This window comes from Streptomyces sp. P9(2023) (assembly GCF_032436795.1).
Classification (GTDB): domain Bacteria; phylum Actinomycetota; class Actinomycetes; order Streptomycetales; family Streptomycetaceae; genus Streptomyces.
The window spans coordinates 1-57,671 of the sequence record NZ_JAUPWM010000039.1; the positions used below are offsets into that span (position 1 = coordinate 1).

The following is a 57,671-nucleotide window of genomic DNA, read 5'->3' on the forward strand; positions in this document are numbered from 1 at the left end:
GATGTCGCAATCCACACCGAACCCGGAAGGCCCTCACCCGTTCAAGACGCCTCAGCCGAGACCTCCCTCACCCGTCCACAACCTCCCGGGGCAATACACCTAGGCCGAGCGCCGCACCTCGAAGTGGTCGACGCGCTCGCCGCTCTCGGCGAGCGCGGAGACCTTCAGGACCGGGGACCCGCCCGCGACGGCCTCGACCGCCAGGAACGAGAAGCCGGTGTGGCGGACCCGCGACCACTCCACCGTGTCCGGGTCCGGCAGCCGCAGCTTCGTCCAGTGGAACGTGACGATCGTCCCCTCGTCGTGGACGTGCCCCTCGTAGCTGTCCTGGACGCCGAGCCCGAAGCCGTACAGGTCCTTGCCCGCGCCGCCGACCGTCACGTACACGATCCCGTCGCGCGTCGGGTCGGTCGTCGCGCCGATCGGCACCGGCCTGCCCACCTCGCCGTTCAGGATCGCGTCGGTGCGCTCGTAGACGTGGTTGTGCCCGTTGATCACCAGGTCCACCTGGTGCTTGGCGAAGAGCGGCACCCAGGCGTCGCGCACTCCGCCGTCGGAGGCGTGGGTGGCGGTCGAGTACGCGCAGTGGTGGAAGAAGACCACCACGAAGTCGATCTCCGTCCGGGCGCGCAGCTCGCCGAGCCGGCGGTCGAGCCAGGCCGTCTGCCGGCCCTCCGTGTACCCCTTGTTGGCCGGGATCTCGTACGAGACGTCGTTGGCGTCGAGCGCGACGACACCCACACTGCCGTACGTGAACGAGTAGACCCCGGGCGCCAGCTCCGGGTCCGGGCCGCTCGAAGGCAGCGACCAGCGGGCCGACTGGCCGCCGTAGCCGTTCGGCGAGTACCAGGCCTCCATGTCGTGGTTGCCGGTCGTCACCATCCACGGCACGCTCGCCGCCACGCTCTCGGTCTGGGCGAGGAAGGTGTCCCAGACGCGCGCGTCGTACGTGTCCGACTCCTTGCCCATACCCGTGGAGTCCGCGTAGCAGATGTCACCCGCGTGAAGGTGGAACGCCGGGTTCTGGCCCAGGATCAGCTGGTCGTTGGCGAGCGCGTGGTAGCTGACACCCTGGTCGCCGAAGGCCGTGAAGACGAAGGACTCGGGGCGGGCGGGAGCCGTACGGAACGAGCCGACGGTGGACATCCGCTCGGGCGAGGCCGGGTCGAAGCCGTCGTGGCCGACGCCGTAGTAGTACGTCGTGCCGGGCCGCAGACCGTCGAGCGCCGCGTGCAGATAGACCTGGTCGACCGCCGGAAGCTTCTTGGAGAGGGAGGGCGTGTGCAGCGGGCGCACCTCGGCCGCGATCTTCGTCCCGAGCTCCCAGGGGTGCAGCCCCACCCGGAGGTACGGGCGGCCGACGGCGAACGGCACCTGCCAGGAGATCCGCATCTGCGTCTTCGGGTCCGCGCCGAAGGAGAGGTGACGGCCGAACGGGGCGACGAAACGTCCGTCGACGGCCGTGGTGGCGGCGGCCGTGACCAGGGTGGGGGAGGTCTTCGTGGCCGAGCCGGCCGACGCGCCCGCGGCTGCGGCGGGGCCGCCGGCGAGTACGCCCGTACCGGCTGCGGCGGCGGTCGCGACCGAACCGGCCAGTATTCGACGGCGCGTCAACTTCGTGCGCAGGTACTCGTGTTGCTCCGGCATCGACATGCGGCGAGCGAGGGCGTCGGGAATCCCGAAGCGTGGGGTGTCCTCAGTCATGCGCGCCAACTTGCCAGTAACTTACGCCTCCGGCCCCCTGGGGGAGGTGAACGAATCGCGAAGAAATCGGGACCGTGTCACGCGACGCGCGACCGTCCGTATCGTGGACAACGAGTGTCAGACCATGGGACGAGGAGTAGGGTGCCGACATGTCTCACAGCATCAATCTCGCAGTCATTCCCGGCGACGGTATCGGCCAGGAGGTCGTGGCCCAGGGCCTCAAGGTCCTCGCTGCCGCGCTTCCGCAGGATGTGAAGCTGGAGACGAAGGAGTACGACTTCGGCGCCAAGCGCTACCACGCCACCGGTGAGACCCTCACCGACGCCGACGTCGCGGCCCTCAAGCAGCACGACGCCATCCTGCTCGGCGCGATCGGCGACCCGTCGGTCCCGAGCGGTGTGCTGGAGCGCGGCTTCCTGCTGAAGCTCCGCTTCCTCTTCGACCACCACGTCAACCTGCGTCCCTCGAAGCTGCTCCCGGGCGTCTCTACCCCGCTCAAGGGTCAGCCCGAGATCGACTTCGTCGTGGTCCGCGAGGGCACCGAGGGCCCGTACACCGGCAACGGCGGCTCGATCCGCACCGGCACCCCGCACGAGGTCGCCACCGAGGTCTCCGTCAACACGGCCTTCGGTGTCGAGCGCGTCGTCCGCGACGCCTTCGCCCGCGCCCAGGCCCGCCCGCGCAAGAAGCTGACGCTGGTCCACAAGAACAACGTCCTGGCGTACGCGGGTCACCTCTGGACCAACATCTTCAACAAGGTGGCCGAGGAGTTCCCCGAGGTCACCACCGACTACCTGCACGTGGACGCGGCGACGATCTTCCTCGTCACGCAGCCCGAGCGGTTCGACGTGATCGTCACCGACAACCTCTTCGGCGACATCATCACCGACCTGGCCGCCGCCGTCTCCGGCGGCATCGGCGTCGCCGCCTCCGGCAACATCAACCCGAGCGGCGAGTTCCCGTCCATGTTCGAGCCCGTCCACGGCTCCGCGCCGGACATCGCGGGCCAGGGCAAGGCCGACCCGACGGCCACCGTGCTCTCCGTCGCCCTCCTGCTGCGCCACCTCGGCCACGAGACCGAGGCCGGCCGCATCGAGGCCGCCGTCACCGCCGACCTGACCGAGCGCGGCGACTCCGTCCGCACGACGGACGAGATCGGCGACGCGCTCGCGGTACGAGTAGCGAGCTGACCCGCCGCTGACGCCACACGCGCCATCCACAGCCGCCGGGTCGCTCCCCAAGCACCCGGCGGCTGTACCTATGCGGTCGCGGGGTGCCACCATCAACCCTGGACCGCTTCACACCGTTTTCGCGCACAGCTCTCCCCGGGCGATAATCGAACGTGGGGCCGCGGCATGCGGGAAAGCTCGGACGTCCTAGCAGAGCACTGATAGCGGCGTGAGCGCGGTCCGTCACACACAACCGGTGAAGGACTAGCACTCATGACGACGCCCACGATCGAGCTCAAGCCCTCCTCCAGCCCGCTGTCCGACGCGGAGCGCGAGGCGATCCTGGCCAACCCCGGATTCGGCCGCCACTTCACCGACCACATGGTGACCATCCGCTGGACCGAGGGCCGAGGCTGGCACGACGGCCAGCTCGTGCCGTACGGTCCGCTCTCGCTCGACCCGGCCACGAACGTCCTGCACTACGCCCAGGAGATCTTCGAGGGCCTGAAGGCGTACCGCCGTCCCGACGGCACCGTCGCGACCTTCCGCCCGGACGCCAACGCCCGGCGCTTCCAGGCCTCCGCGCGCCGGCTCGCCATGCCGGAGCTGCCCGTCGAGACGTTCATCGAGGCGTGCGACGTCCTCGTGCAGCAGGACAAGGCGTGGGTCCCGGCGCACGGCGGCGAGGAGTCGCTCTACCTGCGCCCGTTCATGATCGCGACCGAGGTCGGCCTCGGGGTGCGCCCGGCGAACGAGTACCTCTTCGTCGTCATCGCCTCGCCGGCCGGTCCGTACTTCCCCGGTGGCGTGAAGCCGGTCTCGATCTGGCTCTCCGAGGACCGCGTCCGCGCCGTCCCGGGCGGCGTGGGCGACGCGAAGACCGGCGGCAACTACGCGGCCTCCCTGCTGGCCCAGGCCGAAGCGGCCTCGAAGGGCTGCGACCAGGTCGCGTACCTCGACGCCGTGGAGCACAAGTGGGTCGAGGAGCTCGGCGGGATGAACCTGTACTTCGTGTACGGGGCCGAGTCCAACGAGAAGCCGAGGATCGTCACCCCGACGCTGACGGGCTCCCTGCTCGCGGGCATCACCCGTGACTCGCTCCTCCAGTTGGCCAAGGACCTCGGCTACACCTCGGAGGAGGGCCGGGTCTCCATCGACCAGTGGCAGGCCGACACCGAGAACGGCACCCTCACCGAGGTCTTCGCCTGCGGCACGGCCGCCGTCATCACGCCGGTCGGCACGGTGAAGTCGGCGCGCGGCGAGTGGCAGCAGTCGGGCGGAAAGCCCGGCGAGGTCACGATGAAGCTCCGCGACGCCCTCCTCGCCATCCAGACGGGCAAGTCGGAAGACGTCCACGGCTGGACGCACGAGCTGGGCTAGTCGAACCACTACCCCCTGGGTGTGTGTCACACCCAGGGGGTAGCCGCGCTCAGGAAGCGACGGCCTCCGGCTCCGCCTCACGCTCCCGCACCGCAGCCACGCCCGGCGTCAGGACCGCGTACAGCGCGCCGCCCACCACACCCGACAGCACGAAGCTGCAGTCGATCCCGCCCGTCAGGGCCAGCAGCGGCCCCTCGTACAACGGCGTCGACACCGACGCCAGGCCCACGCCCGCGCCCAGCGCCCAGCACGCCGTCGCCCGCGCGTGCCAGCCCGCCGTGAACCAGTACGCCCCGCCCCGCGCCCGGCGGTTGTAGACCTGGAGCGCCTCCGGGTCGTAGACACCGCCGCAGCGCGCGTGCCCGATCAGCGTGATCACCGCCCACGGCGTTCCGATCGCCGTCAGCAGCAGCACGAACGACGTCATCGCCGACTGCGCGTCCGAGGCGAAGTGGCCGAGGAACACGAAGGCCGTCGCCACCGCCGCCACCACCAGCGTCGCCCGCGCCCGGGTCGCCCGGGGCAGGATCGCGTCCAGGTCGAGGCCCATCGAGTACAGCATCAGGCCCGCGTTGCCGACCGTGCCGGCGGTCGCCGCGAGCAGCAGCGGGACGAGGTACCAGACGGGGGAGGCCGCGACGAGCGGGCCCGCGTAGTCCAGCGCGCCGCGCGCGGCCAACGCCGTGTACGTACCGAAGAGCTGAGGAATCAGCAGACCGGCGACCAGGCCGATACAGGTGGTCTTCCAGACGGTCTTGGAGCTGTACCGCGCGGGGGATATGTAGCGGGTGTAGTCGCCGAGCAGCGTGATGAACGCGACCGGACCGCTGAGCCCGGCCGCGACGGCCGCCAGCACCCAGGTCGGCCAGAACGAGCCGAGCAGGTACGGAGTGTCGGCCACAGGGGCGACGGTGAGGTCGCCCGCGTACGCGACCAGGCCGACGCCGAGCAGCAGGGTCATGCCGATCGCGAGCGCCTTGCTGAGCCGCAGCAGCAGCCCGTACCCGTACACCGCGCCGACCACCGTGCAGGCGGCCAGGACCGCGTAGACCACCGCGTGTGTGGTGTCCCCGGAGGGCAGGCCGGTCAGCCGGGCGAGCGTGCCGACCACCACGTCCCCGCCGATCCACAGCGTCAGGGCCGTGTAGCCGAGGGAGAGCAGCAGGCCCACCACCGAGCCGACGAGCCGGCCGCGCACGCCGAAGAAGGCGCCGCTGGAGGTCGAGAGGTTCGTCGCGGTACGCAGCGAGACGAGGGCGAGCGGGGCGGTCACGGCGACGCCGACGAGCGTGCCGGCGACCACGGCGGTCACCGACGCCCATAGGCCGAGGCCGAAGGAGACCGGCAGCCAGCCGAAGACGATCACTCCGAGGCAGAGGTTCGAGCCGAGGAGGATCGAGAGAAGGTCACGCGGGCCACTGGTGCGTTCCGCTTCAGGGATGGTGTCGACTCCGCGCTGTTCGATCGGCATAGGTGCTCCTGCGGGGCAAGCGGGCGGACAGGTTTTAGAGTGGCGCTCAATGTGACGCACTACCGCCGCGTTCGTCAATGCTTGGCTACGACGGATCGAACGTTTAGAGTGGCGCTCAAACAGGAGGTGTGTGGACGTGCGACTGACCCCCACGGAACGTGACCGGCTGCTGCTCTTCGGCGCCGCCGAGCTCGCCAGGGCCCGCCGGGCCCGGGGCCTTCGGCTCAATGTGCCGGAGGCGACCGCCCTCATCGCGGACACCGTCTGCGAGGCGGCCCGCGACGGCCGACGGCTCGCCGAGGCGATCGACGCGGCCCGGTCCGTGCTCGGTCCGGACGACGTGCTGCCGGGTGTGGCCGATGTCGTCACCGAAGTGCATGTCGAGGCCGTTTTCGACGACGGCTCGCGGCTCGCGGTCGTCTCCGACCCGATCGGCGGTCCTTCCCTGGGCGACGCCGCCCCGGGTGCGCTGCTGCCGGGCCCGACCGAGGCCGAGCAGCCGCCCGCGCTGATCCTCAAGGTCCACAACACGGCGACCGTCCCGGTCAGCGTCACCTCCCACTTCCACTTCTTCGAGGCCAACCCGCGCCTGGACTTCGACCGCGCCGCCGCCTACGGCATGCGCCTCGCCGTCCCCGCCGGGTCCTCCTTCCGCTTCGACCCGGACGGCGAGGCGGAAGTCGGTCTCGTACCGATCGGCGGCGAGCGGATCGCCATCGGCTTCGCGGGCCTGGTCGACGGCCCGCTGGACGCCCCCGGCGCGAAGGAAGAGGCCCTGCGGCGCGCCGCGGCCTGCGGCTACCTGGGAGTACAGCTCACGAAGGAGGGCGAGTGATGGACCCGTACGAGTACGCATCGGTGCACGGACCCCGCGCGGGCGACCGGGTCGTCCTGGGCGACTCCGGGCTCGTCGTCCGGGTCGAGTCCGACTCCCAGAAGCCCGGCGACGAGTTCCTGGCCGGCTTCGGCAAGACCGCGCGCGACGGTCTTCACCTCAAGGCCGCGGCCGTCCGCGAGACCTGTGACGTGGTGATCAGCAACGTCCTCGTCATCGACGCCGTCCAGGGCATCCGCAAGGTGTCCATCGGTATTCGCGAGGGCCGGATCCACGCCATCGGGCGCGCGGGCAACCCGGACACCCTCGACGGTGTCGACGTCGTCGTCGGCACCGGCACGTCGATCGTCTCCGGCGAGGGGCTCATCGCCACCGCCGGTGCTGTGGACACCCATGTCCACCTGCTGTCCCCGCGCATCATGGAGGCCTCCCTCGCCTCTGGTGTCACCACCATCATCGGACAGGAGTTCGGTCCTGTCTGGGGGGTTGGCGTCAACTCGCCATGGGCCCTCAAGCACGCCTTCAACGCCTTCGACGCCTGGCCGGTCAACATCGGCTTCTTGGCCCGTGGTTCGTCCTCGGACGGCGCCCCGCTGGTGGAGGCGCTGGCCGAGGGTGGCGCGTCCGGTTTCAAGGTGCACGAGGACATGGGGGCGCACACCCGGGCGTTGGACACCGCGTTGCGGGTGGCGGAGGAGCATGACGTCCAGGTCGCCCTGCACAGTGACGGTCTGAACGAGTGTCTCTCCGTCGAGGACACCCTCCGTGTCCTGGACGGCCGTACGATCCATGCCTTCCACATCGAGGGGTGTGGCGGCGGGCACGTGCCGAACGTGTTGAAGATGGCGGGCGTGCCGAACGTCATCGGTTCCTCCACCAACCCCACGCTGCCGTTCGGCCGCGACGCGGTGGCGGAGCACTACGGGATGATCGTCTCCGTCCACGACCTGAAGACCGACCTGCCCGGTGATGCCGCGATGGCGCGGGACCGGATCCGGGCCGGGACGATGGGGGCGGAGGACGTCCTGCACGACCTCGGCGCGATCGGGATCACCTCCTCCGACGCGCAGGGGATGGGGAGGGCCGGCGAGACCGTACGCCGGACCTTCGCCATGGCCGGGAAGATGAAGGCCGAGCTGGGCCCGATGGAGGGCGACGGCGCGCACGACGACAACGCGCGCGTGTTGCGCTACATGGCCAAGCTGACCATCAACCCGGCGATCGCCCACGGCCTCGCGCACGAGATCGGCTCGATCGAGGTCGGCAAGATGGCCGACATCGTGCTCTGGCGGCCCCAGTACTTCGGCGCCAAGCCCCAGATGGTGCTGAAGTCCGGCTTCCCCGCGTGGGGGGTCGTGGGCGATCCGAACGCCGCCACCGACACCTGCGAACCGCTCGTCCTCGGACCGCTGTTCGGAGCCCACGGGGCGACCCCGGCCGACCTGTCGGTCGCCTTCGTCGCCCAGGCCGCCGTCGACCTCGGCTCGGACCTGATGCCGACCCGCCGTCGCCGGGTCGCCGTCCGCGGGACCCGGGGCATCGGCCCCGGCGACCTGCTCCTGAACTCCCGTACCGGAGACGTACAGGTCGACGGCCGCACCGGACTGGTCTCCCTCGACGGCGACCCGATCCGCTCCGAACCGGCCGACTCCATCTCCCTGAACCGTCTCTACTTCCTCTGAGGACCCTTCTCATGACGACCTTCCGTATGCCGCCCGAGTGGGCCCCGCACGAGCGCACGTGGATGGCCTGGCCCGGCCCCAACCCGACCTTCACCAACGACGAGGAGCTGGCCGAGGCCCGCACCGCGTGGGCCTCCGTCGCCCGCGCCGTACGCCGCTTCGAGCCGGTCACCGTCGTGGTCGGCCCCGGCCAGCTGGACTCCGCGCGGGCCCTGCTCGGCGACGCGATCGACCTGGTCGAGCGCGAGCTGGACGACGCCTGGATGCGCGACATCGGCCCGACCTTCGTCAGCAACGGCACCGAACTGGCCGCCGTGGACTGGGTGTTCAACGGCTGGGGCGGGCAGGACTGGGCCCGCTGGGAGCACGACTCCAAGATCGCCTGCCATGTCGCCGACCTCGCCGACGTGCCCGTGCTGAGCAGCCCGCTGGTCAACGAGGGCGGCGCGATCCACGTCGACGGTGAGGGAACGGTCCTGCTGACCGACACCGTCCAGCTCGGCTCGGGCCGTAACCCCGAGTGGAGCCGCGCCGAGGTCGAGGCGGAGATCCACGCCAAGCTCGGCACGACGAAGGCGATCTGGCTCCCGCACGGTCTGACCGGCGACTACGGCCTCTACGGCACCCAGGGCCACGTCGACATCGTCGCCGCCTTCGCCAGGCCCGGCGTCGTGGTCGTCCACAGCCAGCAGGACCCGGCCCACCCGGACTACGAGCGCTCGCGGATGTACGTCGACATCCTCAGCCGCTCGACGGACGCCAAGGGCCGCCGGCTGGAGGTCGTGGAGATCCCGGCCCCCACCGTCCTGAAGGACGAGGAGGGCGACTGGGTCGACTACTCGTACATCAACCACTACCTCTGCAACGGCGGAGTGGTGCTGTGCGGCTTCGACGACCCGAACGACGAGATCGCGGCCGGCATCTTCCGCCGGCTCTTCCCGGAGCGGATCGTGACGCTGGTGGACGCCCGCGCGATCTTCGCGGGCGGCGGCGGCATCCACTGCATCACGCAGCAGCAGCCGAAGGTCTGAAACCTCTTCGCGCAGGCCGCAGGCTGTGTGACAGCCTGCGGCCATGCCGGGGGCGCATGGAGGAATGGGTCCGCGACACTGACGCCGAGCCGATCGGGTAGAACGTACGAGTGAGCAGCATCAGCCCAAACCCCTCCGCCTCCCCCCGGCGCCGCAACAATGCCGCACCTCCCCGCGAGGAGCTGCTCGCCGCCGCCATGGACACCATCGCCGAGCGCGGGCTCGACGGGCTGACCATGGCCGGGCTCGGGCGCGAGGTCGGGATGAGCAGCGGCCACCTGCTCTATTACTTCCGCACCAAGGACGAGCTGCTCCTGCAGACCCTGGAGTGGAGCGAGGGCCGGCTCGGCGCCGAGCGCAGCGCCCTGCTCTCGCGGCCGGGGACCGTCCGCGAGCGGCTCGACGGGTACGTCGACGTCTATGTGCCGGACGGCCCCCGCGACCCCCACTGGACCCTCTGGCTGGAGGTCTGGAACCGGTCGCAGAACGCCGACGACGACGCGCGCGCCCGGCAGGCCGCCATCGAGGGGGCCTGGCACCGGGATCTGGTCGCCCTGATCGCCGAGGGCGTCTCGCGCGGCGAGTTCCGCCCCGTCGACCCCGACCGCTACGCCACCCGGATGCGCGCCCTGCTCGACGGCTTCAGCGTCCATGTCGCGGTCGGCATTCCCGGCACGAGTCGCGATCAAGTCCTCGCACACGTAGGGGAGTTCGTGGCGGAGACCCTGCTGCTGCGACCGTAGGGCGAGCAGGTCACCGCCCGCATCCTGAGACCGCGATCCCGCCACCCGTACAGATGTGGCAGACTGCCCGCGTGCTTGCTACCACGATGATTATCGTCAGCAGCGCGCCGGTCCGCAGTGGCCACTGAACCGCGACCTCACCCCCGCGGCAGTGGACACCGTGCCTCAGACCCGCGCGCAGACCTCTCGCACCCGCGAGGGGTTTTTTCGTTTTCCGGCCCCACCACCGCCGGAAACGGCCGGCGCGTGAGAATGGGGGCAAGTGGATCCAGACCTTCCGGAGCCACATCCGACAGGAGCCATCACAGCCATGACCATGGAGACCGACGAGAGCTCGCGCCTCGACGACAGCCAGGTCGACGACAGCTTCCATGTCTTCGACACGACCCTGCGCGACGGAGCGCAGCGTGAAGGCATCAACCTCACCGTCGCGGACAAGCTGACCATCGCGCGGCACCTCGACGACTTCGGCGTGGGCTTCATCGAGGGCGGCTGGCCCGGGGCCAATCCGCGCGACACGGAGTTCTTCGCCCGCGCGCAGCAGGAGATCACGTTCAAGAACGCGCAGCTCGTCGCGTTCGGCGCGACCCGCCGGGCCGGTGCCAGTGCCGCCGACGACCCGCAGGTCAAGGCGCTCCTCGACTCCGGCGCCCCCGTGATCACCCTGGTCGCCAAGTCGCACGACCGGCACGTCGAGCTCGCCCTGCGAACCACCCTGGACGAGAACCTGGCGATGGTGCGCGACACCGTCGCGTACCTCCGCTCCCAGGGCCGCCGCGTCTTCGTCGACTGCGAGCACTTCTTCGACGGCTACAAGGCCAACCCGCAGTACGCCAAGGACGTCGTCCGCGCCGCCTCCGAGGCCGGCGCCGACGTCGTGATCCTCTGCGACACCAACGGCGGCATGCTCCCCGCCCAGGTCCAGGCCGTCGTCGCCACCGTGCTCGCCGACACCGGCGCCCGCCTCGGCATCCACGCCCAGGACGACACCGGCTGCGCCGTCGCCAACACCCTCGCCGCCGTCGACGCGGGCGCCACGCACGTCCAGTGCACCGCCAACGGCTACGGCGAGCGGGTCGGCAACGCCAACCTCTTCCCGGTGGTCGCGGCCCTGGAGCTCAAGTACGGCAAGAAGGTGCTGCCCGCGGGCGCGCTGGCCGAGATGACCCGGATCTCGCACGCCATCGCCGAGGTCGTCAACCTCACGCCCTCCACCCACCAGCCGTACGTCGGTGTCTCGGCCTTCGCCCACAAGGCCGGACTGCACGCCTCCGCGATCAAGGTCGACCCGGACCTCTACCAGCACATCGACCCCGAGCTGGTCGGCAACACCATGCGGATGCTGGTCTCCGACATGGCCGGCCGTGCCTCCATCGAGCTGAAGGGCAAGGAGCTCGGCGTCGACCTCGGCGGCGACCGGGCGCTGGTCGCCCGGGTCGTCGCGCGGGTCAAGGAGCGCGAACTCCAGGGCTACACGTACGAGGCCGCCGACGCCTCCTTCGAGCTGCTGCTCCGCGAGGAGGTCGAGGGCCGCCCGCGCCGCTACTTCCGTACGGAGTCCTGGCGGGCGATCGTCGAGGACCGGCCCGACGGCATCCACGCCAACGAGGCGACCGTGAAGCTCTGGGCCAAGGGCGAGCGGATCGTCGCCACCGCCGAGGGCAACGGTCCGGTCAACGCGCTGGACCGCGCCATGCGGGTGGCGCTGGAGCGGATCTACCCGCAGCTCGCCAAGTTCGAGCTGGTCGACTACAAGGTCCGCATCCTGGAGGGCCGCCACGGCACCGAGTCCACGACCCGCGTCCTGATCACCACCAGTGACGGCAACGCCGAGTGGTCGACGGTCGGCGTCGGGGAGAACGTGATCGCCGCGTCCTGGCAGGCGCTGGAGGACGCGTTCACGTACGGACTGCTGCGGGTGGGGGTCGACCCCGCGGAGTGAGCGCGTCGTGCCGCCGGATCCGTGGCGGCGCGCCGCAGCATGAGCGGCATGGCTAGGACGTTCTGCAGTACCCGTACGAGAACGGCGGCGGCCCTGGTGGCCGCCGCCGTGCTGACCGGATGCCTCACGGCGGCCTCGGGTCCGGCCGACCCGGCGTCGGACGGCTCGGCTCCGGGCGGCTCGGCTCCGGGCGCCGTGGCTCCGCGCGGCTCGGCGTCGGGCGCCTCGGTTCCGGCGGCTTCGGCTCCGGAGGCTCTGGATCCGGCCGGCTCCGCTGCGGCGGGCCCGGTTCCCGCGGACTCGGCTCCGGGCGGTTCGGCTCCGGTCGTGGTCGCCGTCGCGCCGGTCACCACCGTCGCCGAAGGCGCCACGGCCCGGGTCCGCGTCACCCTTCAGTCGGCCCGGGCCCTCGCCGGGCCCGTGACGGTCGCGTACACGGTCGGCGGCGGAACCGCCCGGCCCGGGAGCGACTACCCGGCCGTCACCGGCCGTCTCACCTTCCCCCGTGGCACCGCCCCCGGCGCCACCCGTACGATCCCGGTCGCCACCACCCGCGACCGCACGGCGGAAGCGGCCGAGACCATCCCGCTGCGCCTCACCGTCCAGGGCGCCCAGGGCCCCGCCGAGCCCCCCAGGGTCGTCGTCGACGCCCACGGCCTGCCCTACCTCGACGCCACCCGCTCGGTGCGCGAGCGGGCCGCCGACCTCCTCGGCCGGATGACCCTCGCCGAGAAGGCCGGCCAGATGACCCAGGCCGGGTCCAACTCCCTCGGCTCGCCCGAGGACATCACCACCCTCGCCCTCGGGTCGTTCGTCCACGAGGGCGAGGCCGTCCCCGTCGCCCGCACTCCCGAGGAGTGGCGCCGGACGTCCGACGCGCACCAGGCCCGCGCCCGCGCCACCCGGCTCCAGATCCCGCTGCTGATCGCGACGGACGCCGTCCACGGCCACGCGTTCGCCCAGGGGACCACCGTCCTGCCGCACAACATCGGCATCGGCGCCACCCGCGACCCCGCGCTCGCCGAACGGCTCGCCGCCCTCACCGCCCGTGAGGTCCGTGCCACCGGAGTCAGCTGGAACTTCGCGCCCTGCCTCTGCGTCGTCCGCGACGAGCGCTGGGGCCGGACGTACGAGTCGTTCGGAGAGGACCCGGAGCTGGTCGCCGCCATGGCCACCGTCGTCCGCGGGCTCCAGGGCGCCCCGGACGGCAGCGACCTGGACCGCGACGACAAGGTCCTCGCCACCGCCAAGCACTTCATCGGCGACGGCGGCACCGCCTACGGCTCGGGCCGGGCCCCCTACACGATCGACCAGGGCGTCGCCCGGATCGGCCGCTACGAGCTGGACAACGTCCACCTGCCCCCGTTCCGGGCGGCCCTGGAGCTCGGCGCGGGCTCGGTCATGCCTTCGTTCTCCTCCCTCGAACTCGACGGGGACCGCAAGGGCGCCGTGAAGATGCACAGCCACCCGGAGATGCTCGACGGGCTGCTCAAGCGCGAGCTGGGCTTCCCCGGGATCGTCGTCAGCGACTGGGAGGCCGTGGAGCAGATGCCCGGCGACGCCGTCGCCAACGTGCGGGACGCGATCAACGCCGGCATCGACATGAACATGGCTCCGCTCACCTACAAGGACTCGGTGCGGACCATCGCCGACGAGGTCCGCGCCGGGCGGATTCCCGCGTCCCGGGTCGACGACGCCGTCCGCCGGATCCTGGAGCAGAAGTTCCGCCTCGGCCTCTTCGAGCGCCCGTACGCCGACACCACCCACGCCGCCGCGATCGGCTCCGCCGAGCACCGCGCCGTCGCCCGCGAGGCCGTCGCCAAGTCCCAGGTGCTGCTGAAGAACACCTCCGGCGTGCTGCCGCTGCGCGCCGGACAGCGGGTGTACGTCGCCGGGTCCAACGCCGACGACCTCGGCCACCAGACCGGCGGATGGACCGTGACCTGGCAGGGCACCTCGGGCCGGACCATCCCCGGGACCACCATCCTGGAGGGCATCCGGGCAGCCGCCGCGGGCAGCCGCGTCACGTACTCCACGGACGCCTCCGCCCCCTTCGCCGGACACGACGTGGGTGTGGTGGTCGTCGGAGAGACCCCGTACGCGGAAGGCATGGGCGACGTCGGTGTGAACGGCCACGACCTGGAGCTCTCCGAGGCCGACGGCAAGGCCGTGGACGCGGTGTGCTCCGCGATGAGGTGCGTGGTCCTGATCGTCTCCGGGCGTCCCCAGCTGGTCGGCGACCGGCTGGCGGGGATGGACGCGCTGGTGGCCTCCTGGCTCCCCGGCACCGAGGGCGCCGGCGTGGCCGACGTCCTCTACGGCAAGCGGCCCTTCACCGGGCGGCTTCCGCTGACCTGGCCGAGGAGCGCCGCGCAGGTGCCCATCAATGCGGGCGACGCCGCCTACGATCCGCAGTTCCCGTACGGCTGGGGCCTGACCACCGGTGACGTGGGTCGGCCCGGCGACTTCCCCTGGCTCCGCAAGACCCTCCAGGAGAAGATCCAGAGCGGCGGCGCCCGCGCCATGACCTCCGCCGTGGCGAAACCGTTCGCCGAGGCCGAGCGGCGGCTCGTGCGGGGCGACCGGACAGGCGCGATCGAGGAGCTGAAGTCCGCGCAGCGGGCCGTGCGGAGATAGTCCGACCGCTATGGTCTTGTTTGCCTGCTTTCGGGTAGTTTCAAGGCATGAGGACCAGGCCGTTCCACCTTCTGTCGGCCCTCGCGGGGCTGGCACTGCTGCTGCTCCTGGTCCTGGCCCCCTCCGCGGGGGCCGGGATCACCGGGATTCCGGACGCCGGCGCGGCCCTGAAGCAGGGGCCGGTGTACGTCGATCCGGGCGCACGCGACCAGCTCTCGACGGCCGAGGCGGATGCCCTCGCCCAGAAGATCAAGGACGCGGACAAGCCGCTCTTCATCGCCGTGCTGCCCGCGACCAGCGAGTATCCGCCCGAGAACCTGCTGCGCAACCTGCGCACCGAGACCGGGGTGACGGGGCTGTACGCGGTCCGGCTCGGTGACGGCTTCGACGCCGCCGCCGACCGTACGGTGATGTCCGCGGACGCGGTGGACAACCTGGTCACCGCCGTACGCCAGCCCGGGGTCGACACGGCCACCGAGCTGAACAACTTCGTGGACCAGGCCCTGCCGACCCTGCGCGGGAACGCTCCCGCCTCCTGGGGTTCGGTCGGAGCCGACGACGGTGTCCCGGTGGGCGGCCTGATCACCCTCGGCGCGGTCGTCGCCGCCGGCGGCGCGGGCGCGTACGCGATCGTCCGCCGCAACCGGCTCCGCAAGGAGGCCGAGGAGCGCGCGGCCCTCGACAAGCTGCGGGTCGTCGTGGACGAGGACATCACCGCCTTCGGCGAGGAGCTCGAACGCCTCGACTTCCATCCCGGCGAGCCCGGCGCCGACGACGCGATGCGCGGCGACTACGAGCGCTCCCTGGACTCGTACGACAAGGCGAAGTCCCTGATGGGCTCGGCCACGCACCCGCACGACGTCCGGGGCGTGACCCAGGCCCTGGAGGACGGCCGCTACTCGCTCGCCGTGCTCGCGGCCCGCCGCGAGTCCCGGCCACTGCCCGACCGCCGTCCGCCCTGCTTCTTCGACCCGCGCCACGGCCCGTCCCTGGAAGACCGGACCTGGACGCCGGCGGGCGGCGCCGCCCGCGAGGTCCCGGTGTGCGCCGCCGACGCGGCCCGCCTCGACGACGGGCTCGACCCGCTGGCCCGTACCGTCGAGACCGACACCGGCCGCCGCCCGTACTGGGAGGCGGGACCGGCGTACGGCCCCTGGGCCGGCGGCTACTTCGGCGGCGGCCTGCTCCCCGGCCTCCTGGTCGGCACCATGCTCGGCTCGATGCTCGCCACCCCGGCCTACGCCGGGGAGTACGGCGGCGGCGAGTTCCAGGGCGGCGACTTCTCCGGAGCCGACTACAGCTCCAGTGACTTCGGCGGCGGGGACTTCGGTGGCGGCGGTGGCGGCGGCTTCGGCGACTTCGGAGGCGGCGGGGACTTCGGCGGTGGCGGCTTCTAGCCGCCCAGGCATTCTCGCTACACCAGCGGCTTCACCGACATCAGCAGATGCTGGTGGACCCCGTCGGCCCGGTCCGTGATCAGCGCCCGCTGCCCCGGCCCGAGCAGCTGGAAGCGGACCGTGTCCGTGCCGAAGGAGCCGAGCGCGTCCAGCAGATACCCCGGGTTGAACGCGACCGTCATCGCCTCCGCCCCGTCCAGGGAGGCCGGAAGCCGCTGGGACGCCACGTCGTCCTCGTACCCGGCCTGCAGATGCACCGCGTCGCCGGTGAAGGCGAGCTGGACCGGGCTGTCGCCCTCCGCGACCACCGCGACCCGCTTCACGGCCTCGACCAGCGGGGCCCGCTCGGTCACGGCGACGGCGTGCTCGCCGAGGGAGAACAGCTTGTCGTGGCGGGGGAGCCGGCCGTCGAGCAGCCGGGTCGTCGTCCGTGTGCCGTCGCTCTCGAAGCCGATCGAGCCGCCGTCCAGGGCGAGCCGGACCGGCCCCGCCGAGGTCAGCGAGCGGGCGATCTCGACCAGCCGCCGAGCAGGAACGACCACGTCGGCCCCGCCGTCGTCCGCGACAGCCGCCTCGTCCCCGCCTTCCGGCTTCCACTCCAGCGCCCGGACCGCGTACCGGTAGCGGTCGGTCGCGGCGAGCGTCATCTTCGTACCGTCCAGGGCGAGTCGTATCCCCGTCAGGACCGGCAGCGAGTCGTCCCGGCCGGCCGCCACCGCCACCTGCCCGACCGCCGCCGCGAACGCCTCCGCGTCCACCACGCCCCGGAACGCCGGCAGCCCCGGCTGCGCCGGATAGTCGTCCAGCGGCAGCAGCGAGAGTCCGAAGCGGGCGTCCCCGCCCGTCACCGAGAGCCGAGCCCCCTCGATCGCGCCCTCCACCGGCCCCCTGGGCAGCACCTTGCAGATGTCGAGCAGCCGCCGCCCGAGGACCAGCGCCTTGCCCTCCCGTACCGTCTCCGCCTCGACCTCGATACGCGCCGACGCCTCGTAGTCGAGGCCCGAGACCCGCAGCCGGCCGTCTCTCGCCTCCAGGAGCAGACCGCCGAGCACGGGCACGGGAGAGCGGGCGGGGAGGACCCGGGCGGCCCAGGCCACGGCGTCGGTCAAGTCGCTGCTGTCGATACGGAATTCCATGCCACCGACGCTAGCGGCCCCCACTGACAACGCCGTTGACCAGCAGTTCCAGGCGTCCGTCGGCGAGGTCGGGACGGAGCCGGTCGGTTCCGTCGAGGGAGGCGAGGCCGTGCAGCGTGCTCCAGACGAGTTCCGCGAGGGTGTCGGTGTCGCGCGCGCCCGCCAAGGGCGCGACGGTGGCCAGGAACTCGGCGAACGCGGTCTTCAGGATCTCGGGGGAGTCGTCGGTGGCGAACTCCAGCGTGGTGCGGTGCACGAACATCGCCTCGTACAGGGCGGGATGGGCCCGCGCGAAGCCGAGATACGCCTCGGCGAAGGCCTTGAGCGCGGCGACGGGATCGGCCGCGCCGGTGCGGGCGGCGCGCAGGGCCGCCGTCAGTTCCACGAAGCCCTCCGTCGCGACGGCGGCGACGATGCCCTCCTTGCCCTTGAAGTGGCTGTAGAGCACGGGCTGGCTGTACGCGACCTTCTCGGAGAGCCGACGGGTCGTCACCGCTGCCCAGCCCTCGGTCTCGGCGATCTCCCGGGCGGCTTCCACGATCAGGCTGTGGCGGGCGGCTCGTTCGCGCTCTCGGCGCTGTTGCTGTGCGGACATACCCAGAACGCTAGCACCGCTAGACAAGAGAGCGGTGGTAGGTCTAGCGTTGCTATCAGTCCTAGCGGCGCTAGATCAATGTCCTTGGGGGACCCGTGAACCTGTACCGCGTCACCACCGCCCTGTCCGTCGTCCTCGGCCTCGCCTGCCTCTGGTTCGGCATCAACTTCCTCTTCGCCCCCGAGTGGGCGGCGTCCGGCTTCGGCATCCCCTCCTGGCCCGAGGGTGATGCCGCCGGCTACTTCGCCGTCAAGGCCGTACGGGACCTCGCCAACGGCGCCATCGTCCTGACCCTGCTCGCGCTCGGGAAGCGCCGGGCCCTGGCCTGGGTGATGCTCCTTCTCGCGATCGTCCCCTTCGGGGACGCGGGCGCCGTCCTCGCTCACGGGGGCGGATACGCCGCCGCGCTCGGCATCCACGCCGCCACCGGAGCCTTCGTGCTGCTCACGGCGGGGCTGCTCTTCGCGACGAGCGCTCAGGAGGAGAGCGGCCGCCCTCTCGTCCGTACCGCCGCGTGATGCGCCAGGACAACGCCGAGCGCCCGCCCTCCGTCATGGACGGAGGGGCGGGCGCGCTCGTGTGGGGCAGGCCTCAGGATCAGGCGGCGTTCTTGATCGCGGAGATGTCGAAGTTCAGCTTCACCTTGTCGCTGACCATCACGCCGCCGGTCTCCAGCGCCGCGTTCCAGGTCAGGCCCCAGTCGGAGCGGAGGATCTCGGCCGAGCCCTCGAAGCCGACGCGCTCGTTGCCGTACGGGTCCGTGGCCGTGCCGTTGAACTCCAGGTCGATGGAGAGCGGCTTCGTCACGTCCTTGATCGTGAGGTCGCCGGTGATGCGGTACTTGTCGCCGCCCAGCTGCGCCGCCTCGGTGGAGCGGAAGGTCATCAGCGGGAACTGCTCGGCGTCGAAGAAGTCGCCGCTGCGGAGGTGGCCGTCGCGGTCGGCGATACCGGTGTCGATGGAGGCGATCTTGACGTCGATCGAGGCGGCGGAGGCGTGCGGGTTCTCGCCGTCCAGCTTCAGGCTGCCCTCGTGCTCGGCGAAGCTGCCGCGCACGTTGGTGACCATCGCGTGACGGACGGTGAAGCCGATGCTGCTGTGGGCCGGGTCGATCGCGTACTCGCCGGTCAGCGCGGCCAGCGCCGGGTCGACGGGGAGGGTGGCGACGGCGGTGTCGGTGTCGTTGTTCTTGCGGCCGAAGATGCCCATGACGTGCTCCTTGGGGAGGGGGTTCGGAGGGGGTTCCGAGGGGTTTCCAGTTCGTTGAACATTCAACGACAACCACCGTAACCCTATTCCGTTCAACATTCAACAGATCGGTCCGACGTCCACTCGCTTGGACTAACCGAAGGGGTTCTTGGACTGCCGGGGCCGCCCTGCCGCGATCTCGTTGACGGTGCCCTGCCACCCGGGCCAACTAGTCCCCATGCCTCTCCCGAAGCCCCTCCCGAAGCGGAGAATCCGTACGGCCTGCGCGCTGGCCGTCGCGTCATCCGCCGTGTTCGCCCTCTCAGGACCGGCGGGACCGGCCCTCGCCGAGGAGACACCGGCCGCGGCCGCCACCGCCCTCATCCACTCCGACCGGCTCTCCGTCGCTGTCGCCGAGGACTTCCCGCGCGTCCTCTCCTACACGGACCGCGCCACCGGCGCCCGCCTCCTCGGCAGTACGGCCCCGGTCACCGAGGTCGTCCTCAACGGCACCGCCCACGCCGTCCGCGTCACCGGCGCACCCGTCCTGACCGCCACCTCCGCCGCGTACACCCTGGCCTTCCCCGACCTGCCCGGGGTCGAGATCGACGCGCGCCTGAGCGTCAGCGGCCGGGCCACCACCTTCCAGGTGACCGCCGTCCGCGACGCCGAGGCCTTCCGGGTCGGCACGATCGACATACCCGGCCACGACCTGGTCTCCGTCGGATCCACGGACGGCGGCGCCGAGACCGCCTTCACCCGGCTCGACCCCGACTCCACCCGGACCGCCGACGTCTTCGCCGACATCACCGACGCCACCCCTGCCGAGGCCGCCCCCACCGGCGCGAGCTACGCCCTGGTCAACACCGGTTCCCTCGCCGCCGCCGTCGAGTCCAACTCCTCGTACGACAAGCCCACGGGACCGAGCGCCCGGGACGGCGCCCGCTTCTGGCACCAGGCCCGTAAGAACGGCGCCGAGACCCGCGTCGGCGTCTGGTCCGGCCAGTGGACCTACCGGGGCGCGGGCGCCCCCGCCCCCGAGAGCGGCGCGAACCTGCCCTGGGCCAAGGTCGTCGTCACCCCCGACGCCAACGCCGACGGGACGACGGACTGGCAGGACGCCGCCCTCGCCTTCCCCACGATCGGGATCAAAGCCCCGGGCGGCGACGAGACCCCGGACCGGGTGATCGCCCACATCCCCTTCAACTTCGCGTCCAACGCCACCCACCCCTTCCTGCGCACCCTCGACGACGTCAAGCGGATCTCGCTGGCCACCGACGGACTCGGTCAGTTCGCCCTGCTCAAGGGGTACGGCTCCGAGGGCCACGACTCCGCCCACCCCGACTACGGCGGCAACTACAACAAGCGCGCCGGCGGCCTCGCCGACCTCAACACCCTCCTGAAGGAGGGGAAGAAGTGGGGCGCGGGCTTCGGCGTCCACGTCAACGCCACCGAGTCGTACCCCGAGGCGAAGAACTTCAGCGAGACCCTCGTCGACAAGACCAAGCCGGGCTGGAACTGGCTCAACCAGAGCTACTACATCGACCAGCGCCGGGACATCAACAGCGGCGACCTCGCCCGTCGCTTCCAGCAGCTCCGCGACGAGACCGACCCGAACCTCTCGATGCTCTACATCGACGTGTACTACACGCACGGCTGGATCGCCGACAAGACGATGCAGGCCGTCCAGGCGCAGGGCTGGAACGTCGCCACCGAGTGGTCCGAGAAGTTCGAGCGCGCCTCGCTCTGGTCTCACTGGGCCAACGACCTGAACTACGGCGGCGCCACCAACAAGGGCCTCAACTCCCAGATCATCCGCTTCATCCGCAACGGCGAGAAGGACGTCTGGAACAACCACCCGGTTCTCGGCCAGACGGCCCTTCAGGACTTCGAGGGCTGGACCGGCGAGACCGACTGGAACCGCTTCTACGCCAACGTCTGGCAGAAGAACCTGCCCGCCAAGTACCTCCAGCAGCAGCAGATCACCCGCTGGAGCGGCAACGACCTCACCTTCACCGGCGGCGTCCGTGGCACCGTCGAGAACGGGAAGCGCACGTTCTACGAGAACGGCCGCAAGGTCCTCGACGGCGAGAACTACCTGCTGCCCTGGGACGGTGGGAAGAAGCTCTACCACTACAACAAGGCGGGCGGGAAGACGAGTTGGGCCGTGCCCGCCGGCGCCGGCTCGTACACCGTCCACAAGCTCACCGACAACGGCCGCGTCAAGACGGGGACCGTCCGGGCCGTGAACGGCACCATCACGCTCGACGCCGTCGCCGGACAGCCGTACGTCCTCTACCCCGACCGCACCCCCGAGCCCCGCGACCCGCGCTGGGGCCAGGGCACCCCGGTCGCGGACCCGGGCTTCAACGACGCGGGGCTCCGGGCCTGGTCGAAGACCGGCACGGTCAACCGTGACACCGACGACCAGGGCCGCAACAGCGCCGAACTCACCGGCTCCGCCACCGCATCCGTACGCCAGCGGATCACCGGCCTCACCCCCGGCACGCGCTACACCGCCTCCGCCCTGATCGAGGTCGAGCCCGGCAAGACCCGCCCGACCACGCTCTCCGCCGGCGGGAAGTCCGTCACCGTGGAGCGTTCGGCCGTAGAGGACCGGGTCGCCGCCTCCGACTGGAACGGCACGCACCTCCAGCGCGCCAAGGTCACCTTCACCGCGCCCGCCGACGGCGCGACCACCCTCAAGGCCGAGGCCGCGGGCGGCTCGGCGGCGCGCGTCCGGATCGACGACGTCCGGATCGTCGCCAACAACCCGGCGACCAAGGCGGGAGCGCTCGCGTACGAGGACTTCGAGGCCGTCGACCAGGGCTGGGGCCCCTTCCTCAAGGGCGACGCCGGCGGTACGACCGATCCGCGCACCCACATCGCCCAGCTGAACGCCCCGTACACCCAGTCCGGCTGGAACGGGAAACTGATCGACGACGTCATCGGTGGCGCCGAGTCGCTGAAGTCCCACGACGAGAACAGTGGCCTGGTCTACCGGACCGCGCCCTGGACCGTCCCCATGAAGGACGGCCGCAACTACCGGGTGGAGTACGACTACCAGTCGAGCCACGCGGGCGCCTATGAATGGGTCACCGGCTACGACCGTACGAACGGGACCTCCGTCGAGACCCGCCGGACCCCGATCGGACAGCAGCGGGCGACCGGGCAGTTCTCCGAGACCGTGACGGCCGGCTGCGGCGACACCTGGACCGGACTGCGCAAGCGCGGAGACGCCCCCGACGGCGCCGACTTCGTCCTCGACGGCTTCACGGTCACCGACCTCGGCCCGGCCCCCGAGAAGGCCGCCTGTGGCACGCTCGCGCTCGCCGCCCCCGAGACCCTGGAGCCCGGCCGCCCGAACCAGGTCACGGCCACCTTCACCAACGACGAGGCAGCCGCCGTCGCCGGGGCCACGGCCGCCCTGGAACTCCCCGAGGGCTGGACCGCCGAACCGGCCGCCCCGGTGACGCTCGGGACGGTCGAGGCGGGAGGCAAGGCCACCGCCACCTGGAAGGTGACGCCCCCGGTGGACGCCACCTACCAGCCGTACGCCCTCCGCTCGACACTCACGTACACCGTCGGGGGAGCGGCCCGGAAGCTGACCGCCGCCACCACGGCCCGCACGCTGCCCCCGCCGCCCACCACCGACAGCTGGGCGAGCGACCTGGACTGGACCTCCGCCACCAACGGCTGGGGGCCGGTCGAGCGCGACGGCTCCAACGGCGAGACGGGCACCGGCGACGGCAGCCCGCTCAGGGTCGGGGGAGTGACGTACGCCAAGGGTCTGGGCACCCACGCCCCGGCCAAGGTCCGCTATTACCTGGGCGGCAGGTGCACCTCCTTCACCGCCGAGGTCGGCGTGGACGACGTCCAGACCACGCGCGGCACCGTCCGGTTCAGCGTCCTCGCCGACGGGACGGAGAAGGTCGCCTCCCCGGTCCTCAAGGCGACGGACCCGGCCTGGTCGCTCACCGCCGACGTCACCGGGGCCTCCTACGTCGAGCTGGTGGTGGCGGACGGCGGCGACGGCAACGGAAACGATCACGCGGACTGGGGGAACGCCCGGTTCCGCTGTGGGAGTTGATGGCAGAAAGCGCTTGCACCAAGGCGTGCCGTGCTCATTGATTGCGTCGGAAAACGGGTGCTACACCGTGCGGAAACCGGTCTCCACCACTTCCCCCGGGAGGCTCCCGTGCCCCTTCCTGCCTGGTCCCGCCGCACCTTCCTGATCACGGCCACAGCCACGGCCACCGCCACCGCCGCAGCCCTCGGGCTCCCTCCTCTCGCCCACGCGGCGGAGGGGGAGTTCGAGGCGCTGCGGCTGCGCTGGCTCGACCTCCAGCTCGGCACCGGCTTCGACGCCGGTGCCGAGCCGTACGCCTCCCGCCTCGCCGAGACCGGAGACCTCGCCCGCGCCTTCCGCGCCTCGATGGCCCCCACCGACACCAGCCTCTGGCCCGGCTACGCCTTCGACCCGCCGGCCGGCATCACCCAGAGCTACAGCCGCCTGTGGACGATGACCCAGGCGTACGTCCAGCCCGGCACCGGCCTCACCGGCGACGCGACGCTCCTGGCCGACGTCCTGCGCGGCCTCGACCACCTCTCCGCCCGCGTCTACAACCCCACGACCACCCGCTACGGCAACTGGTGGGAGTGGCAGATCGGCAGCCCCCGCCTCCTCATGGACATCGTCGCCGCGCTCCGTCCGCACCTCGGCCCGGAGCGGATCGCGGCCGCCTGCGCCGCCGTCGACCACTTCGTCCCCGACTCCGTACTCAGGGACTACACCGGCACCTCCACCGGCGCCAACCGCGTCGACCTATGCCGCTCCGTCGCCCTGCGCGGCGTCCTCGGCGCCAACCCGGCCAAGGTCGCCCTCGCCCGCGACGCGCTCTCGCCCGTCTTCCCGTACGTCACCAAGGGCGACGGCCTCTACGCCGACGGCTCCTTCGTCCAGCACACCTGGGTCGCCTACTCGGGCACGTACGGGCAGGTCATGCTCGACGGCCTCGGCCGCCTCTTCGGCCTGCTGGCCGGCTCCACCTGGGCCGTCACCGACCCGAACCGGCAGATCGTCCTGGACAGCGTCGAGCACGCCTACGCGCCCCTGATCCACGACGGCCTGATGATGGACAGCGTCAACGGCCGCGCCATCAGCCGGGGTTACCTGAAGAACGACGAGCGGCAGATCATGCGCTCCGACCACTTCCACGGACAGGGCGTCATCGCCGCCATCGCCCTCCTCGCGGCCGGCGCGAGCCCCGCCGAGCGCGAGCGCTGGCACGCGCGCGTGAAGGGGTGGATCGAGCGGGACACCGTCGCCCCGATCCTCACCGCCCGCCAGTTCGGCGTCGCCGACCTCGCCCGGCTGCACGCCGTCGCCGCCGCCCCCGTGCCCGCCGCCCCCGAACCCACCGGACACCGGCTCTTCGCCGCCATGGACCGGGCCGTCCACCGCCGCCCCGGCTGGGCCGTCAACATCGCCATGGCCTCGGACCGGATCTCGTACTACGAGTGCGGAAACGGCGAGAACCCGCGCGGCTGGCACACCGGAGCCGGGATGGCCTCCTGGTGGACCCCCGGCCAGGGCGGCCAGTTCACCGACTGGTTCTGGCCGACCGTCGACCCGTACCGCCTCCCCGGCACCACCGTCTCCACCAAGCGGCTCGCCGACCGCGCGGGTGGCGAGTGGGGCGCGCCCAAGCCGGCCGTGCGCTGGGTCGGCGGGGCCACGGACGGCGAGTTCGCCGCTGTCGGACAGCACCTCAAGGGGCTCGGCTCGACCCTGGAGGCCCGTAAGTCCTGGTTCTGCGTGGCCGACGCCGTCATCTGCCTCGGTGCGGGGATCACCGCCGCCGACGGCGTGCCCGTCGAGACGGTGGTCGACAACCGCAACCTGGGGGAGGGCGGTACGCAGGCGCTCACCGTCCGCGAGCGCTGGGCGCACCTCGAAGGCCACGGCGGCTGGGTCTTCCCGCAGGGCACGGCAGGCCTCCGCACCCTGCGCGAGGACCGGACCGGCGCGTGGAGCGACATCAACACCACCAGCTCCACCGAGCGCCGCACCCGCACCTATCAGACCCTCTGGTTCGACCACGGCACGGACCCGGTCGCCGCCTCGTACGCGTACCTGCTGATGCCCGGCGCCTCCGCGCGCACCCTGGCCGCCCGCGCCGCCGAGCCGGACTGGCTGGGGATCCTCGACAACAGCGCCGACCGGCAGGCCGTCTCGGTCCCGTCCCTCGGGCTCATGGCCGCGAACCTCTGGCGGGCCGGTACGGTGGGGCGCCTGACGGTCACGGCCCCGGCGAGCGTGCTCGTCCGGCGCCGCCGCTCGGTCCTCGACCTGAGCATCAGCGAGCCGCCCCGGACCGGAGCCCCGCTGGAGCTCGTCTGGGACCAGCCGGTGCGCCGGGTGACCGCCCACGACCCCTCGGTGGAGGTCCTCGCCGTGGGCCGCTCGCTCCGGCTGCGGATCACCCCCGGTACGGCGGGGGCCACGCACCGCTGCACGGTGGCTCTATAAGAGGACTATGTAGAGACCCGACAAAAGCAAGGGTCCCTGCGCTGTCGGGTCGACCCGCATGGCAGGCGGTTCTGTCTTACTCCACCAGGATTCGGGACGGGAGACTGTACGGAGTCAACGGCGGGATTTCCTTGGTCGGCTTCGTAGGGTCGGTACATGACCGTTGTGGACCAGATCCCGAGCGAGCCGACCGACGCCCGAGGCCGTGTGGCCGAGCTGCACGCCCTGCGCGAGGAGGCCCGGCGCGGACCGAGCGACCGGGCGACCGAGGCGCAGCACGCCAAGGGCAAGCTCACCGCTCGTGAGCGCATCGAGCTGCTGCTCGACCCTGGTTCCTTCAACGAGGTCGAGCAGCTGCGCCGGCACCGCGCCACCGGCTTCGGCCTGGAGGCCAAGAAGCCGTACACCGACGGTGTCATCACCGGCTGGGGCACGGTCGAGGGCCGTACGGTCTTCGTCTACGCGCACGACTTCCGGATCTTCGGCGGCGCGCTGGGCGAGGCCCACGCCACGAAGATCCACAAGATCATGGACATGGCGATCGCGGCCGGCGCTCCGCTGGTCTCGCTGAACGACGGCGCGGGCGCCCGGATCCAGGAGGGCGTCTCGGCGCTCGCCGGTTACGGCGGCATCTTCCAGCGCAACACGCGCGCCTCGGGTGTCATCCCGCAGATTTCGGTGATGCTGGGCCCGTGCGCGGGCGGAGCGGCGTACAGCCCGGCGCTCACGGACTTCGTCTTCATGGTCCGCGAGACCTCGCAGATGTTCATCACCGGCCCGGACGTCGTCAAGGCGGTCACCGGCGAGGAGATCACCCAGAACGGCCTCGGCGGCGCGGACGTGCACGCCGAGACGAGCGGCGTCGCGCACTTCGCGTACGACGACGAGGAGACCTGCATCGCTGAGGTGCGCTACCTCCTGTCGATGCTGCCGCAGAACAACCGCGAGAACCCGCCGACCGTGGCCTCCGAGGACCCGGCGGACCGCCGCTCGGACGTCCTGCTCGACCTGGTCCCGGCCGACGGGAACCGTCCGTACGACATGCACAAGGTGATCGAGGAGCTCGTCGACGACGGCGACTACCTGGAGATCCACGAGCGCTGGGCCCGCAACATCATCTGCGCGCTGGCCCGCCTGGACGGCCAGGTCGTCGGCATCGTGGCGAACCAGCCGCAGTCGCTGGCCGGCGTTCTGGACATCGAGGCGAGTGAGAAGGCCGCCCGTTTCGTCCAGATGTGCGATGCTTTCAATATCCCGATCGTCACCCTTCTGGACGTACCCGGCTTCCTGCCGGGCGTCGACCAGGAGCACGGTGGAATCATCCGCCACGGCGCGAAGCTGCTGTACGCGTACTGCAACGCGACCGTGCCGCGGATCAGCCTGATCCTGCGCAAGGCGTACGGCGGCGCGTACATCGTCATGGACAGCCAGTCCATCGGCGCCGACCTGACCTACGCCTGGCCCACGAACGAGATCGCGGTGATGGGCGCCGAAGGTGCCGCCAACGTCATCTTCCGCAAGCAGATCGCGGAGGCCGAGGACTCGGACGCCATGCGGGCGCGCATGGTCAAGGAGTACAAGGCCGAGCTGATGCACCCGTACTACGCCGCGGAGCGCGGCCTGGTCGACGACGTGATCGACCCCGTCGAGACGCGGGAGGTCCTCATCCGGTCCCTCGCCATGCTCCGCACCAAGCACGCCGACCTGCCGTCCCGCAAGCACGGCAACCCGCCTCAGTAAGAGGAGCCCACCGAAGTGACCACGCCTGCCACAGCCAGCCTTCTCCGCGTCGAGAAGGGCCACGCCGACCCCGAGGAGCTGGCCGCGATCACCGCCGTCCTCCTCGCCCGCGCCGCCGCCCAGCCCGCGGACGAGGCGACGTCCGCCCGCTCCACGGCCGGCTGGCGCCGCCTGGAACGCCAGTCGGGCTTCCGCCCCTCCCACTCCTGGCAGGGCTGACCCCCCGTACCTCCGAGGCCCCCGCTCCCGCAAGGGACGGGGGCCTTCGGCATGCCGGCCAGGGCCTGAAGACGGACGCGCCCGCCAGGGGCGCCGTTCCGTGGGGTGGGCCGGCCCGGCACCGCGGCGCGAAGCTGCCGCGATCCCGGGGGCCCGGGGGCGAAGCCCCCCGAGAAACCCCCCGCCCCCAGCCCCCGGCAGGGTTTCGGGATGGGGGTCCCCCCGGACGAAGTCTGGGGGAGGGCGGGGTGGGGGAACGAGAAGGCCCGAGCACCGTCCGGTGCTCGGGCCTTCTCCGTACGTCCGTCGGGACGGCTACCGCAGGCGGGCCATCAGTGCGTGCTCCACGAGCGTGATCAGCGCGCTCTTCGCGTCCGCCCGATGCCGCGCGTCCGTCGTGATGATCGGGGTGTCCGGGCCGATCTGGAGGGCCTCGCGGACCTCCTCCGGGTTGTACGGCTGGTGCCCGTCGAACCCGTTCAGCGCGATGACGAACGGCAGGCCGCTGTTCTCGAAGTAGTCGACCGCCGGGAAGCAGTCGGCGAGACGGCGGGTGTCCACGAGCACGACCGCGCCGATCGCGCCGCGCACCAGGTCGTCCCACATGAACCAGAAGCGGTCCTGACCCGGCGTACCGAAGAGGTACAGGATCAGGTCCTGGTCCAGCGTGATGCGGCCGAAGTCCATGGCGACAGTCGTCGTCGTCTTGTCGCCGGTGTGCGTGAGGTCGTCGATGCCCGCGGACGCAGACGTCATGACGGCCTCGGTACGCAGCGGGTTGATCTCCGAGACGGCGCCGACGAACGTGGTCTTGCCCACGCCGAAGCCACCCGCCACCACGATCTTCGCGCTGGTGGTTGAACGGGCCGCGCCGCCGCTAGAGCTTGCGAAGTCCACTGAGCACCCTTTCGAGCAGTGTCACGTCTGGCTGACCGCCGGCGGCCTCGTCGCCGCCGGGCTGGTGGATGGCGACAAGTCCGGCCTCCGCCAGGTCGGCGACGAGAATCCGGGCAACGCCGAGAGGAATGGAGAGCAGGGCCGAGATTTCGGCCACCGACTTGATCTCGAAACACAGCCGGCAGATCCGCTGGTGCTCGGGCAACTGCCCCTGCAGCCGGGCCGGATCGGCCGTCGTACTGACCAGCGCCTCGATGGCGAGCTGGTAACGCGGCCGGGTCCGGCCGCCGGTCATGGCGTACGGGCGCACGAGCGGGTTGTGGTTCCCGCTCGGGCGGCTGCCCGCGCCACCCGCGCCACCCGCGCCACCCGGGTTCCGCTGGGCCGCGGGCGGCGCCGGCGAGGGCTGCTGCGCCTGCGGGTGTTGATAGGGCTGCTGCGTGCCCTGTCTGCTGGGGGCAGAGGGGAAGTTGAACCGGTTCTGCGCGTCTCCCTGCGCGTGCACGTCAAAACCGTTGTACGGGTGTCCGCCCGGGGGTGTCCCCACGTCTCCTCCTCCGACTGCCTCGCGGTCCATGTCCCTGTGGAGCCGCGCCACCGCACCTTACGGGGCGGTGGCGTGAAACGCACTGTCTGTCTGTTAGTTGAGAAGACTTCCCTGCAGTTCTGCCCGGAGGTCAGGCGTCAGGACGCTGCCCGCACGGTCGACGAGGAGGGCCATCTCGTAGCCCACGAGACCGATGTCGGCCTCCGGGTGCGCGAGTACGGCCAGCGAAGAGCCGTCCGAGACCGACATGATGAAGAGGAAGCCGCGCTCCATCTCCACGACCGTCTGGTTGACCGCACCGCCCTCGAAGATCCGGGACGCGCCCGCGGTCAGCGAGGTCAGTCCGGAGGCGACGGCCGCCAGCTGGTCGGCGCGGTCCCGGGGGAACCCCTCGGACATCGCCAGCAGGAGTCCGTCGGCGGAGACCACCACCGTGTGCGACACCCCGGGGGTGTTGTCCACGAAGTTGGTGATCAACCAGTTCAGATTCTGCGCCGCCTGGCTCATGCTCACACTAACGCTCCTGGTTGTAGGTACTGCCCGGGCCGAGGCCCGATCCGTTCGTGTCCGTCCCCGCCGTGCGTCCCTGCTGGACACCGCGGCGCAGGTTGCTCAACCTGCCCCGGACGTCCTCGGGGGCGCGGGAGACCTGGGGGCCGCCCTGCGGGGTCTGCTCCGCCGTGCCCTCGACCAGATTGGCCTTGGGGACCCGCTTCGGAAGACCGGAGGAGGTGACTCCGCCCGCCTTCGGGTCGCGGAGCTTCTCGGCCCGCTGCCAGCGCTCGTCGTTCGTCGAGCGCCATTCGTCGGAACCGTCGGCTTCGTTCTGCTGGACCGGCGCCGGCTGCTGCACCGGCTGCTGGGCCGTCTGCCGCGAGGGCTGCGGGCCCTGCGCCGCCGTGCTGCCGCGGCGCGGCAGACCGGCATCGGTCATCGCGTGGCCGGCTTCCGGGGTGGGGGTCGGCTTCGAACCCGGACCGAAGCCTACGCGCTCGGCGGCCGGTTCGGGAGCGCTCGGAGCAGATTCCGCTTCTGCCCCGTAGCTCTGCTCGTAGCCGCCCTGATAGGTGCTCTGACCCGGCCACTCGGCCTGCTGGCCCTGGGGCTCGTAGGCCTGCTCGTATGCCGCCTGGTCGGCCTGTCCGCCCTGGTACGGGGCTTCCGCATAGCCGGTCTCGGCGTACCCGGCGGCGGGCTGGCCGTAGCCGTCGTAGCCCTGCTGGGAGTAGTCGTAACCGTCGTGCTGCTGGGCCTGCTGAGCCTGCTGGCCGAAGTCGGGCGCGTACTCCTGCCCGTACTCCTGCTGCTGGCCGAAGTCCTGCTGGCCGAACTCCTGCTCCTGCTGCCCGTAGCCCTGGTGCGCGGGGTCGATCTCGTCCCGGAAGAGCGGACGTTCGCCGCCCTGCGCCTGCGACTCCAGGGCCGCCCGGCGCTCCTCGCGCATCAGCGAACGGTTCACCGGGTCGAGCTGGCGGTCGTCCGCCGGCTGCTCGTAGCGGGAGTCGTCGAAGCCGAGCTCCGCCGCGGTCCGCATCGGCTGCTGCACCGGCGTGAAGGCGTGCTGCTGCTGTTGCGGGATGATCTGCGAGACCGTGAAGTCGTTCTCGGGCAGCTGCTCGCCACCACCACCGTGGGTGATCGCGTCGGGCAGCATGACGAGCGAGGTCGTACCGGCCTGCTCGCCCGAGGGGCGCAGCTGGACGCGGACCCCGTGCCGGTCGGCGAGGCGGCCGACCACGAACAGGCCCATGCGCTGCGAGACGGCGGCGTCCACGGTCGGCGGGTTGGCCAGCTTGTGGTTGATGTCCGCGAAGTCCTCGGCGGTGAGGCCGATGCCCTTGTCGTGGATCTCGACCATCACGCGGCCGTCGGGCAGCCGGGTCGCGGTGACGCGGACCTTGGTCTGCGGGGAGGAGAACGTGGTGGCGTTCTCCAGGAGCTCGGCGAGCAGGTGCACGAGGTCGGTCACGGCCTGGCCGTGGATCTCGGCCTCCGGGACACCGGCCAGCTCGATGCGCTCGTACTGCTCCACCTCGGAGGAGGCGGCGCGCATCACGTCGACCAGCGGCACCGGCTGGTCCCAGCGGCGGCCCGGCTCCTCGCCGGCGAGGACCAGGAGGTTCTCGCCGTTGCGGCGCATACGGGTGGCCAGGTGGTCCAGCTTGAAGAGGTTCTCCAGCTGGTCCGGGTCGGCCTCGTTGTTCTCCAGGTCGGTGATGAGGGTCAGCTGGCCCTCGATCAGCGACTGGTTGCGGCGCGACAGGTTGGTGAAGATCGCGTTGACGTTGCCCCGGAGCATGGCCTGCTCGGCGGCGAGCCGGACGGCCTCGCGGTGGACCTGGTCGAAGGCGCGGGCGACCTCGCCGATCTCGTCCTGGGTGTCGATCGGGATCGGCTGGACCCGGGTGTCGACCCGGCCCGGCTCGGTCCGCGACAGCTGGTCGACGAGCATCGGCAGGCGCTGCTCGGCGACGGCGAAGGCGGCGGTGCGCAGCTCGCGCATCGAGCGGCTCATCTGGCGGGCCATCATCCCGGCGATGATGAAGGCGGCGAGGAGGGCGATGACGACGATGCCACCGATGACGTAGGCGTCGGTCTGGGCGTCCGAGGAGATGTCGCCGGCCTCGGCCACGGCCTTGTCGACGAGCTCCTTCTCGACCTCGTTGTAGCCCTCGAACTTGCCGGTGGCCACGGCCAGCCAGGTCTCGGGCGTGATGCCCTTCTTCTGGAGGTCCTTGATCGCGTCGGCGTCCTTGGCGGCACCGATCTCCTGGGCCATCCCGGTGAAGACGGAACCGTCGGCGCCCTTGGGCAGGGTGATGCCGGCCGCCTGCATCTTCTTCTCGCCCTCGGCGGCCTTCCCGGCCATGACCTGCTTCAGCCGGTCCACGTCCGCCTGGGTGCCGCCGGAGTTGTACTCACCGAGAGCGATCTGCTCCAGGTAGTTGTACGAGTTGAGCGCCACCGACTGCTGCGCGAAGACGTCGGCCTTCTGGCTGGGCCGGACGAGGAGCTGGGTGGCGATCGAGCGCTGCAGCGACTCGGCGCCCTTGGCGAGCTGGATGGCGTAGAGCGTCTTGCCGTAGGCGGTGACGTTGGTCGTGCCGAGACCGAGCTCGTTGGAGAACTGCATCAGGTAGTGCTGGACGCCGGTGTACCCGAGCTGGGTGTTCACCGGGTCGAGGGCGCGGGTGTACGCGGCCTCGCGGAGCTTCTCGAGCTTGGGCTCCTCGTCATGGAACAGCTTCAGGCGGCGCTCCAGGCCCTCGCCCTCCGGCATGTTCTTGACGGCCTCGTCGAACTTGACCTTGGCGGCGTCGGTGGCGGCGTACGCCTTGGTGACCTCGTCGCTCTTGCGGTCCTCGGCGGACTTGGCCGTCAGCAGGGGAGCGGCGGTCAGGTCACGCTCGTCGAGCAGCGCCCGGCTGTACTCCGAGGCGGCGCGCACGATCAGCGCCGTCTTCTCGGCGTTCTGCGCCTCCTGCCAGGTGTTGATCGCCCCGTTCACCTGGAAGCCGCCCATGACCAGGCCGACCAGCACGGGTATGAGGAGGATCGCGTTCAGCTTGGTCGGTACTCGCCAGTTGCGCGGGGACAGCTTGCTGGAGCTCCCCGTGCTCGTGGCCTGGGGCGTCGCGGGCACCTCCGCGGGTGACGCGACCATGCGCGCAGGCGGCGTGAAGTTGCCACGCGCCTGCTGCTCCGCGGAGCTTTCCTTGCTTCGCCTCACTCGACCAACAACCTCTCGGCGTCGGCACCTACGTTGTGCCGGTGTTTCGTTCAGGGCCGTACTACTCGGGAGTTCATGAATTGCAGCACGTGCAAGGGCTCCCTTCCAAACAGCCCTGAGCTCCGGTTTTCACCGACCTGACCCCTAGATAAAACGGGCATAAAGAACGAGCCCCGCCAAATGGCGGGGCTCAGGTGAGCGCAGCGGTACCGATCGGATGCGTCGGGTGTCCGTGGCGCCGCAATTCTCTGTCGAAACGTTATGAACGCGAGCGTGGACCGTGGCAAAGGACACAGGACGCTCACGAAAGGCGTACGACAACTTCCGTACGCGTTCTTCTACTTGAGTCGTGCCATCAACGCGTGCTCCACGAGCGTGATCAGCGCGCTCTTGGCGTCGGTGCGGTGGCGGGCGTCCGTGGTGATGATCGGGGTGTCCGGACCGATCTGGAGGGCCTCGCGGACCTCCTCCGGGTTGTACGGCTGGTGGCCCTCGAACCCGTTCAGCGCGATGACGAACGGCAGGCCGCTGTTCTCGAAGTAGTCGACCGCCGGGAAGCAGTCGGCGAGACGGCGGGTGTCCACGAGCACGACCGCGCCGATCGCGCCGCGCACCAGGTCGTCCCACATGAACCAGAAGCGGTCCTGACCCGGCGTACCGAAGAGGTACAGGATCAGGTCCTGGTCCAGCGTGATGCGGCCGAAGTCCATGGCGACAGTCGTCGTCGTCTTGTCGCCGGTGTGCGTGAGGTCGTCGATGCCCGCGGACGCAGACGTCATGACGGCCTCGGTACGCAGCGGGTTGATCTCCGAGACGGCGCCGACGAACGTGGTCTTGCCCACGCCGAAGCCACCCGCCACCACGATCTTCGCGCTGGTGGTCGACCGGGCCGCACCGCCGCTAGAGCTTGCGAAGTCCACTGAGCACCCTTTCGAGCAGTGTCACGTCCGGCGTGCCGCCGGCCTCTCCGTTACCCGGCTGGTGGATCGACACCATGCCCGCCTCCGCCAGGTCGGCGACGAGGATCCGGGCCACACCGAGCGGCATCGACAGCAGGGCCGACACCTCCGCCACCGACTTGACCTCACGGCACAGGTGGCAGATCCGCTGGTGCTCCGGGAGCAGGGTGGCGAGGTGCGCCGGGTCGGCCGTGGTGCTGACCAGGGCCTCTATCGCGAGTTGGTACCGCGGCCGGGTCCGGCCGCCGGTCATGGCGTAGGGCCGGACCAGCGGCTGGTCGCCCTCATATCCGTACGACTCGTCGAGGGAGGCGCCGTACGGATCGTGAGAGGCGGGGGGCGGGGTCATGAATCCTCCGGGCGTGACGGCACGAGGTCATGCCGTGCGATGGGGCCGGTGGGGGGCCGGATGGGGCGGCCGGACGGTTTCTGGTGCCCAGGGCGGTACGGAGGGGCGTACCGCCCTGTCGCTACGTGCAACGGTACGGGTCTAGTGCAGCAGGCTGCCCTGGAGTTCGGCGCGGAGATCCGGGGTGAGGACACTGCCGGCCCGGTCGACCAGCAGCGTCATCTCGTAGCCCACGAGGCCGATGTCGCACTCCGGGTGCGCGAGCACGGCCAGCGAGGAACCGTCGGAGACCGACATCAGGAAGAGGAAGCCGCGCTCCATCTCCACGACCGTCTGGGCGACGGCTCCGCCCTCGAAGATCCGGGACGCTCCCGCGGTCAGCGAGGTCAGTCCGGACGCGACCGCCGCCAGCTGGTCGGCGCGGTCGCGGGGGAATCCTTCCGACATGGCAAGGAGCAGACCGTCGGCGGAGACCACCACCGTGTGGGACACCCCGGGGGTGTTGTCCACGAAGTTGGTGATCAACCAGTTCAGATTCTGCGCAGCCTGGCTCATCGCGCTCAACTAGTGCTCCTGCTGGTGGGTGGGGCCGGTGGGAAAGCTGCCCGTGGTGGAGTTGCCTGCCTGGCGGCCCTGCTGGATGCCACGGCGCAGGTTGGTGAGGCGGCCGCGGACGTCATCGGGCGCACGCGAGACCTGCGGGCCGGCCGTGTGGGCCTGCTCCTGCGCGGTCCCGGGTACGAGGTTGGCGCGCGGTACGCGCTTCGGCAGCCCGGAGGTGGTGATCCCCCCGGCCGCCGGCTTACGGACCCGCTCGGCCTGGCGCACCAGCTCGTCGTTGGGCGAGGTCCGCCACGAGGCGGGACCGCCCGGCTGCTGACCGGCCTGCTGGCCGCCGCCCTGCTGCTGCGGGGCGGGGCGGCGCTGGGGAGCGGGCTGTTGCGGCGCGGACTGGGGGGCGTGCGCCTGCGGAGCCTGGTGACCGTGGCCGTCCTGGCCGTGGCCGCTCTGACCGCCCTGACCGCTCTGGCCCTGGCTCTGGTTGAACCAGTTGGTCTCCAGCGTGTCGTACAGCGGGGTACGCGCGCCGGCCGAGCTGCCGGCCGGCGGCAGCGCCTCGGGCTGACGGGGCTGCTGGAGCTGGGGCTGCTGCGGCTGCTGCGGCAGGTTCCCGGCCGGGCGGGGCGCACCGTAGTCGCCGCCGCCGCGCTGGCGCGGGGCCGGGGCAGGCGCGGGGGCCTGCGGGGCCTGCTGCTGGTACCCCTGCGGGGCCTGCTGCGGCTGGCCGAAGTCCGGGCGCGGGAACTGGGCGGTGGACGCCGGGTCCTGCGCTCCGGGCTGGTACGCCTGCGGGGCCTGCTGGTGCCCGAGGTCGGGGCGCGGGAACTGGCCCGTGGAGCCCGGTCCCTGAGGCGCCGCCGGGCGGGCGAACTGGCCCGTGCTCTCCGGCTCCTCGTGGCCGCGCGGAGCGTCCAGCGGCGACATCTCCTGCTGCGGGCGGCGGACCGGCTGTGCCTGGTCGTTGCCCCAGCTCGTGGACTGCGGACGCTGCTGCTGCGGGTTGCCACCGGGAAGCTCGGCGCGCGGGTAGCCGCCCTGCTGCTGACCCTGGTTCTGGCCCTGCTGCTGCCCCTGGCCCTGCTGCCCCTGGCCCTGCTGTCCCTGGCCCTGCTGTCCCTGGTTCTTCTGACCGCCCCAGACGTCCGTACGGGACGGGATGGCGCTCTGCGCGCCGCCGAAGCCACCGGCGCCGAGGCCCGGACGCTGCGGCTCCGCGGAGACCTGCGGCATCTGCTCGGTCTGGGCGCTCTGCGGCTGGGGCTGCTGGGCCTGGCCCTGCGCCCGGTCCTGCGGACCGTTCTGGCGCGGCACACCCTCCCGGCCCGGCAGCGCCGCACGCGGACCGCTGCCCGCGCCGACCTGACCGCGGGCGGCACCCGCACCGGCGGCGAGCCGGCCCGCGGCCCCCGTCGGAGCACCGCCGAGACCCGGACGGCCACCGTTGCCGGCACCGCCGGCCGCGCCGGGACCACCGGTCAGCCGGCCACCGGGGGCGGACGGGCCCTGCGGCATCGCGCCCTGGCCACCGGGACCCGACTTGGGCGCGGGCTTCTTGCCGCCCTGGGCGACGTCGACCGGGAGCATGACGAGCGCCGTGGTGCCGCCGGAGTCCGAGGGGCGCAGCTGGATGCGGATGCCGTGTCGCAGGGACAGGCGGCCGACCACGAACAGACCCATGCGGCGGGAGACGGAGACGTCCACGGTGGGCGGCGAGGCGAGCCGCTCGTTGATCGCGGCGAGGTCCTCGGGGGAGAGGCCGATGCCGGTGTCGTGGATCTCGACGAGGACGCGGCCGTCGGGCAGCGCGTGACCCGTGACCCGGACCTTGGTCTGCGGCGAGGAGAACGACGTGGCGTTCTCCAGCAGCTCGGCGAGGAGGTGCACGAGGTCGTTGACGACCCGGCCCGCTACCTCGGTCGCCGGGACGGCGGCCAGTTCGATGCGCTCGTACTGCTCCACCTCGGAGGCGGCGGCACGGAGCACGTCGACCAGCGGGACCGGACGGGTCCACCGGCGGCCCGGCTCCTCACCGGCGAGGACGAGGAGGTTCTCGCCGTTCCGGCGCATACGGGTGGCGAGGTGGTCGAGCTTGAAGAGCGAGGAGAGCTGGTCCGGGTCGGCCTCGCGGGACTCCAGCTCGGAGATGAGCGACAGCTGACGCTGGATGAGGCCCTGGGAGCGGCGCGAGAGGTTGGTGAACATCGCGTTGACGTTGCCCCGCAGGAGGGCCTGCTCGGCGGCGAGGCGGACCGCCTCGCGGTGCACGTCGTCGAAGGCCGCGGCCACCTGGCCGATCTCGTCCCGGGAGTGCACACCGACGGACTCGACGGAGGTGTCGACGTCCTGCGGGTCCGACTCGGAGAGCTGCTTGACGAGCTCGGGCAGCCGGTCCTGGGCGACCTTGGTGGCGGTGTCCTGGAGCCGGCGCAGCGAGCGGATCATGGACCGGGCCACGACGAAGGCGCCGACGAGGGAGACACCGAGGACGAGCAGGATCAGCGCGCCGTTGATGATCGCCTCGCGCTGCGACTCCGAACGCAGTTCGCGCGCCTTGGTCTCCATCTGGTCGAGCAGATAGGCCTCGATGCGCGTCATGGCCTGGATCTTGGTGCCGTACTCGTCCGTGAAGTTCAGGTGACCGCGCGGGGCGCGGCCGGCCATGCCGGAGTCGTTGGACAGCACCCGGTCCGAGTACTTGTCGGCGGCGTCGATGGACGGGTTGCCGGTGGTCAGCGTGCTGGTCAGCTCGTCGGAGTCGCCGCCGGCCGACTCGTAGATGGTCTGGAACTGCTTGAGTTGGACCTTCTCGCCCTGCTGGGCGGCGTAGCCGTAGAGACGGTCACCGGCCTCCAGCTTGCCGGCGCGGCTGTCGCTGGTGGGCAGCGCGGAGGCGATGATCGCCTGCTGGACCGAGGCGTACTCCTTGGCGGACGAGAAGGCCGCGAGGGCCCGGGTCCGCTTGATCATCTCGGGGTTGCTGGTCGCCTGCGCCATGTCCTGGGAGAGGCTGAGCAGCGAGCGGATGAGCCGGCTGTACGCCTCGACCGTCACCGAGCGCGCGACGCCCGCCTTGTACGCCTCCTGGCGGATGCCGCCGATCTGGACGACCTGGGCCGCGATCTGGCTGACGTTCTGGCGGATGCTCTGCAGCGCCTCGTCGCCCTCGGTGGCCGGGATCTCCGCGGTGGCGTCCATGAACGCCTTCTGGGCCCGGTCCGTGGTCTTGCGCGGGTTGGCGACCTGGTAGTCGTTGGCCGACTTGCCGTTGGCCAGCGGACCGGCCGACAGGTCGCGCTCGGCCTGCAGGGCCTTGGCGAGGTCGGTCGCCTCTTCGGTCAGCTTGGTGAGCAGCTGCATGTGGTCCAGCTGCTCCATGTCCTGGAGCGATTCGCTGATCCGGATGCCGCCGAGGCTGGTGGCCGCGACCACGGGGAGGGTCAGCAGGGCGACCAGTCGCGTGGAGATGCGCCAGTTGCGCAGGGCTATTCGGGGCCCTACGGCGTTCTCCGCCTTGGGCTTCTTGGCGGCGGGCGCGGTGGACTCGGAGGCGGCGTTCGCGGTGCCGTTGCGCGTGGCGCCGTCACCGCCTTCGCCGGCCGGACCCTGACCCGGGTTCTGGGCGCGGTCGGTCCCGGCGCGAGGCTCCTGCTCGGCAGCAGCGCTGTCCCTCTTGAATCGTCCCTGCACTAGCGTCGCAACCTCTGGACCAGGCGTCCTTCCGCGTGAACGGATCGGACGGTGTCGGCGTCTCGGGACGCGGAATGCGCCCCAGTGGTGGTCGTCGATGACCGGCGCAGATCCCCCTTCCCCGCCGCTCACCCGGCGCTGCGTTGCGCCCCCTGCGCGCCGGCTCCAAACCGCGGCGGTGCGTGGAATTCCAGCACAGTGCTCGATCTCCAACAAGGGCCGCGTGCCCGTCCGTGAGTGCCATGACAATTCGTGCCCATCATGTCACCCCACGTAGAAGATGATCACGGAGGAATCGGACGTACTACCTCCAAAGAGTCATGGAGGCGGGGTGTCCCAGTCGAGATGATCAGGAGCGGAATGGAGCATTCAGTGGTGCATTGTCCGTTTCCGTGCCCCTGGATGACGGTCCGTAATGCCTGGATTGTCAGTGCTGTGGTGAGCAAACTCACACCAGGATCGTTGTCTCCCCCATGCATTCGAAGGGAAGGAGACGTTTAGCCTGACGCTTTACAAACCATCCGCTCTGTAAAGGCGCCCGATGAAGACGACGATGCTGCTCCGCTCCACGGCCAACCCCCGCCGCACCACCCTCGCCCACCTCGAGGACGCCGAGCGGCTCGGCCGGGGCGCACAGCCGGAGCACGCGCTCGCTCTCCCCACGCAGACGGCCAACCCGCGCCGCACGGTCCTCATGACCGCCCCCGAGGCCGCTCAGCCCGCACAGTAATACGCGGGGCGGCGCCCCTCGCCGCGTTAGCCTGGAGCGTCAGACTCCAGCCAGTACCAAGTGAGGGGCGACAGCACTCGTGCGCATCGCCAGATTCTCCATCGACGGCAATGTCGCCTTCGGCGCCGTCGAGGGTGAGGGAACCGTCGAGTCCGGCGGCCTCGTCCTCGACATCATCAAGGGCATCCCGTACACCGACTTCGAGCTCAGCGGCACCAAGGTCCCGCTCAGCAAGGTACGGCTCCTGCCGCCCGTGCTCCCCAACAAGGTCGTGGGCATCGGCCGCAACTACGCGGAGCACGCCGCCGAACTCGGCAACGAGGTCCCCGAGGTTCCCGTCGCCTTCTTCAAGCCGACGACCTCCGTGATCGGCCCCGGCGACGCCATCGAGTACCCCTCCTTCTCGAACGAACTGCACCACGAGGCCGAACTGGCCGTCGTGATCGGCCGGATGTGCCGCGAGGTGCCGCGCGAGCGGGTCAAGGACGTCATCTTCGGCTACACCTGCGCCAACGACGTCACCGCGCGCGACGCGCAGAAGCGCGAGAAGCAGTGGGCCCGGGCCAAGGGCTTCGACACCAGCTGCCCGCTGGGCCCCTGGGTGGAGACCGGTCTCTCTCCGGCCGCCGCGGGCGACCTCACCATCCAGGCCACGGTCAACGGCGAACAGCGCCAGCTCGGTCGTACGAGCGACATGATCCGCTCCATCGAGGACCTCGTCGTCCACATCTCCGAGGCCATGACGCTGCTCCCGGGCGACGTCATCCTCACCGGTACTCCGGCCGGGGTCGGCCCCCTCAACGTCGGCGACGAGGTCGCCGTCACCATCGAAGGCATCGGCACTCTCACCAACAAGGTGATCAAGCGTGGCTAACGCGATCCGCGTCCGTTTCTGTCCCTCCCCGACCGGCAACCCCCACGTGGGCCTGGTCCGCACCGCCCTGTTCAACTGGGCCTTCGCCCGCCACCACGGCGGTACGTTCGTCTTCCGCATCGAGGACACCGACGCGGCCCGCGACTCCGAGGAGTCGTACGAGCAGCTGCTCGACTCGCTGCGCTGGCTCGGCTTCACGTGGGACGAGGGCCCGGACGAGGTCGGCGGCCCGCACGCCCCGTACCGCCAGTCGCAGCGGATGGACATCTATCGCGACGTCGCCGAGAAGCTGCTCGCCGGCGGGTACGCGTACCACTGCTTCTGCACCGCCGTGGAGCTCGAGGTCCGTCGCGACGCCGCCCGCCTGGCCGGCAAGCCCTCCGGCTACGACGGCACCTGCCGCAACCTGAGCGCCGACCGCATCGAGCGCTACCGCGCCGAGGGCCGCGAGTCGATCGTCCGCTTCCGGATGCCCGACGAGCCGATCACCTTCACCGACCTGGTCCGCGGCGAGCTCACCTTCACCCCGGACAACGTCCCGGACTACGGCATCGTGCGCGCCAACGGCGCCCCGCTGTACACCCTGGTCAACCCGGTCGACGACGCCCTGATGGAGATCACCCACGTCCTGCGCGGCGAGGACCTGCTCTCCTCCACACCGCGCCAGATCGCGCTCTACAAGGCGCTGATCGAGCTGGGCATCGCCAAGGAGATCCCGGCCTTCGGCCACCTGCCGTACGTGATGGGCGAGGGCAACAAGAAGCTCTCCAAGCGCGACCCGCAGGCCTCCCTCAACGTCTACCGGGAGCGCGGCTTCCTCGCCGAGGGCCTGCTGAACTACCTCTCCCTCCTGGGCTGGTCGTTCTCGGCGGACCAGGACATCTTCACGATCGAGCAGATGGTGGAGAAGTTCGACATCGCGGACGTCAACGCGAACCCGGCGCGCTTCGACCTGAAGAAGGCCGAGTCGATCAACGCGGACCACATCCGCATGCTCGACGAGAAGGCGTTCGCCGCGGCCTGCGAGCCCTGGCTCCAGGCCCCGCACGCCAACTGGGCGCCGGAGGACTTCGACCGCGCCGCGTGGGAGACCATCGCCCCTTACGCCCAGACCCGCGTCACGGTCCTCTCCGACATCACCGCGAACGTGGACTTCCTCTTCCTGCCCGAGCCGGTCTTCGACCAGCCCTCGTGGGACAAGGCCATGAAGGGTGAGCCGGCGGCCCTCCTGACCACCGCGCGCGCCAAGCTGGAGGCGGCCGACTGGAGCGACCCGGAGTCCCTCAAGAACGCCGTCCTGGCCGCCGGCGAGGAGCACGGCCTCAAGCTCGGCAAGGCCCAGGCCCCGGTCCGTGTAGCCGTCACCGGCCGCACGGTCGGCCTGCCGCTCTTCGAGTCCCTGGAGATCCTGGGCAAGGAGAAGACGCTGACCCGCATCGACGCGGCGCTGGCGAAGCTGGCGGCGTAATCCCGGCCACATGCCGAGCCGTATGTGCTCTTCGGGGGATAACCCCCGCCGAGCCCCGGCAAGGGGGCGGTACCGTCGACGTATGGCCATCCGCGCGGTCCTCTGGGACGTGGACACTGTGCTCTTCGGGGGATAACCCCCGAGCCCCCGGCAAGGGGGCGGTACCGTCGACGTATGGCCATCCGCGCGGTCCTCTGGGACGTGGACGACACGATCTTCGACTACTCCCGTGCCGACCTGACGGGCATGCGTGACCATCTCACCGCCGAGGGCCTGGTGGACGGATTCGACTCCGCCGACCGGGCCCTCCGGCGTTGGCAGGAGCTCACCGCCGTCCACTGGCGGCGGTTCGAGGCCGGTGGGGTGGACTTCCAGGAGCAGCGGCGCGAGCGGGTACGGGACTTCCTCGCGGCGCCCGCGCTGACCGCACCCGAGGCCGACGCCTGGTTCGCGCGGTACGTGGCGCACTACGAGGCGGCCTGGGAGCTCTTCCCCGACGCCGTACCCGTGCTTGACCTGCTGGCCGGTGACTACCGTCACGCCGTCCTGTCGAACTCCTCGATCCACAACCAGGACCGCAAGCTGCGCGTGCTCGGCGTACGGGACCGCTTCGAGGCCGTCGTCTGCGCGGCGGAGCTCGGTGTCGCCAAGCCGGCCGCCGAGGCCTTCCACGCCGCCTGCGCCGCCCTCGATCTGGCCCCGGGCGACGTGGCGTACGTCGGAGATCATCCGGACATCGACGCTTCGGGGGCGGACGGGGCGGGGCTCCGGGGCATCTGGCTGGACCGGGCCGACACCGGCGGCCGGCCCGAACTGACCCGGATCACCGACCTCCACCAGCTGCCCGGCCTGCTGCGCGGGGATACCCGTTTTGGAGCGCCGGACACCTTCAGGTAATGTTCTTCCTGCGCCGAGGGGAGCAAGCCGAAAGGCAGAAACCCTCCGGAGCGCAAGCCCGAACAAGATCCCCTTCGCGGGGGATCGCGTTTTGGTGGCCTATGGTGTAATTGGCAGCACGACGGTTTCTGGTTCCGTTAGTCTAGGTTCGAGTCCTGGTAGGCCAGCTCGCAGAGCTCATCTGCACCACGCGGATTCCAGATCCGCAAAGCCCCCGTTGTGTAGCGGCCTAGCACGCTGCCCTCTCACGGCAGTAGCGCCGGTTCGAATCCGGTCGGGGGTACAGATCCATCCTGCGGATCACCAGGGTCGCTCCCGGTGATCATGCGGTGACATCACCCGGCGCCTCGTGTGCCGGGTGGGATCGCTAGGGCCCCCGTTGTGTAGCGGCCTAGCACGCCGCCCTCTCAAGGCGGTAGCGCCGGTTCGAATCCGGTCGGGGGTACTGGTCTGAGCCTCATGGTCTAGACCGCAATGGCCTATGGTGTAATTGGCAACACTACGGTTTCTGGTACCGTCATTCTAGGTTCGAGTCCTGGTAGGCCAGCTCGCAGAGCTCATCTGCACGTACGCGGATCGCATCCGCAAGGCCCCCGTTGTGTAGCGGCCTAGCACGCCGCCCTCTCAAGGCGGTAGCGCCGGTTCGAATCCGGTCGGGGGTACAAGACGAGGAAGCCCTTCCCTTCGGGGGAGGGCTTCTTCGCTGTTCGGCGTCCCTATGCACAACTCCGGCCCACCGCTGCGGCGTTGAAGCGGTGGGCCGGAGTTGTGCAGAAGGGACGGAGGAGGATCAGCCGTTGCGGCGGAGCGCCTCGGAGAGGCGGGCGGCGGCGTCGATGACCGCTTGGGCGTGCATACGGCCCGGGTGGCGCGTCAGGCGCTCGATCGGTCCGGAGACCGACACGGCGGCCACCACGCGGTTCGAGGGGCCGCGTACGGGTGCGGAGACGGACGCCACGCCCGGCTCCCGCTCGCCGATCGACTGGGCCCAGCCACGGCGCCGTACGCCCGACAGGGCCGTCGCCGTGAAGCGGGCGCCCTGCAGACCGCGGTGGAGCCGCTCGGGCTCCTCCCAGGCCATCAGGATCTGCGCCGAGGAGCCGGCCTTCATCGTCAGCGTCGAGCCGACCGGGACGGTGTCCCGAAGGCCGGACAGCCGCTCGGCGGCCGCGACACAGATGCGCATGTCGCCCTGGCGCCGGTAGAGCTGGGCGCTCTCGCCGGTGACATCGCGCAGATGCGTCAGTACCGGGCCCGCCGTGGCGAGCAGACGGTCCTCACCGGCCGCGGCGGCGAGCTCCGACAGGCGCGGGCCGAGAATGAACCGGCCCTGCATGTCGCGCGCCACCATCCGGTGGTGTTCCAGTGCCACGGCGAGGCGATGTGCCGTGGGTCGTGCGAGTCCCGTCGCCGCGACCAGACCTGCGAGGGTGGCCGGACCGGACTCCAGGGCGCTCAGGACAAGGGCTGCCTTGTCGAGAACGCCCACGCCGCTAGAGTTGTCCATGAAACGATATTCACGTCTCACTCTGTGAAACGCAAGTTCAATTTTCCTGGGATCTTGCGACCCTGGTGAGGCGGCCGCACAACGGCACGCGAAACGGGTCTCTAGTTGTGTCGGCTATCACGTCGGCCGGAGGGAAAGCGATGGGTAGGACACTCGCGGAGAAGGTCTGGGACGACCACGTCGTCCGGCGCGCCGAGGGCGAGCCCGACCTCCTCTTCATCGATCTGCACCTGCTGCACGAGGTGACCAGCCCCCAGGCCTTCGACGGGCTCCGCCAGAACGGCCGGCCGGTGCGGCGCCTCGACCTCACCATCGCCACCGAGGACCACAACACCCCGACCATCGACATCGACAAGCCGATCGCCGACCCGGTCTCCCGCGCCCAGTTGGAGACCCTGCGCAAGAACTGTGCCGAGTTCGGTGTCCGGCTGCACCCGCTGGGCGACGTCGAGCAGGGCGTCGTGCACGTCGTGGGCCCCCAGCTGGGCCTGACCCAGCCCGGCACCACCGTGGTCTGCGGTGACTCCCACACCTCCACGCACGGCGCCTTCGGCGCGCTGGCGTTCGGCATCGGCACCAGCCAGGTCGAGCACGTGCTCGCCACCCAGACGCTGCCGCTGGCCCGCCCCAAGACCATGGCGATCACGATCGACGGCGAGCTGCCCGAGGACGTCACCGCCAAGGACCTGATCCTGGCGATCATCGCCAAGATCGGCACCGGCGGCGGCCAGGGCTACATCCTGGAGTACCGCGGCTCCGCCATCGAGAAGCTCTCGATGGAGGCCCGGATGACCATCTGCAACATGTCGATCGAGGCCGGCGCCCGCGCGGGCATGATCGCCCCCGACGAGACCACCTTCGCGTACCTGAAGGGCCGCGCCCACGCCCCCGAGGGCGAGGACTGGGACGCCGCCGTCGCGTACTGGAAGACCCTGAAGTCCGACGAGGACGCGGTCTTCGACGCCGAGGTCGTCATCGACGCCGCCGCCCTGGCGCCGTTCGTCACCTGGGGCACCAACCCCGGCCAGGGCGCGCCGCTTTCGGCGAACGTCCCCGACCCGGCTTCGTACGAAGACGCTTCGGAGCGCCACGCCGCCGAAAAGGCCCTGGAATACATGGGGTTGACCGCCGGACAGGCACTGCGCGACATCAAGGTCGACACCGTCTTCGTAGGCTCCTGCACCAACGGCCGCATCGAGGACCTGCGCAACGCCGCCGCCCTGCTGGAGGGCCGCAAGGTCGCCGACGGGGTGCGGATGCTGGTCGTCCCCGGCTCGGTCCGGGTCGCCCTGCAGGCCGTCGAGGAGGGCCTGGACAAGGTCTTCAAGGAGTCCGGCGCCGAATGGCGGCACGCGGGCTGCTCGATGTGTCTGGGCATGAACCCCGACCAACTGGCGCCCGGTGAGCGCTCCGCGTCCACCTCCAACCGCAACTTCGAGGGCCGCCAGGGCAAGGGTGGCCGTACGCACCTGGTCTCGCCCCAGGTCGCCGCCGCCACCGCCGTACTGGGCCACCTGGCCTCCCCGGCCGATCTGTCCGACGTCGCTACGCCCGCGGGGGTCTGAGGAACCATGGAAGCTTTCACCACGCACACCGGCCGGGCCGTCCCGCTGCGCCGCAGCAACGTCGACACCGACCAGATCATCCCCGCGCACTGGCTGAAGAAGGTCACCCGCGACGGCTTCGAGGACGGGCTCTTCGAGGCCTGGCGCAAGGACTCCGAGTTCGTGCTCAACCGCCCCGAGCGGCAGGGCGCCTCGGTCCTGGTGGCCGGCCCCGACTTCGGTACGGGCTCCTCCCGCGAGCACGCCGTCTGGGCGCTCCAGAACTACGGCTTCAAGACCGTCATCTCCTCCCGGTTCGCCGACATCTTCCGCGGCAACTCGCTGAAGAACGGTCTGCTGACCGTCGTCCTGCCCCAGGAGACGGTGGACGCGCTCTGGGAGCTGACGGAGGCCGACCCGACGGCCGAAATCACTGTTGACTTGGAGCGGCGCAAGGTACTCGCCGCCGGGATCGACGCCGACTTCGAGCTCGACGAGAACGCCCGCTGGCGGCTCCTGAACGGTCTGGACGACATCAGCCTCACCCTTCAGAACGAAGCCGACATCGCCGCATACGAGGCGTCCAGGCCGGCCTTCAAACCCCGTACAATTACGGCCTGAGCAGCGCTTTTCCACGACTGCGCCCCCCACCGCCCGGTGGGGGGCGCAGTCGCTTGTTGAGACCCCGTCGGGCGACAACTCGCCCTAGATGGCACAATCGGTGCATGGAACGCGACAGCCAACTCGAGCTCTACGAGGCAGTCGCCGCCCGATTGAAGGAAGCGCACACAAGAGTGCGCGCACTGCAAGTCCCGGAGGGCGTAAGGATGGCGCTGTCCCGGAAGCTGCTGGTCGTCACGGCAGCGGCGAAGCACGATCTCGCGGACGCGGCAACGCGTCTCGACCGGTTGATGAAGGACCTCGACGAGGGCCGATTCCCTGAAGACGACTGACACCAGGAACTCCGCAACGGCACTTCCGCGTTGCGGCACTAGGGTGATTAGCCCGTTTCGTGTTTGATTTGCGGTATATACATGCCTAACGTGCGAAAAAGCTTGAACACTTTCGTTCTGGCAATGTCTCCGAAGGGGAAGACGTGAACAAGGCGCAGCTCGTAGAAGCGATTGCCGACAAGGTCGGCGGCCGTCAGCAGGCCGCGGACGCCGTCGACGCGGTCCTGGACGCGATCGTGCGTGCCGTGGTCGGCGGGGACCGGGTTTCGGTCACCGGCTTCGGCTCGTTCGAGAAGGTCGACCGCCCGGCCCGCTACGCCCGAAACCCGCAGACGGGTGAGCGCGTGCGGGTCAAGAAGACCTCGGTTCCGCGCTTCCGTGCGGGTCAGGGCTTCAAGGACCTGGTCAGCGGCTCGAAGAAGCTCCCCAAGGGTGGCGAGGTCGCCGTCAAGAAGGCGCCGAAGGGCAGTCTCACGGGCGGCGCCGCGGCGACCGTGAAGAAGGCCGCGGCCAAGAAGGCCACCACGGCCCGGAAGGCGGCGGCGAAGAAGGCCGCTCCCGCGAAGAAGGCCGCGGTCAAGAAGACCACGGCCGCGAAGAAGGCCACGGTCAAGAAGACCACCGCCGCGGCGAAGAAGACCACGGCGGCGGCCAAGAAGGCCGCCCCGGCGAAGAAGACGACGGCCGCGGCCAAGAAGACCGTCGCCAAGAAGACCGCGCCGGCGAAGAAGGCCACGGCGAAGAAGGCGCCCGCCAAGAAGACGACGGCGCGCAAGACCACCGCCAAGAAGGCCGCCGCCAAGAAGTAGGAGTAAGCGGCACAAGGGTCAAGGGCCACTCACACGCCGGGCCGGGCTCCCCTCGGGGAGGCCGGCCCGCGGCGCGTCCGTACGCGTTCGGCCTCGACCGCAGGCCGCGTCCGCACCCTGTTCGGCCCATTCGGCCCGAACGAATCCGTCCGTCGAATCGGTCAGTCGAATCGGTCAGTTCAGAGGGTCTGCAGCGTCACCAGCGTGATCCGTAGCCCGGCGCCACCGGTGCCCGGCTCCGTCTCGATCCGCACCCGCTGCCCCGGACGCAGCAGCCGCAGCCCGCCCGCGTCGAAGGCCTCGGCCCCGAACTCCACCGGGGTGCCGTCGTCGAGCAGCACACTGCCGCTGCGGGTCTCGGGGTCGTACGTGTACGCGGTCGCCTGCATGGGCCGCAGCCTATCCGGCCGCGCGATCACCGGCCGTGCCGTTCCAGTGGGCGGCCGTACGCGGCCCGACCCCCAGTGCGAGCGCCGCCGTCAGATCCTCGCCGGTGTCCACGTCCCGGCGTACGGAATCCACCCCGGCCAGTCGTATTTCCACCGCACCCGACGACAAATGCCGGCACCGGGACGCGCCCCCGAAAGCAGGTGCCAATTCCGCCCCCGGTCCCGCCGAGAGGAATGTCGTACCTATTTCGGCGGCATCCGCGAGAAATGTTCGAGGGAATTCCGCCGCCGCTTCCAGGACCCGGCCCAACTCCGCGGGACGCAGCGCCGGCAGATCGGCGTTGAGCGCCGCCACGCGCGCGTGCGGCCGGGAATCCCGTACCGTCCGCGCCCCGTGCGCCAGCGCCGCGTTGAGCCCGGCGGCCGGGAAGTCGGGCACGATCCGCGCCCCGAGCGCCGCCAGGGCCGCCGCGGCGGCTTGATCGTCCGTGACGACCACCACATCCCGCACCCGCCCGCACGCCAGCGCCGCGGCCACCGTGTCCTGCGCGAACGCCAGCGCGAGCCGCGGGCGCAGGAGCGCCCCCGCGGTCGCGGCGAGCCTGCTCTTCGCCCGCGCAAGGGGCTTCAGGGGGACGACCAGGGACCAGCCGTCGTCCGGATCGGTGTTCATCGGGGCCCATTGTGACCCGACACCCCGCCTCCGCGTCCGGCGGAACGGAGGCCCGGCGTGCGGCCCGCTGCCCGGCGGCGCCGCCCGGCCGGGGCGTACGGTGTCCTCGACAGACCAGGAGCATGGGGCGACACTTGACCCCCTGCACGCCAGTCCAGAGGAAGGTGCACGAGTGTCCCGCCGCAGAATCGGCTTCTGGTACCGCCTGGCGGCGGTCATCGCCAAACCCCCCCTGGTGGTTCTGTTCAAGCGGGATTGGCGCGGTGCGGAACACATTCCCGCCGACGGCGGATTCATCACCGCCGTCAATCACAACTCGTACCTGGACCCGCTGTCGTACGCGCATTTCCAGTACAACACCGGACGTGTCCCGCGCTTTCTCGCCAAGGCCGGCCTCTTCAAGGGCTCGTTCGTCGGCACCATGCTCCGCGGCACCGGACAGATCCCCGTCTACCGCGAGACGACCAACGCCCTGGACGCCTTCCGGGCCGCCGTCGACGCCATCGAGCGCGGCGAGTGCGTCGCCTTCTACCCCGAGGGCACCCTCACCCGCGACCCCGAGATGTGGCCGATGGCCGGCAAGACCGGCGCCGCACGCGTCGCGCTGCTCACCAAGGCCCCGGTCATCCCGGTCGCCCAGTGGGGCGCCAACCTCGCGATGCCGCCGTACGCCAAGGAGAACAAGCTCAGCCTGTTCCCGCGCAAGACGCTGATCGTGCAGGCCGGTCCGCCCGTCGACCTCTCCCGCTTCCACGGCCAGGAGCCCACGCCGGAAGTGCTGCGCGAGGCGACCGAGGTCATCATGGCCGCGATCACCGCGCTCCTGGAGGACGTCCGCGGCGAGCAGGCGCCGACCGAGCCGTACGACCACCGCAAGGCACGGCTGGAACAGCGGCGCAAGGCCGCCGGGGAGGGTACGAAGTGACCAAGGCAGCCGTATTCGGCACCGGATCCTGGGGCACGGCCTTCGCCATGGTGCTCGCCGACGCGGGCTGCGACGTGACCCTCTGGGGCCGCCGCGCCGAGATCGCCGAGGCCATCAACACCACCCGTACCAACCCCGACTACCTCCCGGGCGTCGAACTCCCCGCCACCGTGCGGGCCACCACGGACCCCGCCGAGGCCGCCCACGACGCCGACTTCACCGTCCTCGTCGTCCCCTCGCAGACCCTGCGCGCCAACCTCGCCGAGTGGGCCCCCGAACTGGCCCCCGACACCGTCCTCGTCTCCCTGATGAAGGGCGTCGAACTCGGCACCGCCAAGCGCATGAGCGAGGTCATCACCGAGGTCGCCGACGTGCCCGTGGAGCGCGTCGCCGTCCTCACCGGACCCAACCTGGCCAAGGAGATCGCCGCCCGGCAGCCCGCCGCAGCCGTCGTCGCCTGCGCCGACGAGAGCGTCGCCCAGCGGCTCCAGACCGCCTGCATGACCCCGTACTTCCGCCCGTACACCAACACCGACGTCGTCGGCTGCGAGCTCGGCGGCGCGGTCAAGAACGTCATCGGGCTCGCCGTCGGCATCGCCGACGGCATGGGGCTCGGCGACAACTCCAAGGCCACGCTCATCACCCGCGGCCTCGCCGAGACCACCCGGCTCGGCCTCGCCATGGGCGCCGACCCGCTCACCTTCTCGGGCCTCGCCGGCCTCGGCGACCTGGTCGCCACCTGCTCCTCGCCGCTCTCCCGGAACCACACCTTCGGCACCAACCTGGGCCGCGGGATGACCCTGGAGGAGACCATCGCGGCGACCAAGCAGACCGCGGAGGGCGTCAAGTCCTGCGAGTCCGTGCTCGATCTGGCCCGCCGCCACGGTGTCGACATGCCGATCACCGAGATGGTCGTCTCGGTCGTCCACGAGGGCAAGCCGCCGATCGTCGGCCTGAAGGAACTGATGTCGCGCAGCGCCAAGCCCGAGCGCCGCTGAGCCGGACGCGTAGGACAGGACGCGTAGGCCGGACGCGCGCGGTGGGCCGGGGCTCTTAAGCGGATCGAACACGCAAGGTACGCTCAACGCGTTATGAGCGAGAACACCCAGAGCCCCCGCAAGCCGCGCGTGGCCGTCGTCTTCGGCGGACGCAGCTCCGAGCACGCCATCTCCGTCGTCACGGCCGGCGCCGTCCTCAATGCGATCGACCGGACCAAGTACGACGTGCTGCCCATCGGCATCACCACGGACGGGCGCTGGGCGCTGACCGCCGACGCCCCCGAGCGGATGGCCATCGCCGACCGCTCCCTGCCGAACGTCAGCGACCTCGCCGAGTCCGAGCAGGGCGGCGTCGTCCTCTCCGTCGACCCGGCCAACCGCGAGGTCGTCCACACCGAGCCGGGCTCCGTGCCCAAGGTGCTCGGCGAGGTCGACGTCGTCTTCCCCATGCTGCACGGCCCGTACGGCGAGGACGGCACGCTCCAGGGCCTCCTGGAACTCTCCGGCGTCCCCTACGTCGGCGCGGGCGTCCTCGCCTCCGCCGTCGGCCAGGACAAGGAGTACATGAAGCGGGTCTTCACCTCCTTCGGGCTGCCCGTCGGCCCGTACGAGGTCATCCGGCCCCGCGAGTGGGACCAGAACCCGGCCGCCGCCCGCAAGAAGATCGTCGAGTTCGCCGCCGACCACGGCTGGCCGCTCTTCGTGAAGCCCGCCCGCGGCGGCTCCTCCATGGGCATCACCAAGGTCGACGACCTGGCCGGCCTGGACGAGGCGATCGAGGAGGCCCGCCGCCACGACCCCAAGATCCTCGTGGAGTCGCTGCTGCGCGGCCGCGAGATCGAGTGCGGCGTCCTGGAGTTCGAGGACGGCCCGCGCGCCAGCGTGCCGGCCGAGATCCCGCCCGTCACCGACCACGACTTCTACGACTTCGAGGCCAAGTACATCGACTCGGCCTCCGGGATCGTCCCCGCGCCGATCGGCGACGAGGCCACCGCCGAGGTCCAGCGCCTCGCCGTCGCCGCGTACGAGGCCGTCTCCTGCGAGGGTCTGGTCCGCGCCGACTTCTTCCTCACCGAGGACGGCGAGTTCGTGATCAACGAGATCAACACCATGCCGGGCTTCACCCCGATCTCCATGTACCCGCGTATGTGGCAGGAGAGCGGCGTCGGCTACCCGGAGCTGGTCGACCGGCTGATCCAGGCCGCGCTGACCCGCTCCACCGGCCTGCGCTAGTCGCACTCGGGCTCAAGCGCGCACGGAACGGCCTTCTTCACGGGGATGGCGAGATCCACGAGCGGACCGACGTCCTGCGCGTACCGCTCGGCCAGGTTCACCTCGATGTACGTCTCGCGGTACACCGAGGTGAACCGGGGTCCGTCGCCCGCCGGCCGCTCCAGCATCCAGCGCACGCCGTCCACCGAGATGCCCTGCGACTGCGGATCGGTCATCTTTTCGGGCCGGGGGACGCCACAGCGCAGTACGATCGCCGCATCCCCCCACCCGGCGGTCAGCTCGGAGCCCGGCTCAGGATCGTGCCGCTCCAGCCCCGCCACGGTGTCGGGAAGTTCCTTCGCCAAGGCCCGGCAGACGGCCGCTTCCCCGGCCGGCGGGCTGGGAACCGGGACCGAGGCCCCGGCGTCCGTGGAGGAACAGCCCGCGGCGGCCGGCAGCACCAGGACGGCCGCGACGGCGAAGGGCAGGCCGAAGGGCCGGTGGGAAGACATCACCGGCCAAGGGTAGACGGGGGCTACAGATGCACGACCGGGCAGGTGAGGGTGCGCGTGATGCCGTCCACTTGCTGGACCTTGGCGACCACCATGCGACCCAGTTCGTCGACCGTGTCGGCCTGGGCGCGGACGATCACGTCGTACGGACCCGTCACGTCTTCCGCCTGGATCACTCCCGGGATCTTGGAGATGGTGTCGGCGACGGTCGACGCCTTGCCCACCTCGGTCTGGATGAGGATGTACGCCTGTACCACGGAACCTCCAGGGCGGCCACGAGGATCTTGTGGGAGAAAGGGACGCCACGGTACCGCGTCGCCGCGGGCCGCGGGGAGACCTGCGCGCCCCGAGGCGCTCACAGGGTGGCGTAGACAAGACAGCAGTTGACGGTCACTCGACGGTCTAATCGACGTTACCGCACGACAACACGAGGTGAGACGCGGTGAAGGGCACAGTAGGAGAGCTGGGCGAGTTCGGGCTCATCAGGGAGCTCACCTCCCGGCTCACCTCCACCCCGGCGGTACGGATCGGACCCGGCGACGACGCCGCGGTCGTCTCCGCGCCCGACCGGCGCGTGGTGGCCAGTACGGACATCCTCCTCGAAGGACGTCACTTCCGCCGCGACTGGTCGACGGCGTACGACGTCGGCCGCAAGGCCGCCGCGCAGAACCTCGCCGACATCGCCGCGATGGGCGCCGTCCCCACCGCGCTCCTCCTCGGCCTCGTCGTCCCGGCCGAACTCCCGGTCACCTGGCCCGTCGAGCTCATGGACGGCCTGCGGGACGAGTGCCAGGTCGCGGGCGCGGCCGTGGTCGGCGGCGACGTCGTGCGCGGCGACACCATCACGGTCGCCATCACCGCCCTCGGCGACCTGCGCAACCACGACCCGGTGACCCGGGGCGGGGCGCAGCCCGGCGACGTCGTGGCGTACACCGGCTGGCTCGGCTGGTCCGCCGCCGGGTACGCGGTGCTCTCCCGCGGCTTCCGCTCCCCGCGCGCCTTCGTCGAGGCCCACCGCAGGCCCGAGCCGCCGTACCACGCGGGCCCCGCGGCCGCCGGGCTCGGCGCCACCGCCATGTGCGACGTCAGCGACGGGCTCATCGCCGACCTCGGCCACATCGCCGAGGCCAGCAAGGTCCGCATCGACCTGCGCTCGGGGCTCATCGACATCCCGACCCAGATGAACGACATCGGCCAGGCGGTCGGCGTCGACCCGCTGCAGTGGGTGCTCACCGGGGGAGAGGACCACGCCATCGTCGCCACCTTCCCGCCGGACGTGAAGCTGCCCGCCCGCTGGAAGATCATCGGCGAGGTCCTCAACCCCTCCGCGCTGCCGCAGGTGACCGTCGACGGCGCGCCCTGGCACACCAAGGGCGGCTGGGACCACTTCGGAGGCCACGAGTGAGCCACCCGCCCCTGCCCCTCGTCCTGACCGTCGCCGGATCGGACTCCGGCGGCGGCGCGGGCATCCAGGCCGACCTGAAGACGATGCTCGCCCTCGGCGTCCACGGCATGAGCGTGATCACCGCCGTCACCGCACAGAACTCGCTCGGCGTGCGGGGCGCGTGGGAGCTGCCCGAGGAGGCGGTACGGGCCCAGTACCGCGCCGTCGTCGACGACATCGGCGTCCAGGCCGTGAAGACCGGCATGCTGGCGTCGGCCGCGCTCGTGGAGACGGTGGCGGAGCTGCTCGCCGGCACGGACGCGCCGGTGGTCGTGGACCCGGTCGGGGTCTCCAAGCACGGGGACCCGCTGCTCGCGGCCTCGGCGCTGGACTCCGTACGGACGAAACTGCTGCCGGTCGCCACCGTCGCGACCCCGAACCTGGACGAGGTGGCGCAGCTCACGGGCGTACGGGTCGCCTCGGAGGCCGATCTACGGGAGGCGGCGGCGGCGATCCTGGCGTACGGGCCGCGCTGGGCGCTCATCAAGGGCGGGCACCTCGAAGGCGAGGCCGTGGACCTGCTCACCGACGGCACCGAGGAGCACTGGCTGCGCGCGCCGCGCCTCGACAACCGGCACACGCACGGCACGGGCTGCACGCTCGCCTCGGCGGTCGCGTCGGGCCTCGCGAAGGGGCTGACCGTACCGGAGGCGGTGCGGGCGGCGAAGGAGTACGTGACGGGCGCGATCGCGGCCGGGTTCGCGCTCGGCGCGGGGATCGGCCCGGTGGACCACGGCTGGCGTCTGCGCGCCTAGCGGGTTTCGTTTCCGGGCATGGCAAAAGGCCGGTTCACCAAGGTGAACCGGCCTTTCAAGGCAACCGCAAGGGGCTGCGCTACGACGAAACGTCGGCGTTAGCGCGAGACCTTGCCGGCCTTGATGCACGAGGTGCAGACGTTGAGCCGCTTCGGCGTCCGACCGACCACGGCACGCACACGCTGGATGTTCGGGTTCCAGCGACGAGACGTACGGCGGTGCGAGTGCGAAATGTTGTTGCCGAAGCCCGGCCCCTTGCCGCAGACGTCGCAGTTGGCAGCCACGGGTCACTCCAAAGACTTCAGATTTACAGTGAAATCCGGCGCACCGGAATCAGAGTTCTGAAGTGGCTTGCCGGGGGAATGGCCCGACTCTCGCCGGGCAACCGAAGCAGCATACAACGGCTGCTCCCGTAGAACGAAACTACCACGGTCACCGCGGCCCCCGCCCCGGCCCCAGGTCACGAGCGGGTCTACCCTGCGGTGAACTCACCGCAGAAGCCCTGGCAGGAGGCCACCCGTTGCCGCAGACCGCGCAGACCCTCGACGCAGAAGCGGTCCGATCCTGGTGCGTACGGGCGCTGGACGCGCTCGGCCGGGAGCGCGAGGAGATCGACGCGATCAACGTCTATCCGATCGCCGACGGCGACACCGGAACCAACCTGTATCTGACCGTCGAGTCCGCCGCCCAGGCGGTAGAGGCGGTCTTCGCGGCGGACGACCCCGACGCGGCGGACGCGGTCCGCGCCATGGCGCACGGCGCCCTGATCGGGGCCCGGGGTAATTCCGGAACGATCCTCTCGCAGCTGCTGCGCGGCATGGCGTCCGTACTGGCCGACGGGCGTGACGGGGATCACCTCGCCCGCTCGCTGGCGGCGGCGGCCCGCGCGGCCCGTGAGGCGGTGGCGCACCCGGTCGAAGGAACGATCCTGAGCGTCGCGGCGGCGGCGGCCGGCGCCTGCGAGGGCGGCGGAACCCTGGTGACGGTGGCCAGAGGGGCCTACGAGGGGGCCAGGACGGCCCTGGAGGCCACCCCCGGGCAACTGGCCGTCCTGGCGCGTGCTGGGGTCGTGGACGCGGGCGGACGGGGTCTGGTGGCCGTCCTCGGGGCGCTGGTGGAGGCGGTCTCGGGCGAGGCGCAGACGCGGCCGTCGATCGCGTCCGTGCCCACGCCGTCGTTCGAGGACTGCGCCCCCGAGGAAGGCCCGGCCTTCGAGGTGATCTACCTCCTGGAGGCGGAGGACTTCGCCGTGGAGCGGCTGCGGGCCCGGCTCGACGCGCTGGGCGACTCGCTGGTCGTGGTCGGCGGCGACGGGCTGTGGAACGTGCACGTCCATGTCGACGACGCGGGCGCGGCCGTCGAGGCGGGCGTGGAGGCGGGCCGCCCGCACCGGATCCGCATCACGCACTTCGCGGGCGCGGCGGCGGTACGGGAACGGCTGGGGCGGGCGGTCGTGGCGGTCGTACCGGGGGAGGGCCTCGCGGGCCTCTGCGCGGAGGCGGGCGCGACGACCGTGCTTGCCAGGCCGGGGGAGCCGCCGGCCAGCGGGGAGCTCGTCGACGCGATCCGGCGGGCCCACGCGCGCGAGGTCGTGCTGCTGCCCAACGACACCGACCTGCGGCACACGGCGGGCGCGGCGGCCGAGCAGGCCCGCGCGGAGGGCATCCGGGTCGCCCTGATCCCGACCCGGGCGGCGGTCCAGGGCATCGCGGCGCTGGCCGTCCACGAGCCGGACCGGCGCTTCGACGAGGACGTGGTGGCGATGACGGCGGCGGCGGGGGCGACCCGGTACGCCGAACTGGCCGTCGCCGAACGCCAGTCCTTCACCTCGGCCGGCGTCTGCCAGGCCGGCGACGTCCTCGGCCTGATCGAGGGCGACGTCGCGGTCATCGGCCACGACCTGACGACGACGGCCCGCACGGTCCTGGACCGGATGCTCTCGGCGGGCGGCGAGCTGGTGACCCTGATCGTCGCGGACGAGACCCCGGTGTCGCTCGCCCCCGCCCTGGAACGCCACGTCCGCGAGACGTACCTGGCGGTCGACACGACGACATACAGCGCGGGGCGCGGCGCGCCGGCGCTGCTGATCGGCGTGGAGTAGCCCTCGCGCCCGGTTGTGGGCAACTGTTCCGCTGGGGCGATGGGGGTACCCCCTGCGCGAGCGCAGCCGAGAGCTTGGGGGAGGGTGGGCACAGCCGGGGGCCGGCGCACTGGCAGGGCCTGGTGCACGAGGGCCCGGCGGGGGTTCGGGGGCGGAGCCCCGGTCTCGTCAGAGTCTCGGGATGGGGGTCCCCCGACGAAGTCTGGGGGAGGCGGGGTGGGGGAATCTCACCCCACCCCACCCCACCCCAGCCCACCCGTCACGAACCGACCCGCTCCAGCACCGCCTCCGCCTCCGCCCGGCGCTCCGCAGCCGCGCCGACCTCCGAGGTCCCGTACTCCGCGAGCACCCCCCGCGCCAACGCACCCGCCGCCGCCCCGTCCTCCAGCCGGACGTGGAGCCACGCTGCCAGCAGCTCCGCCGCCGTGCGACGGTCGCGGAACTCCGGACCTGCGGCGGCGAACTCGGCGACGGCCCGGGTGGCGTACGACAGCGCGACATCGACATCGACGCCGTCCCCGAGCAGCTCCGCCGCCTGCACGTACGTGTCCCCCCGTGCCACCCCGTCGTCCCCGCACGCCTCCGCCGCCGCGTCCATCAGCGCCCGCCCGTCCCCGCCCGCGCCCGAGATCCAGGCCCGGACCCGCAGGGTCCTGACGTACGCGGGGAGGTCGTCCAGCTCCCGCCACAGCTCGCCCGCGCGCTCGTACGCCGCCGCGGCCTCCGGCCGCAGCTCCGCCTGGAGCAGGGCCTGCCCGGCCAGGTTCGCGAGCATCGCGTGGTCCCGCTGGTCCGGCCACTCCTTGGCCAGCTCCGCCGCCCGCAGCCACTGCTCGGCCGCCGACCGGGGCTCGTTCAGCGCGGCGAGGCAGTCGCCGAGCCACCACAGCGTCTGGACGACCATGCCGTCGCCGTGCTCCGCCACGGACAGGTCCGGCAGGACGGACTCCAGGATCGCCGCCGCCTCCTCGACCCGGGACTCCCGCAGCAGCCAACCGCCCAACTGGTGCCGGGCGTACGCGCCGATGCCCAGGCTCTCGCCGGCCTCGTCGGCCCAGTGGGCGGCCTCCAGGGCGTGCGCGGACGCCTCGCCGAACCGGTCCGCCGCGCCGAGGACTTCGGCGAGCTGGAGCCGGAGCCGGGTCTGCCCGGCCGCGCCGGCGTGCTCCGCGCCGTGGTCGAGTGCCGCGCGGGCCGCGCGCTCGGCGGCCTCCAGATCACCGATGTGCAGGGCGACCCGCGAGAGCCGGGCCTCGGGCTCCACGGCGTACCAGGGCAGCCCGGCCCGGTGACACAGCTCGGCGGCGTACGCGTACTGCCGTACGGCCCCCTCGGTGTCCCCCGCGTGCGCGGCCAGATCCCCCCGTACGGCCTCGGCCTCCGCGACCCGGTCCGCGACGAGCGGATCGTCCCCGCAGGCCGCGGCGAACGCGAACAGCCCGTCGAGAGCCGCCACGACCTCCGCGCGGGGCGCACCGTCCCGGCCGCTCCCCTCGTCCCCCTCGTCCTCCGCGTGCAGCCGTAGCAGCCCCACCCGTACCCGGGACAGCAGCGCCCCCGCCACCTGGCGGGGTGTCGCCGTGCCCTCGGCGTGGAGGGCGAGTACCCGGGTGATCACGTTCTCCAGCGTCGCCGTCGCCGTCGCGTCCGCCGGCCCGTCGGCCAGCGCCTGCGCGTACGCCGCTCTCGCCCGGGCGGCCTCCGCCTCGCCCGGGTCGCCCGCCGCCTCGTAGCCCTCGGCCGCTCGGA

Annotated in this window: 48 protein-coding genes and 5 tRNA genes (1 of these 53 running past the window's edge); 33 read left to right on the forward strand and 20 right to left on the reverse strand. The window is 71.3% G+C overall.

What is annotated here, in order from left to right:
* Positions 1-99: 99 nt before the first annotated feature.
* Positions 100-1,704: a metallophosphoesterase family protein gene (locus Q5762_RS31040; protein WP_315895609.1), complete on the reverse strand. Its 1,605-nt coding sequence runs from the start codon at positions 1,702-1,704 to the stop codon at positions 100-102.
* Between the two features lie 149 nt (positions 1,705-1,853).
* Here Q5762_RS31040 and Q5762_RS31045 point away from each other — a divergent pair, with 149 nt between their 5' ends.
* Together Q5762_RS31045 and Q5762_RS31050 are read left to right on the forward strand one after the other, a co-directional pair.
* Entirely contained in the window at positions 1,854-2,894 is a 1,041-nt protein-coding gene (locus Q5762_RS31045; protein WP_315895610.1) for a 3-isopropylmalate dehydrogenase, read from the forward strand.
* A gap of 252 nt (positions 2,895-3,146) precedes the next feature.
* On the forward strand, positions 3,147-4,253 hold the full coding sequence (locus Q5762_RS31050) for a branched-chain amino acid aminotransferase (RefSeq protein ID WP_315895611.1): 1,107 nt from the start codon (positions 3,147-3,149) through the stop codon (positions 4,251-4,253).
* 49 nt (positions 4,254-4,302) lie between these two features.
* Here the strand turns inward: Q5762_RS31050 and Q5762_RS31055 are convergent, their stop codons facing one another.
* A complete protein-coding gene (locus Q5762_RS31055) occupies positions 4,303-5,724 on the reverse strand; it encodes a cytosine permease (protein WP_315895612.1) in 1,422 nt (473 codons plus the stop codon).
* 136 nt (positions 5,725-5,860) lie between these two features.
* Between Q5762_RS31055 and ureA the strand changes: the two genes are divergently transcribed.
* The 7 genes from ureA to Q5762_RS31090 all read left to right on the forward strand — a co-directional run bounded on the left by ureA (position 5,861) and on the right by Q5762_RS31090 (position 15,991).
* Complete coding sequence (gene ureA / locus Q5762_RS31060) at positions 5,861-6,559, forward strand: urease subunit gamma (protein ID WP_315895613.1); 699 nt, start codon at positions 5,861-5,863, stop codon at positions 6,557-6,559.
* On the forward strand, positions 6,559-8,241 hold the full coding sequence (locus tag Q5762_RS31065; protein WP_315895614.1) for an urease subunit alpha: 1,683 nt from the start codon (positions 6,559-6,561) through the stop codon (positions 8,239-8,241). The genes ureA and Q5762_RS31065 overlap by 1 nt, the downstream gene beginning before the upstream one ends.
* An 11-nt stretch (positions 8,242-8,252) precedes the next feature.
* Positions 8,253-9,272 (forward strand): agmatine deiminase family protein, encoded by a 1,020-nt coding sequence (locus Q5762_RS31070; protein WP_315895615.1) that lies wholly within the window; start codon positions 8,253-8,255, stop codon positions 9,270-9,272.
* Positions 9,273-9,454: 182 nt separating this feature from the next.
* A complete protein-coding gene (locus Q5762_RS31075) occupies positions 9,455-10,015 on the forward strand; it encodes a TetR/AcrR family transcriptional regulator (protein WP_315895652.1) in 561 nt (186 codons plus the stop codon).
* Between the two features lie 310 nt (positions 10,016-10,325).
* Positions 10,326-11,957: a citramalate synthase gene (gene cimA, locus Q5762_RS31080; RefSeq protein ID WP_315895616.1), complete on the forward strand. Its 1,632-nt coding sequence runs from the start codon at positions 10,326-10,328 to the stop codon at positions 11,955-11,957.
* A gap of 48 nt (positions 11,958-12,005) precedes the next feature.
* The gene (locus tag Q5762_RS31085; RefSeq protein WP_315895617.1) at positions 12,006-14,594 is read left to right on the forward strand and encodes a glycoside hydrolase family 3 N-terminal domain-containing protein; all 2,589 of its coding nucleotides are present in this window, start codon (positions 12,006-12,008) and stop codon (positions 14,592-14,594) included.
* 47 nt (positions 14,595-14,641) lie between these two features.
* A complete protein-coding gene (locus tag Q5762_RS31090; protein WP_315895618.1) occupies positions 14,642-15,991 on the forward strand; it encodes a hypothetical protein in 1,350 nt (449 codons plus the stop codon).
* A gap of 17 nt (positions 15,992-16,008) precedes the next feature.
* On the opposite strand, the gene dnaN is transcribed toward Q5762_RS31090, so the two are convergent.
* Positions 16,009-17,127: a DNA polymerase III subunit beta gene (gene dnaN, locus Q5762_RS31095; protein WP_315895619.1), complete on the reverse strand. Its 1,119-nt coding sequence runs from the start codon at positions 17,125-17,127 to the stop codon at positions 16,009-16,011.
* A gap of 10 nt (positions 17,128-17,137) precedes the next feature.
* A complete protein-coding gene (locus Q5762_RS31100; RefSeq protein WP_315895620.1) occupies positions 17,138-17,722 on the reverse strand; it encodes a TetR/AcrR family transcriptional regulator in 585 nt (194 codons plus the stop codon).
* A gap of 95 nt (positions 17,723-17,817) precedes the next feature.
* On the opposite strand from Q5762_RS31100, the gene Q5762_RS31105 reads away from it, so the two are divergent.
* Positions 17,818-18,240 carry a DUF4267 domain-containing protein gene (locus Q5762_RS31105; protein ID WP_315895621.1) on the forward strand — a complete coding sequence of 141 codons (423 nt, stop codon included), beginning with the start codon at positions 17,818-17,820 and terminating at the stop codon, positions 18,238-18,240.
* 79 nt (positions 18,241-18,319) lie between these two features.
* Here the strand turns inward: Q5762_RS31105 and Q5762_RS31110 are convergent, their stop codons facing one another.
* Positions 18,320-18,931: a YceI family protein gene (locus tag Q5762_RS31110; RefSeq protein ID WP_315895622.1), complete on the reverse strand. Its 612-nt coding sequence runs from the start codon at positions 18,929-18,931 to the stop codon at positions 18,320-18,322.
* 217 nt (positions 18,932-19,148) lie between these two features.
* Between Q5762_RS31110 and Q5762_RS31115 the strand changes: the two genes are divergently transcribed.
* The 4 genes from Q5762_RS31115 to Q5762_RS31130 all read left to right on the forward strand — a co-directional run bounded on the left by Q5762_RS31115 (position 19,149) and on the right by Q5762_RS31130 (position 27,401).
* The gene (locus Q5762_RS31115) at positions 19,149-23,000 is read left to right on the forward strand and encodes an endo-alpha-N-acetylgalactosaminidase family protein (protein ID WP_315895623.1); all 3,852 of its coding nucleotides are present in this window, start codon (positions 19,149-19,151) and stop codon (positions 22,998-23,000) included.
* A gap of 108 nt (positions 23,001-23,108) precedes the next feature.
* Positions 23,109-25,442 (forward strand): polysaccharide lyase 8 family protein, encoded by a 2,334-nt coding sequence (locus Q5762_RS31120; protein WP_315895624.1) that lies wholly within the window; start codon positions 23,109-23,111, stop codon positions 25,440-25,442.
* A 156-nt stretch (positions 25,443-25,598) separates the two neighbouring features.
* Positions 25,599-27,182: an acyl-CoA carboxylase subunit beta gene (locus Q5762_RS31125; protein ID WP_315895625.1), complete on the forward strand. Its 1,584-nt coding sequence runs from the start codon at positions 25,599-25,601 to the stop codon at positions 27,180-27,182.
* Between the two features lie 15 nt (positions 27,183-27,197).
* Positions 27,198-27,401, forward strand: coding sequence for an acyl-CoA carboxylase subunit epsilon (locus Q5762_RS31130; RefSeq protein ID WP_315895626.1), 204 nt, complete (start codon positions 27,198-27,200; stop codon positions 27,399-27,401).
* A gap of 315 nt (positions 27,402-27,716) precedes the next feature.
* Here Q5762_RS31130 and Q5762_RS31135 read toward each other — a convergent pair whose 3' ends face one another.
* The 8 genes from Q5762_RS31135 to Q5762_RS31170 all read right to left on the reverse strand — a co-directional run bounded on the left by Q5762_RS31135 (position 27,717) and on the right by Q5762_RS31170 (position 38,131).
* Positions 27,717-28,298 carry an ATP/GTP-binding protein gene (locus Q5762_RS31135; RefSeq protein WP_050791473.1) on the reverse strand — a complete coding sequence of 194 codons (582 nt, stop codon included), beginning with the start codon at positions 28,296-28,298 and terminating at the stop codon, positions 27,717-27,719.
* A complete protein-coding gene (locus tag Q5762_RS31140; RefSeq protein ID WP_315895627.1) occupies positions 28,279-28,845 on the reverse strand; it encodes a DUF742 domain-containing protein in 567 nt (188 codons plus the stop codon). The genes Q5762_RS31135 and Q5762_RS31140 overlap by 20 nt, the downstream gene beginning before the upstream one ends.
* 93 nt (positions 28,846-28,938) lie before the next feature.
* A complete protein-coding gene (locus Q5762_RS31145) occupies positions 28,939-29,352 on the reverse strand; it encodes a roadblock/LC7 domain-containing protein (RefSeq protein WP_053725133.1) in 414 nt (137 codons plus the stop codon).
* Between the two features lie 7 nt (positions 29,353-29,359).
* A complete protein-coding gene (locus Q5762_RS31150) occupies positions 29,360-32,575 on the reverse strand; it encodes a nitrate- and nitrite sensing domain-containing protein (protein ID WP_315895628.1) in 3,216 nt (1,071 codons plus the stop codon).
* A 338-nt stretch (positions 32,576-32,913) separates the two neighbouring features.
* Entirely contained in the window at positions 32,914-33,495 is a 582-nt protein-coding gene (locus tag Q5762_RS31155; RefSeq protein ID WP_315895629.1) for an ATP/GTP-binding protein, read from the reverse strand.
* Positions 33,476-33,883: a DUF742 domain-containing protein gene (locus tag Q5762_RS31160; RefSeq protein ID WP_315895630.1), complete on the reverse strand. Its 408-nt coding sequence runs from the start codon at positions 33,881-33,883 to the stop codon at positions 33,476-33,478. Before Q5762_RS31160 ends, Q5762_RS31155 begins: the two co-directional genes overlap by 20 nt.
* 141 nt (positions 33,884-34,024) lie before the next feature.
* Positions 34,025-34,438, reverse strand: coding sequence for a roadblock/LC7 domain-containing protein (locus Q5762_RS31165; protein ID WP_315895653.1), 414 nt, complete (start codon positions 34,436-34,438; stop codon positions 34,025-34,027).
* A 9-nt stretch (positions 34,439-34,447) separates the two neighbouring features.
* Complete coding sequence (locus Q5762_RS31170) at positions 34,448-38,131, reverse strand: nitrate- and nitrite sensing domain-containing protein (RefSeq protein WP_315895631.1); 3,684 nt, start codon at positions 38,129-38,131, stop codon at positions 34,448-34,450.
* 541 nt (positions 38,132-38,672) lie between these two features.
* Here Q5762_RS31170 and Q5762_RS31175 point away from each other — a divergent pair.
* The 9 genes from Q5762_RS31175 to Q5762_RS31215 all read left to right on the forward strand — a co-directional run bounded on the left by Q5762_RS31175 (position 38,673) and on the right by Q5762_RS31215 (position 42,762).
* The gene (locus tag Q5762_RS31175) at positions 38,673-38,861 is read left to right on the forward strand and encodes a hypothetical protein (RefSeq protein ID WP_315895632.1); all 189 of its coding nucleotides are present in this window, start codon (positions 38,673-38,675) and stop codon (positions 38,859-38,861) included.
* 79 nt (positions 38,862-38,940) lie between these two features.
* Positions 38,941-39,735 (forward strand): fumarylacetoacetate hydrolase family protein, encoded by a 795-nt coding sequence (locus Q5762_RS31180; RefSeq protein WP_315895633.1) that lies wholly within the window; start codon positions 38,941-38,943, stop codon positions 39,733-39,735.
* On the forward strand, positions 39,728-41,203 hold the full coding sequence (gene gltX, locus Q5762_RS31185; RefSeq protein WP_315895634.1) for a glutamate--tRNA ligase: 1,476 nt from the start codon (positions 39,728-39,730) through the stop codon (positions 41,201-41,203). Before Q5762_RS31180 ends, gltX begins: the two co-directional genes overlap by 8 nt.
* 174 nt (positions 41,204-41,377) lie before the next feature.
* Positions 41,378-42,100: an HAD family hydrolase gene (locus Q5762_RS31190; RefSeq protein WP_315895635.1), complete on the forward strand. Its 723-nt coding sequence runs from the start codon at positions 41,378-41,380 to the stop codon at positions 42,098-42,100.
* A 95-nt stretch (positions 42,101-42,195) separates the two neighbouring features.
* A tRNA-Gln gene (locus Q5762_RS31195) sits at positions 42,196-42,267 on the forward strand.
* A 43-nt stretch (positions 42,268-42,310) separates the two neighbouring features.
* Positions 42,311-42,383: transfer RNA gene (locus Q5762_RS31200), tRNA-Glu, on the forward strand.
* Positions 42,384-42,472: 89 nt separating this feature from the next.
* Positions 42,473-42,545 (forward strand) — tRNA-Glu (locus Q5762_RS31205).
* Positions 42,546-42,575: 30 nt separating this feature from the next.
* Positions 42,576-42,647 (forward strand) — tRNA-Gln (locus Q5762_RS31210).
* 42 nt (positions 42,648-42,689) lie between these two features.
* A tRNA-Glu gene (locus Q5762_RS31215) sits at positions 42,690-42,762 on the forward strand.
* A 128-nt stretch (positions 42,763-42,890) separates the two neighbouring features.
* Here Q5762_RS31215 and ndgR read toward each other — a convergent pair.
* Positions 42,891-43,607: an IclR family transcriptional regulator NdgR gene (gene ndgR, locus Q5762_RS31220; RefSeq protein WP_017235973.1), complete on the reverse strand. Its 717-nt coding sequence runs from the start codon at positions 43,605-43,607 to the stop codon at positions 42,891-42,893.
* A 140-nt stretch (positions 43,608-43,747) separates the two neighbouring features.
* On the opposite strand from ndgR, the gene leuC reads away from it, so the two are divergent.
* The 4 genes from leuC (at position 43,748) to Q5762_RS31240 (ending at position 46,913) form a co-directional block, all read left to right on the forward strand.
* Positions 43,748-45,172, forward strand: a complete 1,425-nt coding sequence (leuC, locus tag Q5762_RS31225) for a 3-isopropylmalate dehydratase large subunit (protein ID WP_315895636.1) — start codon at positions 43,748-43,750, stop codon at positions 45,170-45,172.
* Between the two features lie 6 nt (positions 45,173-45,178).
* Positions 45,179-45,772, forward strand: a complete 594-nt coding sequence (gene leuD, locus Q5762_RS31230) for a 3-isopropylmalate dehydratase small subunit (protein ID WP_315895637.1) — start codon at positions 45,179-45,181, stop codon at positions 45,770-45,772.
* A gap of 104 nt (positions 45,773-45,876) precedes the next feature.
* Positions 45,877-46,104, forward strand: coding sequence for a hypothetical protein (locus Q5762_RS31235; protein WP_031013922.1), 228 nt, complete (start codon positions 45,877-45,879; stop codon positions 46,102-46,104).
* Positions 46,105-46,247: 143 nt separating this feature from the next.
* Positions 46,248-46,913: an HU family DNA-binding protein gene (locus Q5762_RS31240; RefSeq protein WP_315895638.1), complete on the forward strand. Its 666-nt coding sequence runs from the start codon at positions 46,248-46,250 to the stop codon at positions 46,911-46,913.
* Between the two features lie 179 nt (positions 46,914-47,092).
* Here Q5762_RS31240 and Q5762_RS31245 read toward each other — a convergent pair whose 3' ends face one another.
* Both Q5762_RS31245 and cofC read right to left on the reverse strand, forming a co-directional pair.
* Positions 47,093-47,302 (reverse strand): hypothetical protein, encoded by a 210-nt coding sequence (locus tag Q5762_RS31245; RefSeq protein ID WP_315895639.1) that lies wholly within the window; start codon positions 47,300-47,302, stop codon positions 47,093-47,095.
* A 10-nt stretch (positions 47,303-47,312) separates the two neighbouring features.
* Positions 47,313-47,975, reverse strand: coding sequence for a 2-phospho-L-lactate guanylyltransferase (gene cofC / locus Q5762_RS31250; RefSeq protein WP_315895640.1), 663 nt, complete (start codon positions 47,973-47,975; stop codon positions 47,313-47,315).
* Between the two features lie 172 nt (positions 47,976-48,147).
* On the opposite strand from cofC, the gene Q5762_RS31255 reads away from it, so the two are divergent.
* The 3 genes from Q5762_RS31255 (at position 48,148) to Q5762_RS31265 (ending at position 51,131) form a co-directional block, all read left to right on the forward strand.
* Positions 48,148-48,900 (forward strand): lysophospholipid acyltransferase family protein, encoded by a 753-nt coding sequence (locus Q5762_RS31255; protein WP_315895641.1) that lies wholly within the window; start codon positions 48,148-48,150, stop codon positions 48,898-48,900.
* Positions 48,897-49,898, forward strand: coding sequence for an NAD(P)H-dependent glycerol-3-phosphate dehydrogenase (locus Q5762_RS31260; protein WP_315895642.1), 1,002 nt, complete (start codon positions 48,897-48,899; stop codon positions 49,896-49,898). The genes Q5762_RS31255 and Q5762_RS31260 overlap by 4 nt, the downstream gene beginning before the upstream one ends.
* A gap of 93 nt (positions 49,899-49,991) precedes the next feature.
* Positions 49,992-51,131, forward strand: a complete 1,140-nt coding sequence (locus Q5762_RS31265) for a D-alanine--D-alanine ligase family protein (RefSeq protein WP_315895643.1) — start codon at positions 49,992-49,994, stop codon at positions 51,129-51,131.
* Here the strand turns inward: Q5762_RS31265 and Q5762_RS31270 are convergent.
* Both Q5762_RS31270 and Q5762_RS31275 read right to left on the reverse strand, forming a co-directional pair.
* Positions 51,128-51,622 carry a DUF3515 domain-containing protein gene (locus Q5762_RS31270; protein WP_315895654.1) on the reverse strand — a complete coding sequence of 165 codons (495 nt, stop codon included), beginning with the start codon at positions 51,620-51,622 and terminating at the stop codon, positions 51,128-51,130. The genes Q5762_RS31265 and Q5762_RS31270 overlap by 4 nt on opposite strands.
* A 23-nt stretch (positions 51,623-51,645) precedes the next feature.
* Positions 51,646-51,879 carry an Lrp/AsnC family transcriptional regulator gene (locus Q5762_RS31275; RefSeq protein WP_017947604.1) on the reverse strand — a complete coding sequence of 78 codons (234 nt, stop codon included), beginning with the start codon at positions 51,877-51,879 and terminating at the stop codon, positions 51,646-51,648.
* Between the two features lie 185 nt (positions 51,880-52,064).
* Here Q5762_RS31275 and Q5762_RS31280 point away from each other — a divergent pair, with 185 nt between their 5' ends.
* Together Q5762_RS31280 and thiD are read left to right on the forward strand one after the other, a co-directional pair.
* Complete coding sequence (locus tag Q5762_RS31280) at positions 52,065-53,027, forward strand: thiamine-phosphate kinase (protein ID WP_315895644.1); 963 nt, start codon at positions 52,065-52,067, stop codon at positions 53,025-53,027.
* Positions 53,024-53,821 carry a bifunctional hydroxymethylpyrimidine kinase/phosphomethylpyrimidine kinase gene (gene thiD / locus Q5762_RS31285; RefSeq protein ID WP_315895645.1) on the forward strand — a complete coding sequence of 266 codons (798 nt, stop codon included), beginning with the start codon at positions 53,024-53,026 and terminating at the stop codon, positions 53,819-53,821. The genes Q5762_RS31280 and thiD overlap by 4 nt, the downstream gene beginning before the upstream one ends.
* 98 nt (positions 53,822-53,919) lie before the next feature.
* On the opposite strand, the gene rpmB is transcribed toward thiD, so the two are convergent.
* Positions 53,920-54,105, reverse strand: coding sequence for a 50S ribosomal protein L28 (rpmB, locus tag Q5762_RS31290; protein ID WP_003957616.1), 186 nt, complete (start codon positions 54,103-54,105; stop codon positions 53,920-53,922).
* A 236-nt stretch (positions 54,106-54,341) separates the two neighbouring features.
* On the opposite strand from rpmB, the gene Q5762_RS31295 reads away from it, so the two are divergent.
* Positions 54,342-55,922 (forward strand): DAK2 domain-containing protein, encoded by a 1,581-nt coding sequence (locus Q5762_RS31295; protein ID WP_315895646.1) that lies wholly within the window; start codon positions 54,342-54,344, stop codon positions 55,920-55,922.
* A gap of 259 nt (positions 55,923-56,181) precedes the next feature.
* Here Q5762_RS31295 and Q5762_RS31300 read toward each other — a convergent pair whose 3' ends face one another.
* On the reverse strand, positions 56,182-57,671 hold the 3' portion of the coding sequence (locus Q5762_RS31300; protein WP_315895647.1) for a tetratricopeptide repeat protein. Its footprint extends 1,354 nt past the window's final position; the window shows 1,490 of its 2,844 coding nt (coding positions 1,355-2,844); its start codon lies beyond the right edge, outside the window; the stop codon is at positions 56,182-56,184.

Excerpts from the sequence above, each read along its gene's own strand:
- Q5762_RS31040 (WP_315895609.1), bottom strand. The coding sequence starts at position 1,704 with ATGACTGAGGACACCCCACGCTTCGGGATTCCCGACGCCCTCGCTCGC.
- Q5762_RS31045 (WP_315895610.1), top strand. The coding sequence starts at position 1,854 with ATGTCTCACAGCATCAATCTCGCAGTCATTCCCGGCGACGGTATCGGC.
- Q5762_RS31050 (WP_315895611.1), top strand. The coding sequence starts at position 3,147 with ATGACGACGCCCACGATCGAGCTCAAGCCCTCCTCCAGCCCGCTGTCC.
- Q5762_RS31055 (WP_315895612.1), bottom strand. The coding sequence starts at position 5,724 with ATGCCGATCGAACAGCGCGGAGTCGACACCATCCCTGAAGCGGAACGC.
- Q5762_RS31065 (WP_315895614.1), top strand. The coding sequence starts at position 6,559 with ATGGACCCGTACGAGTACGCATCGGTGCACGGACCCCGCGCGGGCGAC.
- Q5762_RS31070 (WP_315895615.1), top strand. The coding sequence starts at position 8,253 with ATGACGACCTTCCGTATGCCGCCCGAGTGGGCCCCGCACGAGCGCACG.
- cimA (WP_315895616.1), top strand. The coding sequence starts at position 10,326 with ATGACCATGGAGACCGACGAGAGCTCGCGCCTCGACGACAGCCAGGTC.
- Q5762_RS31085 (WP_315895617.1), top strand. The coding sequence starts at position 12,006 with ATGGCTAGGACGTTCTGCAGTACCCGTACGAGAACGGCGGCGGCCCTG.
- Q5762_RS31090 (WP_315895618.1), top strand. The coding sequence starts at position 14,642 with ATGAGGACCAGGCCGTTCCACCTTCTGTCGGCCCTCGCGGGGCTGGCA.
- dnaN (WP_315895619.1), bottom strand. The coding sequence starts at position 17,127 with ATGGAATTCCGTATCGACAGCAGCGACTTGACCGACGCCGTGGCCTGG.
- Q5762_RS31100 (WP_315895620.1), bottom strand. The coding sequence starts at position 17,722 with ATGTCCGCACAGCAACAGCGCCGAGAGCGCGAACGAGCCGCCCGCCAC.
- Q5762_RS31110 (WP_315895622.1), bottom strand. The coding sequence starts at position 18,931 with ATGGGCATCTTCGGCCGCAAGAACAACGACACCGACACCGCCGTCGCC.
- Q5762_RS31115 (WP_315895623.1), top strand. The coding sequence starts at position 19,149 with ATGCCTCTCCCGAAGCCCCTCCCGAAGCGGAGAATCCGTACGGCCTGC.
- Q5762_RS31125 (WP_315895625.1), top strand. The coding sequence starts at position 25,599 with ATGACCGTTGTGGACCAGATCCCGAGCGAGCCGACCGACGCCCGAGGC.
- Q5762_RS31145 (WP_053725133.1), bottom strand. The coding sequence starts at position 29,352 with ATGAGCCAGGCGGCGCAGAATCTGAACTGGTTGATCACCAACTTCGTG.
- Q5762_RS31160 (WP_315895630.1), bottom strand. The coding sequence starts at position 33,883 with ATGACCCCGCCCCCCGCCTCTCACGATCCGTACGGCGCCTCCCTCGAC.
- Q5762_RS31165 (WP_315895653.1), bottom strand. The coding sequence starts at position 34,438 with ATGAGCCAGGCTGCGCAGAATCTGAACTGGTTGATCACCAACTTCGTG.
- Q5762_RS31175 (WP_315895632.1), top strand. The coding sequence starts at position 38,673 with ATGAAGACGACGATGCTGCTCCGCTCCACGGCCAACCCCCGCCGCACC.
- Q5762_RS31190 (WP_315895635.1), top strand. The coding sequence starts at position 41,378 with ATGGCCATCCGCGCGGTCCTCTGGGACGTGGACGACACGATCTTCGAC.
- ndgR (WP_017235973.1), bottom strand. The coding sequence starts at position 43,607 with ATGGACAACTCTAGCGGCGTGGGCGTTCTCGACAAGGCAGCCCTTGTC.
- leuC (WP_315895636.1), top strand. The coding sequence starts at position 43,748 with ATGGGTAGGACACTCGCGGAGAAGGTCTGGGACGACCACGTCGTCCGG.
- leuD (WP_315895637.1), top strand. The coding sequence starts at position 45,179 with ATGGAAGCTTTCACCACGCACACCGGCCGGGCCGTCCCGCTGCGCCGC.
- Q5762_RS31235 (WP_031013922.1), top strand. The coding sequence starts at position 45,877 with ATGGAACGCGACAGCCAACTCGAGCTCTACGAGGCAGTCGCCGCCCGA.
- Q5762_RS31245 (WP_315895639.1), bottom strand. The coding sequence starts at position 47,302 with ATGCAGGCGACCGCGTACACGTACGACCCCGAGACCCGCAGCGGCAGT.
- cofC (WP_315895640.1), bottom strand. The coding sequence starts at position 47,975 with ATGAACACCGATCCGGACGACGGCTGGTCCCTGGTCGTCCCCCTGAAG.
- Q5762_RS31265 (WP_315895643.1), top strand. The coding sequence starts at position 49,992 with ATGAGCGAGAACACCCAGAGCCCCCGCAAGCCGCGCGTGGCCGTCGTC.
- Q5762_RS31270 (WP_315895654.1), bottom strand. The coding sequence starts at position 51,622 with ATGTCTTCCCACCGGCCCTTCGGCCTGCCCTTCGCCGTCGCGGCCGTC.